The following is a 40,496-nucleotide window of genomic DNA, read 5'->3' on the forward strand; positions in this document are numbered from 1 at the left end:
GTGCCGGCCGGGTGGTACTTCGGGGGCGGGTACGACCGCTGGCAGGACGGGCGTGCGTTGCGGGGGTTGTGCGCGGGCGCGGTGGACACGGCCGAGGTACGGGAACTGTTCCACGGGGCCGGGCGGTTGAGCGGGTACGACTCGGATCAGGCGTCGGGGCTCGCCGGTTGCACGGTGACGGCGCCGGGGCGGTACGCCACGCTGGGGATCGACATCGGGTGGGAGCCGCGGGCGGCGCACGACGCTCTGTGGGCCCTCGGACGCAACCGGGCGGTCAAGCGGGAGAACGTTCCGGTGGTGCCGGTCGGCGCGGGCTGGGTGGGAGTGCTGTCGGTCGCGTCGGACGACCGGGCCGACCTGGTGCTCGCGTTGCCCTGCACCGCGCCGGACCTTCCCGGGCAGTTGATCGTCAGCCTGAGAGCCCGGCCGTCGATGGATCCGCACGGTCCGACGGACGACTTCGCCCCGGCCGAGCAGCGGGCGCGGCTCGGCCGGATCGCCGGTCGGATCGCGTCCCGGGCGAACGGGATCTGGAGGTGCGGGGCTCCGCTCGGCGGCCGGATCGAGCGGGTGTCCGGCCGGGCGGACGTGAAGGTCGTGCCGCAGGGCGGGGCGGACGGCACCTGTGCGGAGATCCCCGGCCCGGTCCGGGAGACCCCGGTCGACCGGACGGTGCCCATGGAGGACTGCACCGTCCTGACCCCCGACGGGAAGGGCACCGGCTTCCGCATGTCCGCCTACTACCCGCCGTACGCCCAGGACGCCGAGGCCAACGCGGGCCTGGAGGAGACGACCGGACCGGGGCGCGGTGCGGACCTGGGTTGGACGACCGCGTCCTGCCCGGGTGGTGAGGCGTTGTTCCTCGGGTACCGCGTCGCCGGGACGACCGTTGCGGGCGACGACGCCTTCAAGGCGTTCGCCCGTCGGTCGGCGGAGCGGCACGGCTGTTCGGAGCCGGCGCTGTCCTGAGCCGGGCGGGGGCGGGGGACCCGATCGGAGCGGGCAGGGAATGTCGGGTGCGGCGGGGGCGGTCCTTCCTAGGGTGGGGGCAAGGAAGAGGAAGGGAGCCGGGGTGCTGGAGCGGTTGAACCAGGCGATGGAGCACGTGGAGGAGCACCTCGACGGGCGGTTGGACGTGGCCGAGTTGGCCCGGATCACCGCCACGTCGGAGTACCACTTCCGGCGGCTCTTCTCGTCGCTGGCGGGGATGCCGCTGTCGGAGTACGTCCGGCGCCGGCGGCTGACCGTCGCGGCGGCCGAGGTGCTCGCCGGGGAGCCGTCGCTGCTGGACGTCGCGGTGCGCTACGGCTACACCTCGGGCGAGGCCTTCGCCCGGGCGTTCCGCGCCCTGCACGGGGTCGGGCCCGGGGAGGCGCGGCGCAGCGGCGCGGTGCTGAACGCGCAGCCCCGGCTCTCCTTCCGTCTCGTCGTCGAAGGGAGTGCCACCATGCGGTACCGCATCGTGGAGAAGGAAGCGTTCCGGGTGGTGGGCAAGAAGGCCCGGGTCCCGTTGATCCACGAGGGGGTCAACCCGCACATCGCCGAGCACGTGCGGAGCGTCCCGCCGGAGACGATGCGGCGGATCGTCGCGCTCTCCGACCAGGATCCGGAGGGAGTGGTGTCGGCGACGGTGCGGCTGCCGGAGGAGGGGCCGGGCGGGCTGGACGGCTTCGCCGAGGGCAGCCTGCTCGACTACTATCACGCGGTGGTGAGCGGGGCCGCCGAGGTGCCCGCGGACCTCGACGTGCTGGAGTGCCCGGCGGGCAGCTGGGCGGTGTTCGAGAACACCGGCCCGTTCCCGCAGGCGCTGCAGCAGATGTGGGCCGAGGTGGCGGCCCGGTGGATCCCGTCCAACCCGTACGAGTACCGGCCGGGCCCGGAGATCCTGCGCGTCCGGCCGGTACCGGACGACCCGGAGCAGTCGTTCGCGCAGCTGTGGATCCCGGTGGTCCGGACCCCGGCGTAGGGCGGGCCGGGTCGGCGGGGCGGAGGGGGCGGAGGGGGTGTTCGACGGGTGCGGCCCGTGGTGCGGGTGGGGCGCGTGAACTCGCCCTCCGGCAGGCCGCCGGGTGGATTCCGGCGGCCGAACTCCTCCATGGCGGCAGCCGGGTTGCCGGCCGCCGGGGAGGACTCGCCCGCGCTGCGCGACCCGGCCGGCGGGAGCCGGTTCGGCCGGCCGGGCCGGCGGGACGCGGAACCGGAGTTGCTGGAGCTGTTCGGACGGGCACTGGGCGAACTCGGCATCCCCGGGCCCGAGTCGGCGGAGGCCGCTCGCCGGGCGGTGCGTGAACTCGCGGTACGGCTGCGCGCCGGAACCGCCGACCCGGCCGGGACGGTGGCCGCGCTCGCGCTCGCCGGCGAGTGAGGGCCGCAGGGCCCTTGGGTGGTACGGGCGGTGGCCGGCGGTGGGGTCGTCGGGGCGGGGGAGTGGTGCCGGAGCGGGCGGGGGAGTGGTGGCGCCGGAGCGGGCCGGGGAGTTCGGCGGCCGGGGCGGACGGCCCGCCGGGGCGGCGGTGTTCGCGGGTGGGCGGGAGCGGCGTCCGGGTGTGGAAGGATTCGGGTCATGGTTGCCCAGCGCCCCCGCCCGTCCGCGCGGGTCGGACGGCCCCGTGCGCTGGGGCCTTCGGAGAGTGAACTGTCGCCCCGCGACGAGGTGTTGGCCGCGGCGGCGGAGCTGTTCACGGAGAACGGGTACGCCGCCACCACCACCCGGGCGGTGGCGGAGAGGGCCGGGCTGCGGCAGGCGTCGATGTACCACTACTTCGCCCGCAAGGAGGACATCCTCGCCACCCTGCTGGAATCCACCGTCGAACCCTCGCTGCTGCTGGCCACCGAGCTGCTCGCCCGGGCCTCCGTCGACCCGGCCGCCCGGCTGTGGGCGCTGGCCGCCGCCGACGCGGCGCTGCTGCACCGCGGCCTGTACAACCTCGGCGCGCTCTACCAGCTGCCCGAGGTGCGCGGCGAACGCTTCGCCGGATTCCGCCGCTCCCGCGCCGAACTGCGCTCCGCGTACGGAGAGTTGATGCACCTGATCGCCCCGGACGAGCCCGGTCGCGAACTGCGCTGCGACCTGCTGCTGGGCCTGGTCGAGGGCGGTGTCGCGGTGGTCAGGGGTCGCGAGGAGGGCGGCGTGCCCGGCACCGAGGAGGTCGGCGCGGCCGTCGCCGACGCGGCGCTGCGGCTGGCCGGATGCGACCGGGCGGCCCGGGAGGCCGCCGCCCGGGCCGCCCGCGAACTGGCCCCGGTCTGAGCCGGGTTCCGGCCCGGGCCGGGTTCCGTTCCGGGCCGGTGGAACGGGTCGCGAGCGGGGGTGACGCCCTGGCCCGGGTGGGGCCGGTGCCGGGCGTCCGACGACCCGAGGGGGAGGGGTCAGGAGAACTGGCCCGGAACGTAGTCGCCGGCGGGCTGCTGGATGGTCACGTTGATCCGGTTGTACGCGTTGATCAGCGCGATCAGGCTGATCAGCGCGGTCAGCTGCTCCTCGTCGTAGTGCTTGGCCGCCTCCGCCCAGGCCGCGTCGCTGACCCCGCCCGCGGCGTCCGCGATCCGGGTGGCCTGCTCGGTGAGCTCCAGGGCGGCCCGCTCGGCCTCGGTGAAGACGTTGGCCTCGCGCCAGGCGGCGACCAGGTTCAGCCGGGTCTGGGTCTCCCCGGCGTGCGCGGCGTCCTTGGTGTGCATGTCGGTGCAGAAGCCGCAGCCGTTGATCTGGCTGGCGCGGATCTTCACCAGCTCCTGGGTGGGCATCGGCAGCGCGGACAGCCCCAGGGCGTGGCCGGCCGAGTTGATGTACTTCAGGAACTTCGCGCCGAGCGGGTTGCCGAAGTAGTTGAGACGTGCGTCCACGGTGGTGGGCTCCTCGGTGTGTGTTTCGCGCTTCTGCAAGGTTGACCCCGCGGCCACCCCGGGTGTGACAGGCCGCGGATGTGACGGCCGTCACGCTACCGGCGGGGCGGCGTTCCACCGCTGAGGCAGGTCCGCGTCACAGAAGACGCACACGAAGAACCCCTCTCGCACCACGGAAACCTCCCCGCACCCGACGCGGCGCCGGAGCACCGCCGGATGCGTGGAACCACCCGGGTGTCCGGGGCCGCCGCGCGTGCCGCGGTGCGGATGTCCGGCGGGCCGACGTAGCGGTAGGCGGGCGGGCTCACCGCGAGAGGGTGTCGGCGGTGGCGGTGGCGGTGGCTGGGGTGGGACGGGAGACAGGGGCGGGGACGGGTCGGGGGGGCGGGGGGGGGGAGGGAAGACGGGGGCGGGGACGGGTCGGGCCGGCAGGCCGTACGGGACGGCCGGGCCGGCGGACGTAGGGTGGACGCGCGGGGGACCGGGCGGGTTTCGGTGGTGGAGGAGCGCGATGGACTTCGACCTGGCGGTGCCGCTGATCGCCGCACCGATGGCGGGCGGGGCGAGCACCCCCGAACTGGTCGCCGCCCTCAACGGCGCGGGCGGCCTCGGGTTCCTCGCCGCGGGCTACCGCGACACCGGCGGGATGATCGAACAGGTCCAGCGCACCAGGGAGTCGACCGACCGGCCGTTCGGGGTCAACCTGTTCGTGCCCGGGCCGCCCGCCGCGCCCGGCCCGGTCGCCGCCTACCGCGAACGGCTGCTGCCCGAGGCGCTGCGCCGGGGCGTCGAACTGCCCGCCGAGATCCCGCCCGACCGGGACGACTGGGACGCCAAGCTCGACGCGCTGCTGCACGGCCCCACCGACGGCGTCGCATGGGTGTCGTACACCTTCGGCCTGCCCGAACCCGCCGAGGCCGCCGCCCTCCGGCTGGCGGGCCTGCGCCAACTCGGCACCGTCACCAGCCCCGAGGAGGCCCGCGCCGCGACCGCGCTCGGCCTCGACGCGCTGGTCGTCCAGGGCCCAGAGGCCGGCGGTCACCGCGCCACCCACCGCGCCGAGGACCGGCCGGGCACCCTTCCGCTGCTCCCGCTCCTCGCCGCCGTGCAGGAGGTGACCCCGCTCCCGCTGATCGCCGCCGGCGGGCTGGGGAGCGGAGCGGCGATCGCGGCGGCCCTCGGGGCGGGCGCGGCGGCCGTCCAGCTCGGCACCGCGTACCTGCGCACCGACGAGTCCGGGGCCTCGGCCGCGCACCGCCGCGCCCTGCTCGAACTGGACGCCACCACCGTCACCCGCGCCTTCACCGGCCGTCCGGCCCGCGCCCTGCGCAACGCCTTCACCGACCGGCACGAGGGCCGCGCCCCGGCGGCGTACCCGGAGGTGCACCACCTCACCCAGCCGCTCCGGGCCGCCGCGAGCCGCGCGGAGGACCTGACGGCGATGCACCTGTGGGCGGGCACCGCGCACCGCGAGGCCCGGGCGGGCCGCGCGGCGGACGTCACCCGGGAGCTGTGGCGGGAGGCGCTGCGGGCGGGCTGAGCGGGGAGGCCGGTGCGGGGAGGCCGGTCAGCCCAGCAGGCCGCCCATCCAGGATTCGATCGCGTCGGCCTCGCGGGGGAGGGCGCCGGACATCAGGCGGGCGCCGTCGGCGGTGATCACGAGGTCGTCCTCGATGCGGACGCCGATGCCGCGTAGGGCGGGCGGCAGGGTGAGGTCGTCGGGCTGGAGGTAGAGGCCGGGTTCGACGGTGAGGACCATGCCCTCCTCCAGGACGCCGTCCAGGTACGCCCCGGCGCGGGCCTTCGCGCAGTCGTGCACGTCGAGGCCGAGCATGTGGCCGCTGCCGCAGAGGGTGTAGCGGCGGTGGAGGCCGGAGTCCTCGCGGAGCGACTCCTCGGCGGAGACCGGGAGCAGGCCCCACTCGGCCAGGCCCTCGGCGATGACCCGCATCGCGGCCCGGTGGAACTCGCGGAAGGAGGCACCGGGGCGCAGGGCGGCGATGCCGGCGCTCTGGGCGGCCAGGACGAGTTCGTAGACGTCGCGCTGGGCGGGGGAGAAGGTGCCGGAGAGGGGGAGGGTGCGGGTGACGTCGGCGGTGTAGAGGGTATCGGTCTCCACGCCGGCGTCGAGGAGCAGGAGTTCGGCGGGGTCGAGCGGGCCGTCGTTGCGGATCCAGTGCAGCACGCAGGCGTGCGCGCCGGAGGCGACGATGGTCTCGTAGCCGGTGCCGTTGCCCTCGGCGCGGGCGCGGGCGTTGAAGGCGCCTTCGAGCAGGCGCTCGCCCCGGCGGTGGCGCAGCGCGGCGGGCAGGGCGCGCACGGCGTCCTCGAAGCCGGTGGTGGTGTGGTCGACGGCGAGTTGGAGCTGTTCGACCTCCCAGGCGTCCTTGACCAGGCGCAGTTCGGCCAGCGCGGCGGCGAACTGCCCGTCGGGCACGGCGTGTTCGGCGGCGGGGCGGCCGGTCAGGGCGTCGAGGACCGGGTCGACGCCGGCCAGGACGCGGGTGGGGACGGAGCCGGTGAGCAGCTTCGGCAGGTCGTCGAGGTGGGCGGTGCGCAGGCCGGTGAGCCGGGCGCTCTCGCCGAGGTCGGGGCGCCGGCCGACCCAGAACTCGCCGTAGCGGCGGTCGCGGTAGAACTCGGCGGAGCCGTCGGCCCGGTCGGAGCGGGGGTGCAGGTGGAGGACGGGTTCGCCGTCGGGCTCGACCACCAGGACGTGGCCGACCTGCTCCTCGCCGGTCAGGCCGGTGAGGTGGGCGTAGGCGCTGTGCGGGCGGAAGCGGTGGTCGCAGTCGTTGCTGCGGACCTTGAGCCGCCCGGCGGGGACGAGCAGCCGCTCGCCCGGGAAGGCGGCGGCGAGCCTGGCGCGGCGGGCCGGGAAGTACGCGTAGCCGGGGACGCGCTCGTCGGCGGGCAGCGGGGTGGCGGCCCACTGGCCGGCCATGTGGGCCTCCAGCGCGGGGGTGACCGGCAGGTCGTGGCTGCCGGTGTTCAGGGTGGGCTGGTCGGCCATCGTCGGGGGCTCCTCTGACCTGGTCGAGCTGAGGCAACTCGGTTGGGGGAAGGCGAATCGCACCGTGGGAGCGGGCCTGGAACGGCACAGGTCGGCGAGATGGCCCGGCCTCTCATCGCGCAGTGCAATTTCACATTATTATGTTACTGGTCACGCCTCGGTCGGACCAGACCTCGGGCGGTACGGATCCCCTCTGAGCGGCGGACCGGCCCCCTTCCCGGAGCGGCACACGGCGGGCGTCCCCGCGCCGCTCTCGCGGCGGCCATCTCGGCAGCCCTCGGTCTGGGCCGGCGCCAGGGCCTGGACCTTCCACCTCGACGGCGCCCCGGGCGACCACTTCGCGATCAAGCCCGCGGGCGACCCGGAGAAGGCGGAGCAGCTGCTGGCCGAGGCGATCCAGGCCGCCCTCAAGCGGGTCGGCGTCGGCGTCACGATCACCACCGTCGACCCGACCGCCGTCAACTCCATCGTCGGCGGCGGGGAGGAGCGGCCCGGCCGTCAACGCCGAACTCGACCGGATCGCCGCCACGGACCACCTGGACGCCAAGATGACGGACGCCTCGCCCGCCGTCCCGCCGGTGTGGCAGAAGACGCCGCTGCTGGTCGGCTCCGGCATCGCCGGCGCCTTCGATTCGCCGATCCGGTCCGCGCAGGTCGACTGCGCGACGATCGGCCTCAAGTCCGCCGATTAGGACGGGAGTTCCCACATGACCACCCCCACCGCCCCGGACCCGACCGGGGGAGCGGGGTGCGGGGGGGGGATCGGGTTCGACCGCGGGCCCGGCGCCGTCGACCTGCTGGTGCGGCACTGCCCCGGTGGGACGGTCGCCCGGGCGCAGACCCCGGTCGGCGGGACGGAGCCGTCCGTCCGCGCCTCCGCCGGGGGTCTGCTCACCCTGCGCGCGTGGGCCGGGAGGCGGGAGCCTCAGACCTCCAGGTCGGCCTCGACCTTCTTCAACTGGTGCCGGGCCATCGCCAGGTTGGCCCGGTTCCGGTCCAGCGCCAGGTACAGGAACAGGCCCTTGCCGGTGCGCGAGGTCAGCGGCCGGATCAGGTGGTACTGGGTGGAGAGGCTGATCAGGATGTCCTCGATCGCCTCGTTCAGGTTCAGCAGCTCCATCGCGCGCAGCTTGGCCCGTACCACGTCGGTGTTGCCCGCGGCCGCGACGTTCAGGTCCAGGTCCGACCCGCCGCCGATGGTGCCCAGTGCCATCCCGCTGTTGTAGTCGACCAGGGCGACACCGATGGTGCCCTCGATCGAGCTCATGATGTCCTTCAGTGCGGTTTCCACAGCAGCCATTTTTTCCAAGTACCTCTTCCGTGAAAGGAATTGACGACCCGTCAGATCCTTGCTGCGACGGGCGTGTTGCAGGGTGAGATGAGTGTCGGGGGGCGGGGCGGGGGTCAGAAGGTCGTCCGGTCGAGGTCGGCGTCGGCCAGGGCCGCTATCCGGGCCCCGGCCCGGCGGGCCTCCAGGTGCAGCCGCCCCACGTTGGCCTGCGAACCGGCCAGCAGGGTCAGCACCGTGTACGCGCCGGCCGCGTACGTCGCGGTGTAGCCGCGCTCGCCGCGGGTGATCAGCTCCCGGAAGGCGCCCTGGCCGGTCGCCTCGGTGAGCCGCGACCCCACGCCCAGCGCGGCGGCGGTCAGCGCGGCCACGCCCTCCGGCTCCAGCGCGGGCGCGTCGTGCGCCACCACCAGGCCGTCGATGGTCGCCACCAGCGACCCGGTCAGGTGCGGAATCCTCGCCCGCAGACCTCGCAGTTCGGCCTGCACCTCGGCTTCCGGCAGCACGGGGGTCCTCCTCGCGGTCAGTTGTCGAAAGGTCCGCTTCATGACTCGGTCGGCGGGACGGGGCGGGCGGGCGGGGCGGTCACAGGGCCTCCAGGGCAGCGCGTAGTCGGAGCAGCAGGCCCACCTCCGGGTCCGAGGAGTCGTAGGAGCGCGGCGCGGGCGGCAACAGCACGTCCGGCAGCGCGGCTTGCGGCACGGCGGCCGGCGGCGGGTCGGGGACGGCGGCCGGCCGGTGGGCGGTCAGCAGCCCCGCGGCGGCCAGCTGCCGGACGTCCAGCAGCGTGCCGTAGGTGGAGCGCCCCAGCAGCCGGGCCAGCTCGGGCGCGGTACGGGTGCCGTCGGCGGCGGCCAGCAGCGCCTGCCGGCGGCGGTGCGGCACCGCGGTGCGGCGGGTCGGGGCGGCGCCGGTGGCCCGCAGCGGGGCGCGGTCCAGCTCGGCGGACGGCCAGCAGCCGTCCAGCAGCGAGCGGCGGCGGCCGACCGCGCCGCGCAGCTCCAGCACCGACAGTGGACGGGCCAGCCGGAACGCCGGCTCGGCCGCCGGGTCGAAGCGCAGCTCCCCGTCGTGCTGGGCCAGCGCGTCCTGGGCGCCGTCCAGGGTGGCGGCCAGCCGGGCGAGTTCGAGCTCGCCCGGGCCGACCAGACCGCCGGCCACCAGGTACTCGGCGAGCCGCCCGGCGCCCAGCAGCAGGCTGTCCTCCCACTCGCGGACGGTGATCCGCCCGGCCCCGGTCAGCAGGTGGCCGACGGTCGCGGCGGCGGGCGCCTCGGCGTGCACCACCAGGCCGCCCGCCAGGTGCACCGCGCCGCCGGGGCCGTGCAGCGCGCCGGTGGAGCCGTCGGCGGCGAGGTCGGTCAGCGCGGCCTCGAAGGTGGTGGCGGGTGCGCAGCTGGAGCGCCGGCGCCGGGGGAGCGGTGCGGCGTGGGCCCGCCGCCGGGCGGCCGGAGGGGCGGGCCGCGGGTCTGCGGGGAGCGGGCCGACGGGCTCCGGCGCCACGGACCGGGGTACGAGGGGCTGGGGTTCGGCGGGCCGGGGCTCGGTGGGCCGGGGCTCGGTGGGCCCGGCCGTCAGGTACGGGCCGGGCACCTCGGTTCCGGGTCCGAACCGCCCGCCGGACGGCGCCGGCCGATGCGCCGGGGCGGGTGAGGCCACCGGCAGTGGCGGCACCGACGGCCCGGGTGGCGCGGGCGGTGTCGGGGCGAGGGTGTCGGTGGGCCACATCAGGAGAGCACCAGCCGGTCGGCGATGGCGGCCAGCCGCAGCCGGGCCATCGCCAGGTTGGCGAGGCCCCGGTCCAGCCGCAGGTAGAGGAAGACGTTGGCGTCGAAGGGCGCGGGGACGAAGCGGAGCAGGTGGTAGTTGTCGCCGGAGGTGACGATGACGTCCTCGGCGGGCGGCGCGCCGGTGTGCTGGTCGGCGAACGAGGGCGTCTGGGTGACCGCCCGGGCGAGCTCGGTGGCGTCGGCCGCCCCGACCTCGTGGTCGCCGTCGGGGCCGAGTCCGGCGGTGCCTATGGCCAGCCCGTTGGTCCAGTCGACCAGGCTGACCCCCAGGGCGCCGGTGATCCCCATGGCTTCCGCAAGGCACTCCTCGATCCCGGGCACGTACCGCGTTCCCTCCCCACCGTGCGGGGCACGGTGCGTCGCCTTCACCGCCTTCACCTGCGGTAGTCTGACCAGGACGCAACGCTACCGGCGCCGCCACGGGAGGGCGAGACTTTCCGCCATATCCCTCGGGCATATGCACGATTGCGCTATGGTGCGTGGATTTTGGAGCATCACGGTGAAGGCGGCGCGGCGCGGCGGTTCAGCCCCCCGGAGCCCGCGGCCCGTCCTGGACGGGGAGTTCGCGCATCCGCGGGATGGGCGAGAAGAGCACCCACAGGCCGGAGCAGAGCGCGCCGACGGCGGCGATCCACAGCGTGGGGCGCAGGCCCAGGGTGCTGCCGAGCAGGCCGCCGAGCAGCGAACCCAGCGGGCGGACGCCGTAGTTGACCGCCTGGTAGGCGCCGAAGACCCGGGAGCGCAGGGCGTCGGGGATGCAGGCGGCGAAGACCGCGCCGGCGGTGATGTCGAGGATCATCACGCCCGTGCCGGAGAGGAACTCGGCGCCGAACAGCAGCGCCGCGGAGGCGGCGACCGAGCCGCCCGCCAGCGGGACCAGCAGCAGCGGGGCGGGGAAGAGCACCAGGCCGAACAGCAGGGCCGGGCCGACGCCGATCCGGGCCGACAGCCGCCCGGTGACCGCCGCGCCGAGCAGCGTGCCGACCGCCGCGGCGGCCATCACCGCGCCCAGCAGGCCCGCGCTGAAGTGCAGTTCGCTGGTCGCGTAGAGGACGAACAGCGCGCCGATGACGAAGGTGAACAGGTTGACGGTGGCGGTGCCGAGCAGCGTCGCCCGGATCACCGGGTCGCGCCGGATCCAGCGCATGCCCTCCGCGGTGCCGCCGCGGCCCTCCTCGGCGGGCGGCGGTTCGACCGGGTCGATCCGGCGCAGGAAGGCCGCCGAGACCAGGAAGGAGAGCGCGTCCACCACCAGCGCGGCCGGGGCGGCCAGGAGTTGGACCAGCAGGCCGCCGAGGCCGGGGCCGGCCACGTAGGTGGCGGCCCGGCTGCCGTTGACCAGCGCGTTGCCGCGCAGGTAGTGCTCGGCGGGCACCAGGGCGACGAACAGCGGCGGGTTGCAGACGTTGAAGAGCACCGACAGCGCGCCGACGGCCAGCACCACCGCGTACAGCTGGGCCAGCGTCAGCACCCCGGCCGCGTAGGCGATCGGGACGGTCAGCAGGACGGCGGCGCGGGCCAGGTCGGTGACGATCATCATCCGGCGGCGGTGCCCGTAGCGGTCGGCCCAGCCGCCCGCGTGCAGCGAGAGCAGTAGGTAGGGGAGGTACCCGGCGGCGCTCAGGTAGCCCATCCGGGCGGCGTCGGCGTGCAGCGCGGAGACCGCGATCAGTGGGATGACCAGCAGGGTGATCTGGTCGCCCAGCGAGGAGACGGTCTGTCCGGTCCAGTAGCGGCGGAAGGCGGGGTCGTGCAGCAGTTCGGGTATCCGGCGGCGGACCGGGCCGGCCGGGCGGGTGTCGAGGAGCGTCACGGCGCGGCCTCCCCGGGCTGCTCGGTGGGGACGGCGAGGTGGATCAGCTGGACGGTGCGGGCGCCCGCGGGGCGGGGTCCGGGGGCGCTCAGGCGCTCCACGTAGGGGCGGACCAGCTCCTCGACGCGGGCGTTCAGTTCGGCCAGTTCACCGGCGGTGACCAGGACGGCGCTGTCGCCGAAGCCGGCGGCCTCGCGCCACTCGGGGGTGTCGGTGCCGCGGTGCAGCAGCCAGCTGGTGGCGCGGGCGAAGTAGCCGTCCAGGACGGCCCGTTGCAGCGCCTCGGTGGCGGCGGCCCGCTCCGGGTCGGCGGGGGAGGCGTCCCAGCTGGTGAAGGCGGCGGTCGCGCGCCAGGGCTTCTCCCGGCCGCGTCCGCCGCCCGCCTCCTCCACCAGGCCGTACTTGGCGAGCTGGCGCAGGTGGAAGGAGCAGCTCGCCACCGATTCGGTGCCGAGCAGTTCCGCCGCCCGGGTCGCGGTCAGCGGCCCGTGCAGGCGGAGCAGGCCGACCAGTGCCATCCGGGTGGGATGGGTGTAGGCGCGCAGGGCGCGCGGGTCGGTGAGCCGGATGGCCGGCAACTCGTCGCTCATGTTCTAAAGCTAGCTTTAGAAAGAAGTCTTTACAAGTCGTCGGCCTGCGGGTTCAGTGAACCACGCCCCGCTCGGACGGCAGCAGGGTGTGCGCGGGGTGCGCGTTGTCGTCCGCCGGGCCGTGGATCGGCGGCAGCGGGCGGCTCGGCCCGGCGCGTCGCCGATCAGGCAGTCCGCCGCGCACCCCTCCGGGTCGTCCTGCGGCAGGCCCGGGTGCCGCTCGGTGTGCGCGGTGTCGTACAGCCGGAAGCCGGTCGACGGGGCGCCCGCGCTGGCCGCGTGGAACACGTCCGGGCGCCGCAGCACCGCGAGCGCGGCCTCGAACCGGGGCCGCATCCGTACGCGGGTGCTGGTCTCTTCGGAGAACGGCTCGTCGCGCGGAACGCCGTGCTCGGCCAGGGCGTCGAGCCGCGACCGGAGTTCCTGGGTGAGCGTCGGGCACCGCGCGTACCCGACGCGAAGGTCGGCACTCGGAGTGTCCGGCGCGGGGGCGAGCGGAACCGGGGCGCCTTGGTGGAGCGGCCGGTGTGGTGGGTGCCGCATGCCGTCCGTGCGTCCACCGTTCTCGGTGGACTCCGATGCCGGACTCCGGTCGGCAAGGCGGTCACCCCGGTCGACGCGCGAGCATGTGGTCAACCAGGTCGTCGATGTAGTCCGGTGCCAGCGGTACGACGCCGAACAGCACCCGGACGTAGATCGGCGCCAGGATGCCGTCCAGCACCTCCAGTACGTCGGGGGCGTCCTCGCCGCGAGCGCGAGCCCGCTCCAGCATCCCCTGGAGCTGTTCGGAGCGGATGGCGAGGAACCGGTCACGGGCCGACTCGCCGTCGGGGCCGGTGGCCAGCGCGGTGACGACCGTGCGCAGCAGCGCCAGGCCGTCCGGCCCCGTGACGTCCTCGGCGACCTTGGCGGCGAAGGAGCGCAGGTCTCCGTCGAGACTGCCGGTGTCGGGCATGGGCGAGTGCTCGGTCAGGCGGCTGACGACCGCGTCCATCAGCAGCGCCTCCAGGGTTCCCCAGCGGCGGTAGATGCTGCTGTCGGCGACGCCCGCGCGGGCGGCGACCTCGGCCACCGAGAAGGTGCCGTAGCCGCGTTCGGCGATCAGTTCGGTGGCGGCCTGGAGGACGGCGGTGCGCACCCGGGCGCTGCGGCCTCCCGGGCGGCGGGCGCGGGGCGGTGCCGACGGGGTGGCCGGCGTCCGGGTCTCTTTCATGGCGACCATCTTAACGCAGTGATGGATTGCGTTTGCGCGCCCGCTGGAGCTATGGTCCCGCTAAAGCAGTCGTCCACTGCGTTAGGAGCTCCGATGGAACCGATCTTCTTCTCAGGCAACCCTTCGTTCTGGTACGAGACCCTGCGGACGCTCGGTCACATCGCCTACGGCGGAGCCGACTTCGGCGAGGTCGCCACCACCGCCCAGCGCATCACCCCCGGCGACTACGACAGCTGGCACGACCAGTGGCTGGCCACGGCCGACCGGGTCGCCGAACGGGCGCGCACCTCCCGGGCGGGCGGCCACCGCGTCAGCGCCCGCGACGGGTTCCTGCGCGCCTCGAACTACTACCGCTGCGCCGAGTTCTTCCTGCAGGGCAACGCCGCCGACCCCCGCATCCGCCACGCCTACGACGCCTCCGTCGCCTGCTTCCGGACGGCGGCGAAGCTGTCCACCCCCACGATCGAGCCGATCGAGATCCCTTACGAGGACACGACCCTGCCCGGCTACCTCTACCACCCCGACGACTCCGGTCTTCCGCGCCCGACCGTGGTGATGTTCAACGGCTTCGACGGCACCGCCGAGGAGATGCACTTCTTCGGTGCGGCCGCCGCCGTCGAACGCGGCTACACCGTCCTGGTCTTCGACGGCCCCGGACAGCCGGGAACCCGCCACCGCCAGGGGCTGACATTCCGTCCGGACTGGGAGAACGTCGTCACCCCGGTGCTCGACCACGCGGTGACGCTCCCGGGGGTGGACCCGGAGCGGACGGCCCTGCTCGGCGCCAGCATGGGCGGCTATCTCGCCCCCCGCGCCGCCGCCTTCGACCGGAGGATCGCCGCCGTCGTCGCCCTCGACGGAGTCTTCGACCTCGGCGACATCAGCACGGCGCCCCTCGCCCTCCCCCGCGCGGAGGCCGAGCGCCGGCTGCGGGCCGCGCACGACCCGGGCCTCGACACGGTGATCGAGACGGCCATGGCGGCAGCCCCGACCCTCACGTGGGCGATCGAGCACGGAATGTTCGCGATGGGCACCGACAGCCCGCGGGCGTTCTGCGCCGCCTACCTCGACTACCACCTGCGCGAGGGCATCGCCGAGCGAATCTCCTGCCCCGTGCTGGTCTGCTCCGGTGAGGACGACGGCTTCTTCAAGGGCCAGCCGGAGAAGCTGTACTCCCACCTCACGTGTGAGAGGACGTTCATGGCGTTCACCGAGGAGGAGGGAGCCGAGGCGCACTGCCAGTCCGGCGCCCAGCGGCTGGCGTTCGCCCGGGTCTACGACTGGCTGGATGCGGTGATGACCCGCCCCGCGGTGGTCCGCCGCATCGGCCGGGCACTGGCCATGACGGGCACGGTGGTCGAGGCGACCGACGTCGGCGACGGCTGGTCGGCCCCTACCCCCTGCCCGGGATGGGACGCGCGGACGACGCTCAACCACGTGGTCGGCGGCATGCGGATCTTCGCCGCCGAACTGACCGGCACCGACCCCGGAGGTGAACACCACGACGACTGGCTCGGCACGGATCCCACCGGCGCCTACCGGGCCGCCGCCGAGGCCGACCGCGCGGCCTGGCAGCACGCAGCCGCTACCGACGCCGACTTGGCCGAGGCGAAGGTCCGCCTCGGATTCGGGCCCGTTCCGGGGCCGATGGCGGCGCTGATCCACCTCACCGAAGTGCTCGTCCACGGCGTCGACCTGGCGGTCGCCATCGACCGGACCGACCTGGTCGACCAGCACCTGTGCCAGGACCTGCTCACGTGCATGCAGCAGATGGACATGGACGCCTTCCGCCGGCCCGGCATGTTCGGGCCGGAGAGGCCGGCCTCGGAATCCGCGCCGGCGCATGCGCGGCTGCTGGCCTTCCTCGGCCGCCGGGTCTGAGGGTTGTCCCGTCAACGGTCTTTGAGTCACCTCGGGCGTGGCAGGCTGCCCTACCGACCGTCGGCCTATCCGGCGAGGGCGCGATTGTGCATCCGGGCGGTGCCGAGCATGGCGTGGTGGACGCCGTCGCCTTTGAGGCGGCGGTCGAGGAGGATCTTCCAGGTCTTCATGCCGGCAAGGACGTGCTCGACGCGGGCGCGGACCCGCTTGTGGGACGTGTTGCGTTCTTCTTTCCAGTACGGGAGTTCAGTCTGGCCGCGCTCGCGGCGGTGCGGGATGACCGGTCCGGTGCCCGGGTGGCCGCCGTCGGCGATCGTGGTGGTCTTGCCGACGGCGGCCTCGGCGCCGGACTCCTCCCACGCCTCGCAGTCGTTGCGGTTTCCGGCGGGTGGTCGGCCGACCACGACGACCAGACGAGTGCCGGCGTCGATGACTACTCGGTGGTTGGTGGAGTACCGGTAGTTCTTCGACCGCTCGGCGATAAGGCTCCACGGCCGGCCCTCGCGTACCGCATCCGCACCCTCACGACGCAGAACCGTCACCGGCTTCCCGAAGGCACGCGGGCTCAGCCCGGTGAAGGGGGCCATCCAGGACGGCACCGACGCCGTGATCACACCAGCCACGCGGGGACCCCACCTCCTGTGGCCGGGAGCTCCGCGTGATGTCGCGGAGAATCCGATGGTGCGACACGGCCCCGGCGTCAAGAATCACCGGATGCGTGAAGTGAAGCTGTCCGACGGGATCATCACTCTGTCGCCCCTGCGCCTGGACGACGTGCAGGCGCACCTCGCGGGGGAGGACGAGCTACTCGTCCGCTGGCTCAACGGCGGTCCCGGCACGCGGGAGGGGATCGAAGCGTACTTCCGGCACTGCCGGGAGCAGTGGGACAGCGCCGGGCCACTGCGCGCGTTCGGCATCCGGACGGGCGCCGGCGAGGTGCTCGCGGGCACGGTCGACTTGCGGTTCGCAGGAGAAGGTCTGGCGCCCGGCCAGGTGAACGTCGCCTACGGCCTCTATCCGTCCTGGCGCGGGTACGGACTGGCTACCCGCGCGGTCCTGTTGGCGACCCGGTACGCGGCGAGTGAGGGCGGGACGGAGGCGGTGATCCAGGTGGAGCCGGAGAATCCCGCATCTGCCGCAGTGGCGCAGCGGGCAGGGTTCACCCCCGGGAGGCCGACGCGCAGCAAGGACGGCACACGCTTCGACTGGTACGTCCGGGACCTGTACGCCGCCCTGTGACAACCAGCAGTCACGGGACGACCCTTGGGCGCCGGCGGCCCGCGCCCGGTCGATAATCCAGACGCCTCGTGCTCGGGACGGGTGCGAGCCCACAGACAACGGCCTGCTCGTCAGCCAGAAACTCCGCCGTTCCCCGGGGTCGTGATGGCCGCCGTCCACCGGGCCCCGAACACCCGGGTCGCGGTCCGCCCCCGCGGGCCCGGCGGCCGTACTGACCGGTAGTCAGACGATCTTGGTCGCTGCTATCGCGCCGGGGTCCGATTCGAACAACCGTTTACGGAACGGGGATCCATGCGCAGGTCACAGCGGTTCGCGGCCCTCGCACTCAGCCTCCTGGGCACGGCCGCGGGAACCGTCCTGCGCCGGCCGGGCCCCGGCCCCGCGGGCCGGAACGGTCAGCGGGCGGCGCGCAGTTCCTCCAGCAGCATGCCCTGGTCGGCGAGCAGTTCGGTGAGGATGCGCCGGGCCGTCCGGAGCAGCTCGGCGACGTCCGCGCCGGCCAGGGCGTACACCACGGTCGATCCCTCGCGGGTCGCGGTGACCAGGCCGGAGCGGCGCAGGATGGCGAGCTGCTGGGAGAGGCTGGACGGTTCGACGTCCAGCTCGGGCAGCAGGTCGCGCACCGGGGTCGGTCCGGCCTGGAGCAGTTCGAGGACCCGGATTCGCACCGGGTGGCCGAGCATCCGGAAGAACTCGGCCTTGGCCTGGTAGAGCGGTACGGGCATGCTTCCTCCCCTTTTCCGGCGGCACGCGGGCCGCCGCCCCGCGCTCAGACCTCCAGCGTCGACTCGATCCGCTTCAACTGGTGCCGGGCCATCGCCAGGTTGGACCGCGTGCGGTTGAGCGCGAGGTACAGGAACAGGCCGCGCCCGCTGGACGTGGTGAGCGGCCGGATCAGGTGGTACTGACCGGTCAGGGTGACCAGGATGTCCTCGATGCCGTCGTCGTGGAGGTTGAGCATTTCCATCGCCCGCATCTTGGCACGGACGAGGTCCGTGTTGGCGGCCGCGGCGACGTTCAGGTCGAGCTCGCCGCCGTCCCCGAGGGTGCCGAGCGCCATGCCGCTCCCGTAGTCCACCAGGGCCACCCCGATGGCTCCTTCGATGGTCATGGCTTCCTTGAGCGAGGTTTCGAGGTTCGCCATCGCCTGTCTCCTGTCGTGGCTGGTGGTCGGTTCGGCACGACTGTAGGAACGGGACCGCACTGCGGCCGAGTGTTGATCGGAATCTTTCGCTTCTGGCTCGACTGAGATCGAGCGGTGCCGGTTTGCCGACCGCTTGAAGACATTTGCAACTACGGATGTGAACAGTTCACGCGTACACGATTCCTGCGGGGGCGGACGGGGGAGGGGGCCCGCCGACCGTCGCCACCGGCGGAACCGCCGGAAAAGTCTGATGTTGATGTCACTCCAGACGGGTAATCTCAGGCTGAGATGCTCGATCACCACACCCCACGCACCCGCTGCGCCCCGTCGCCCCTCCGGGCCACGGCCCCGCAGCCGCAGGCGTCGCCGTCTGCGTTCTCGTCCGGCCACACTCACGGGAAGAACAGGTGACGCCAGTGCCCAGCAGCCCCAAGCCCGAAGAGCAGCTCGCCCCCGCGGCCCGGAGCGTCGCCGAGGAGGATCTCAGCCCCGCCGAGCGCTACGCCGCCGCCCGCGAGCGGGCCAAGGAGCAGGCGACCGCCCTCTACGGCTTCCAGCAGCTGTACGACTTCCCGCTCGACGACTTCCAGGTCCGCGCCTGCCGCACCCTGGAGGCCGGCCAGGGCGTGCTGGTCGCCGCGCCGACCGGCTCCGGCAAGACCATCGTCGGCGAGTTCGCCGTCCACCTGGCGCTGGCCGCCGGCCGCAAGTGCTTCTACACCACGCCGATCAAGGCGCTGTCGAACCAGAAGTACGCGGACCTGGTCAAGCGCTACGGCCAGGCCAAGGTCGGCCTGCTCACCGGCGACAACTCCGTCAACGGGGACGCGCCGGTCGTCGTGATGACCACCGAGGTCCTGCGCAACATGCTGTACGCGGGCTCCCACGCCCTCGACGGCCTCGGCTACGTGGTGATGGACGAGGTGCACTACCTCGCCGACCGCTTCCGCGGCGCCGTCTGGGAGGAGGTCATCATCCACCTCCCCGAGTCGGTGACGCTGGTGTCGCTCTCCGCGACCGTCTCCAACGCCGAGGAGTTCGGCGACTGGCTGGACACCGTCCGCGGCGGCACCGAGGTGATCGTCTCCGAGCACCGCCCCGTCCCGCTCTGGCAGCACGTGATGGCCGGCAACCGGATGTACGACCTGTTCGCCAGCCCCGACCGGGACGGCCGCCCCAAGGGCAGCCTGAAGAACCCCGCCAAGGCCGTCAACCCCGAACTGGTGCGGCTGGCCCGCTCCGAGGCCGACCGCGGCCGGGACAGGTTCGCCCGCGGCCGGGGCCGCTCGATGCCCGCCGGCCGCCCCGGCCGGATCTGGACGCCGGGCCGGGTCGACGTCATCGACCGGCTCGACGCCGAGGGCCTGCTCCCCGCGATCACCTTCATCTTCAGCCGGGCCGGCTGCGAGGCCGCCGTCCAGCAGTGCCTCAACTCCGGCCTGCGCCTGAACCGGGAGGCCGACCGCTTCAAGGTCCGCCAGTTCGTCGAGGAGCGCTGCCGCGACATCCCCGACGAGGACCTGAACGTCCTCGGCTACTACGAGTGGCTGGACGGCCTGGAACGCGGCATCGCCGCCCACCACGCCGGCATGCTGCCCCGGTTCAAGGAGGTCGTCGAGGAGCTGTTCGTCCAGGGTCTGGTCAAGGCGGTCTTCGCCACCGAGACGCTCGCCCTCGGCATCAACATGCCCGCCCGCTCGGTGGTCATGGAGAAGCTGGTCAAGTGGAACGGCGAGACCCACGCCGACATCACCCCCGGCGAGTACACCCAGCTCACCGGCCGGGCGGGCCGCCGCGGCATCGACGTCGAGGGCCACGCGGTGGTCCTGTGGCAGCGCGGCCTCGACCCGGAGGCGCTGGCCGGCCTGGCCGGCACCCGCACCTACCCGCTCAAGTCCTCCTTCCGCCCCTCGTACAACATGGCCGTCAACCTGGTCGGCCAGTTCGGGCGGCACCGCTCCCGCGAACTGCTGGAGACCTCCTTCGCGCAGTTCCAGGCCGACCGCTCGGTGGTCGGCATCGCCCGGCAGGTGCAGCGCAACGAGGAGGGGCTGGAGGGCTACCGCGAGTCGATGACCTGCCACCTCGGCGACTTCGAGGAGTACATGTCGCTGCGCCGGCAACTCAAGGACCGCGAGAACGAGCTCGCCCGCGAAGGCTCCACCCAGCGCCGGGCCGCCGCCGTCGAGGCGATCGAGCAGCTCAGGCCCGGCGACATCATCCACGTCCCGACCGGCAAGTTCGCCGGCCTCGCGCTCGTCCTCGACCCCGGGCTGCCCCCGGTCAGCCGCAACGGGCTCGGCCGCGGCGGCCCCCGCCACCCGGACTTCCAGGACGGCCCGCGCCCCGTCGTGCTCACCGCCGAGCGCCAGGTCAAGCGCCTCGCGATGATCGACTTCCCGCACCCCGTCGCCGCGATGGACCGGATGCGCATCCCCAAGTCCTTCAACCCGCGCAGCCCGCAGTCCCGCCGCGACCTCGCCTCCGCGCTGCGCACCAAGGCCGGCCACCTCGAACCCGAGCGCTTCCGCAAGGGCCGCGCCGCCGCCGCCGACGACCCCGAGATCAGCCGGCTGCGCACCGCCCTGCGCCAGCACCCCTGCCACGGCTGCGACGAGCGCGAGGACCACGCCCGCTGGTCCGAGCGCTACCACCGCCTGCACCGGGACACCGAGCTCCTCGAACGGCGGATGCGCTCGCGCACCCACACCATCTCCCGCACCTTCGACCGGGTCTGCGGCCTGCTCACCGACCTCGGCTACCTGCGCGGCGACACCGTCACCGACGACGGCAAGCGCCTCGCCCGGCTCTACGGCGAACTCGACCTGCTCGCCTCCGAGTGCATCCGCGAAGGCGTCTGGAACGGCCTCGCCGCCGCCGAACTCGCCGCCTGCGCCTCCGCGCTGGTCTACGAGGCCCGCCAGTCCGACGACGCGGTCGCCCCGCGCGTCCCCGAGGGCGGCACCAAGGACGCCCTCGGCAAGATGGTCCGGATCTGGGGCCGGCTCGACGCGCTGGAGGAGCAGCACAAGATCTCCACCGCCGAGGGCGTCGGCCAGCGCGAACCCGACCTCGGCTTCGCCTGGACGGCCTACCGCTGGGCGCTGGGCCACGACCTCGACGCCGTGCTGCGCGACGCCGACATGCCCGCCGGCGACTTCGTCCGCTGGACGAAGCAGCTCATCGACGTCCTGGGCCAGATCCAGGACGCCGCCGGCGACGACACCGACCTGCGCAGGACCGCCCGCAAGGCGGTCGACGGCATGCGGCGCGGCATCATCGCCTACTCCTCCGTCGGCTGACCGTCCGGTCCTCCTCCCGGCACCCCGAGGGCCCGGCCGCTTCCGTACGGAGCGGTCGGGCCCTTCGATCGTCTCGCGGTTCCGTCTCCCCGGCGTCCCGCCGTCGGGGCGGGGTCAGGCCGCGAGCAGGTGCTGGAGCAGGTCGCGGTACGCGCGGAGCGAGAGGCGCAGGTCCTCGGTGCGGGAGGGGTCGCTCACCGTCTCCCGGTGCGTGCCGCCGCCGTCGGCGTGCCACGAGTCGCGCAGCGCGGCGCGGCGCCGGCCCAGGGCGTCGGTCAGCCGCCGCACCGTCTCCTCCAGCGCCTCGTCCGCCTCCCGCACGGCCCGGTCCGGGTCGTCCACGAAGGTGCCCACCGCGTGGTCCAGCCGGTCGTTCAGCCGCGAGGCCAGCTCCGGCGGCAGGATCGGGCCGGTGGCGCCGTCCGTGGCGGTCGGGTTCCCGGTGCCGGGGAGCGCGCGGAGGTGGTCGCGGTCTCGGTCGCGGCCCTGGTCGCGGTCCTGCCGGTGGTCCTGCTCCGCGGTCTTGGCCATGCGGATGGTGTCCGTGGAAGCGGCGGGCACCGGGGTGGGGCCCTGCGCGGTGCGGGGGGCGCGGGGGTCGGCAGCGGGGTCGGTGCCCGGGCCGGTGCCGCGTCCGGGGTCGGTACCTCGGTCGGTCCCGGCGTCGCGGCCGGCGTCGCGGTGGATGTCGCGGTCGGTGTCGGTGTCGCGGTAGGTGTCGCGGTCGGTGTCGGTGTCGCGGGAGTCGGCGTGGTGGCCGTGGTCGCTGATGGTCATGTCGTCCTCCGTCTCCGTGAGGGGTGGGTCGCCCGGGTCGGCGCTCAGGCGTGGTGCTCGCGCTGGGTCGGCAGCCGCCGGGCGTGGCGGGCGGTCGACGCCTTGGCCCCGGTCGTGGTGCGGGCGGGGGCGCGTTCGGGCTCGTCGCCGCTGCCGACCAGCGCGACGAACAGTTCCCGGGCCCGGAGCAGGGCCGCGCGCTGCTCCTCGGTGTCCGGGGTCCGCCCGGCGCGCCCGGCGCCGTCCGGCCGGGAGAGCGCGTGCAGCGTCCGGTAGGACTCGACGTGCTCGCCGTGGTCGACCGAGATCGTGTCGATCTGCGCGTCCACGTCGGAGTCGGGGTAGCCGCGGTCGCGGGCCACCCGGGCCAGCAGCGCTTCCGCCTCGGCCAGGGCCTGCCGGGGATCGTCGACGAAGCGCGTCTTCACCTGCGCCCACTCCTGCTCGGCCCGGGCGCGCTCCTCGCCGCTCAGCGGGGTGAGGGTCAGCTCCCGGTGGCGTTCCACCCGGCGGGCGAGCTCGCGCTCGGCCGCGGCGGTGTCGCCGTCGTACCGGGCGACGGTGCGCTCGTACTCGGGCCCGAACCGGCGGCTCAGGCTGGGGTGCTGCTGTCGGTGGCGGTGGAGGGCGAACGCACCGAGCGCCGCCACCACCACGGCGATCACGACGATCGCCACGATCAGACCGCTGGACATGCTCTGCCTCCTGACCCGGGCGCCACCCGTTCGGGGCCGCCCTGTTCGGTTCGCTCCCGGGTTCGGGTGACCCGTGCGCGGCTCCCCAAACACCCGCGCCCTCCTGACGCGCCGTCAGTTCACCCCGGCCCGCACCGTCCGCCCCACCCGCGCCCTGCGTCCCCCCGCCCGCCCGCAGGGCGTTCTCACGGCGCCGCGCCCGGGGCCGGCCCGGTGGATTCGCGGACGATCAGTTCGGTGGCGAGTTCCACGTGGAGGGCCTCGACCGCGGTGCCCTCGATCAGGCGCAGCAGCAGGCTGACGGCCAGGCCGCCCAGTTCTTCGAGGGGTTGGCGGACGGTGGTGAGGGTGGGGATGGAGGTGCGGCTGAGGTAGTCGTCGTCGAAGCCGACGATGGAGAGGTCGGTGGGGACGCGCAGGCCGCGTTCGTGGGCGGCGCGGAGGGCGCCGATGGCGGCCTTGTCGTTGAAGGCGACCAGGGCGGTGGGGGGCCGGGGGAGGTCGAGGAGCCGGGCGGCGGCGGTGTGGCCCCAGTCGCTGGTGGGTTCGATGTGGGTGACGAGTTCCGGCGGGATGAGGACGCCGGCCTCGGCCAGGGCCGCGGTGTGGCCGGCGAAGCGGGAGGAGGAGGCGAGCCAGTCGGCGGGGCCGTTGATGAAGCCGATCCGGCGGTGGCCGAGCGCGACCAGGTGGGCGGTGAGGTTGCGGGCGCCGGTGAAGTGGGACGCGGAGACGGCGGCGATGTCCCGGGGGACGGGCGTGCGGGGGTCGATGACCACGAACGGGACTTCCCGGCGGCGCAGTCGCTCGAGTTCGGCGCCCTCCTCGACGGGCAGGATCAGCAGCGCCCCGGCGAGGTCGCGGCGGCGGGGCAGCGCGGCCAGCGCCCCGTTGTGCTGGGCGGCGCCGCCCGCGCTGAGGATCAGCTCCCGGCCGTGCCGGTCGAGCGCCTCGGCGACGGCGGTGACGATGGTGCCGAAGTAGTCGGTGAGCAGGTAGGGGCAGCGGACGAACACCGCGCCGGGCCGGGCGGTCCGCCGGGGCGCGGCGGGTTCGGGGGAGCCGAGCCGCTCCATCGCGGCGCGGACGGCGGTCCTGGTCTCCTCGGCGACGGTGGCCTGCCCGGTCAGGACGCGGGAGACGGTCGCGGGGGAGACCCCGGCGGCGGCCGCGATCTCCCGGACGGTGACCCGCGTCGACTTCGGCCTACCCATTTGTTTCATCGTTTCGTTTCATGGAGGCGATCATACAACTCCCAAATCGCAAGGGGTGCAGGAATCTTGACAGAGGGAAAGCCGGTGCCGTTTCCTGAACGCACGCAAAGATGTCAGAAACGTTTCATTTTGTTTCATGAAGTCAAGGCGAGAGGAATCCGATGTACCGACGCGTGCTCGGCACCGCCACGGCCGCCGCCGTGGCCCTGGGCCTGACCGGCGCGGCCCCCGCCCCGCCGCACGGCCCGTCCCGACCGGCCGAGGTCCGGGTCTGGGTCACCACCCCGGACGGCGCCGAACTGCTGCACCAGCGCCCCTCGGTGGCGTTCCACCCGGGGGCGTCCGTCCGCACCACCATCACCGTCGACCCGGGCCGGGCCTTCCAGACCATGGACGGCTTCGGCGCCTCGATCACCGATTCCACCGCCGCCGTCCTGAGCACCCTCTCCCCGGCCGACCGGGACGCCGCCCTGCGCCGCCTCTTCGACCCCGCGAGCGGGATCGGCATCAGCATGGTCCGCCAGCCGATCGGCTCCTCCGACTTCACGGCCGCCGCCGCGCACTACACCTACGACGACGTCCCGGCCGGGCAGAGCGACTTCGCGCTGAGCCGCTTCTCGATCGCCCACGACGAGCGGCAGGTCCTCCCGCTGCTCCGCCAGGCCCGGCGGCTCAACCCGGAGCTGAAGGTGGTGGCGACCCCGTGGAGCCCGCCCGCCTGGATGAAGACCAGCGACTCGCTGCTGGAGGGCAGGCTCAAGGACGACCCGGCGGTCTACGACGCGTACGCCCGCTACCTGGTGAAGTTCGTGCGGGCGTACGCGGCGGCGGGCGTCCCGGTCGACTACCTGACGGTGCAGAACGAGCCGCAGAACCGCAAGCCCAACGCGTACCCGGGCACCGACCTGACCGCCGAGCAGGAGGAGAAGGTGGTGGAGGCGCTCGGGCCGCTGCTGAAGGAGGCCAGCCCGCGCACGAAGATCCTCGGCTACGACCACAACTGGGCCACCCACCCGGACGACGTCGCCAACACCCCGCCCGGCGAGGACCCGGAGACCGACTACCCGTACCGGCTGCTGGACGGCGACGCCGCCAAGTGGCTGGCCGGCACCGCCTACCACTGCTACGCGGGCGACCCGTCCGCGCAGAGCGCGCTGCACGACGCGCACCCCGACAAGGGCGTCTGGTTCACCGAGTGCTCCGGCTCGCACGGCCCCGACGACACCCCGGCCCAGACCTTCCGCGGGACGCTCACCTGGCACGCCCGCAACCTGACCGTCGGCGCCACCCGCAACTGGGCCAAGTCCGTGCTGAACTGGAACATCGCGCTGGACGGGCACGACGGCCCGCACAACGGCGGCTGCGGCACCTGCACCGCCCTGCTGACCGTGCACGACGACCACGCCGTCACCACCGGCGCCGAGTACTACACCATCGGCCACCTGTCGAAGTTCGTCCGCCCCGGCGCCGTCCGGATCGCCAGCACCAGCTTCGGCACGCCGAGTTGGAACGGGCAGCTGACCGACGTCGCGTTCACCGACCCGGACGGGTCGACCGTGCTGGTGGTGCACAACGAGAACGACGCGCCGCGCGACTTCGCCGTCGCGGTCGGCGGGCAGAGCTTCGAGTACACCCTGCCCGGCGGCGCGCTGGCCACCTTCAGCTGGCCCAAGTCGGGCGCGCCCAGGGCGGACCGGCGCGAAGTGCCGCTCACCGGCGCCACCGCGACCGCCCAGCCGGCCGCCGCCGACGCGCAGGCGGCGATCGACGCGGACGCCTCCACCCGGTGGTCCAGCGGCGCGGCCCAAGCCCCCGGCCAGTACCTGCGGATCGACCTCGGACGGCGCACCGCCTTCGACCGGATCGCCCTCGACAGCGGCGACAACCCCGGTGACTACGCCCGTGGTTGGCGCATCGAGGCGAGCGACGACGGCGCCCGCTGGCGTCCGCTCGCCACCGGCGCCGGCACCGGCCAGCTCACCACCGTCGACCTGCCGCGCGACACCCGCGCCCGCTACCTGCGGATCACCGGCACCGCCGACGCGCCCAACTGGTGGAGCCTCGCGGACGTCCGCCTCTACCGCTGACCCCCCGTCACACCCACCCACCCCCACCCCCACGAGGAGCAGTCCCATGCACGGACCGCACCGCACCGCCCGCCTCGCCGCGGCCCTCGCCCTGGCCGCCGCGGGCCTGGCCACCGCCGGCAGCACGGCCGCCGGGGCCGCCGACACCACCGCCCAGGTCTGGATCACCACCGCCGACGGCGGCAGCCGCCTCGCCCAGGCCGCGTCCGCCCCGTTCTCGGCCACCGCCCCGCAGGCGCAGGACATCGCCGTCGACGCGGCCGACGTGCAGCAGCCGCTGGTCGGCTTCGGCGCCGCGTTCACCGAGTCCTCCGCCCACCTGGTGGCCGGCCTGTCCGCCGGCACCCGGGCCGCCCTGATGAACGACCTGTTCTCCACCGCCGGCGGCGGCATCGGCCTGAACTACCTGCGCCAGCCGCTCGGCGCCTCCGACTTCGTCTCCCACCTGCCGTTCTACTCGTACGAGGACACCAGGGGCTCGTTCTCCATCGCCCGCGACCAGCAGGAGATCCTGCCCGCGATCGCCCAGGCCCGGGCGGTCAACCCGAACATCCGGATCATGGGCACCCCGTGGTCGCCGCCCGCCTGGATGAAGACCTCGGGCTCGTTGAACGGCGGCAGCCTGAAGCCGGAGAACTACGGGGACTTCGCCGACTACCTGGTCAAGGCGATCCAGGCGTACGGCGCGGCCGGCGCCCCGATCAGCGACCTGACGGTGGCCAACGAACCGAAGTTCCAGACCACTTACCCCTCCACCGGGATGACCGCCGCCCAACAGGCCGACTTCCTCAAGGTGTTGGACGGCAAGCTGACCGCGGCCGGCCTGCCCACCGACCTCTACGCGTACGACCACAACTGGGACGACACCTCCTTCCCGCTGACCGTGCTCTCCCAGGACGCCTCGGTGGCCCGGCTCAAGGGCGCCGCGTTCCACTGCTACGGCGGCCAGCCCGAGGCCGAGCAGCAGGTCGCGAACACCGGGAAGGCGGTGTTCTTCACCGAGTGCACCGGCACCGACTCCGCCACCCCGGCGCAGACCTTCAGCGACACGCTGAAGTGGCAGACCGAGAACCTGATCATCCGCAACCTGCGCAGCGGAGGCCGCACCGCGGTGCTGTGGAACGTCGCCCTGGACGCCAACGGCGGCCCGCAGTACGGGAACTGCTCCACCAACTGCAACGGCGTGCTGGAGGTCTCGGGCGGCACCTACCGCAAGAACGCCGAGTACTACGCGCTCGGCCACCTCTCCAAGTTCGTCCAGCCCGGCGCCCACCGGATCGGCTCCACCAGCCAGGGCGGCGGCGGCCTGCAGGACGTCGCCTTCCTGAACCCGGACGGCTCGCGCGGCGCCGTGGTGCTCAACGCCACCGGCGGCTCCCAGCACTTCTCGATCAGCGACGGCGGCCGCTCGCTGGTCTACGACCTCCCGGCCGGCGCGGTCGCCACCTTCACCTGGCCCGGCGCACCCACCGGCGGCGGCAGCACGGGCGGTCCGATCGACACCGCGGCCTGGTACACCCTGGCCAACGCCAACTCCGGCAAGTGCGTGGACGCCGCCGACCGGGGCACCGCCAACGGCACCGCCGTCCAGCAGTGGGCCTGCGGCACCGGCACCAACCAGCAGTGGCGGTTCACCGCCACCGACAGCGGCTACTACCGGATCACCAACCGCAACGCCGCCGCCGGCGCCCAGGTGCTGGACGTCACCGGCGCCGCCACCACCGACGGGGCCAAGCTCCAGACCTGGCAGTGGTCCTCCGGCGCCAACCAGCAGTTCAAGCCCGTCCAGCGCTCCGACGGCAACTGGACGCTGGTCAACCGCAACAGCGGCAAGTGCCTGGACGTCACCGACGTCTCCACCGCCGACGGCGCCCGCCTCCAGCAGTGGTCCTGCACCGGCGGCCCGGCCCAGGCCTTCCGCCTGGCCGCGGCCGGCTGACCCGCCCCTGACCGCTACCCCCTGACCGGGGCGGCCGGTTGGTGGACCGGCCGCCCCCGGGGCGTCCACCGCAGGTGTGCCTGAGCACCTGCGGCGGACGCCCCACCCGCCGTTCCGCTCCCGGTCGGGCCGGTGCCGTTCCGTCAGGTGCCCGGCCGGCGCCCCCCGCCGCTGCCGGTGCGCCGCGCGCCCTCCCGGGGCGGCTCGTGGAGCCGCGCCGCAAGGAGGACCGGTGACGGGCCGGCAGGTGACGGGGCACCGGGTGGGACTCCGCCGAGTCGACGTGTTCCGTTCAAGCCCCGCTTACCTCACCATGGGACCGTGCCGGTGCGCCTACGCGCGTAGCACACGTCTGTGCCGCCCCCTTCCACGGTACGAGGAGATCAACAGATGATCAGGGCTTCGAAGGCCGTCCGTCCGGCCGCCCTCGCCGCGACCGGCCTGGTGCTCGCCGCCACGGCCGCGACCGTCCAGCCGCACCCCGCCTCGGCGGCCACCGCCACCACCGTGGCCGCCGCCGCCACCCCCAAGCGGGTACTGTTCGACAACAGCAAGGGCGAGACCGCCGGCAACGCCGACTGGATCATCTCCACCAGCCAGCCCGACCCGCTCGCCCAGAACGCCAACCCCGGCAGCGAGACCTCCTGGACCGGGGCCGTCTCCGCCTGGGGCGTCGCCCTGCAGAAGACCGGCAACTACAGCCTCAAGACGCTCCCGGCCGGCAACACCATCACCTACGGCACCGGCGGTGCGCTCGACCTCGCCAACTTCGACGAGTTCGTGCTGCCCGAGCCCAACGTCCGGCTCAGCGACGCCGAGAAGACCGCGGTGATGAAGTTCGTCCAGCACGGCGGCGGCCTGTTCCTGATCTCCGACCACAACGTCAGCGACCGCAACAACGACGGCTGGGACTCCCCGGCCGTCATCAACGACCTGCTGACCACCAACAGCGTCGACAACACCGACCCGTTCGGCTTCTCCGTCGACCTGCTGAACATCGCCAACGAGAACCCGCGCGCCATCGCCGACACCACCGACCCGGTGCTGAACGGCTCCTTCGGCAAGGTCACCGGCTCGATCATCCGCAACGGCACCACCTTCACCCTCAAGCCCGCCGACAACCCGTCGGTCAAGGGCCTGCTCTACCGCACCGGCTACAGCGGCAACACCGGCGCCTTCTTCGTCACCTCCACCTTCGGCAGCGGCCGGGTCGCCGTCTGGGGCGACTCCTCGCCGATCGACGACGGCACCGGCCAGTCCGGCAACACCCTCTACGACGGCTGGAACGACCCGGCCGGCACCGACGCCGCCCTCGCGCTGAACGCCACCGCCTGGCTCGCCGACACCAGCGGCACCGGCACCGGCGGCGGCACCGGCGGCGGCTGCACCGCCGCCCAGCTGATCACCAACCCCGGCTTCGAGACCGGCTCCACCTCCGGCTGGACCGAGACCAACAGCGGCGGCACCAGCACCGTCAACTCCAGCAGCAGCGAGCCCGCCCACACCGGCGGCTACGACGCCTGGCTCGACGGCTACGGCGCCGCCAACACCGACACCCTCTCCCAGACCGTCACCCTCCCGGCCGGCTGCGCCGCCTACACGCTGAGCTTCTGGCTGCACATCGACAGCGCCGCGTCCGCCACCACCGCCTTCGACACGCTCACCGTCACCGCCAACGGCACCACCCTCGCGAGCTACAGCAACACCAACGCCGCCACCGGCTACCAGCAGCGCACCTTCAACCTCGCCGGGTACGCCGGCCAGAGCGTGACGCTGAAGTTCACCGGCACCGAGGACTACACCAAGCAGACCTCGTTCGTCCTCGACGACGTCAACGTCAACGTCTCCTGACCCGCGGTGACCGCCGCGGGCCCCGCACGCACGGAGCCCGCGCCGGTCGGGACGCGAACCCCGTTCCCCGGGCCGCGGGGCGGGAGGCATGATGGCCCGATGAACCGCACCGACCAGCGCTTCCACGTCATCGTGCTGTCGAACTTCGCGAAGGGCTTCGACAAGTACGCGCTCACCTACGGCAAGGCGGGCATCCCGGAGAGCACCTTCCCGGACAGGTTCCACCTGCTGACCCGGGCGGAGCTGGGCATCGGCACCGCCAAGGCCGGGCGGCTGCTGGAGCGGCTGGCGATACCGGGCGACCGGCTGCTGGTGCTCGAGACCGAGGTCGACCCGGACGCCCTGGTGCCCAACGAGGCCACCGGCCTCGGCAGCGAGCTGCACCGGGACCGCATCCGGCTGTCGGCCGTCCACGAGCCCGACCCGGAGCCGGGGCCGGACGGGCTGATCGCCCTGCGTCCGACCACCGTCGAGGACGCGATGGCCGCCTCGCTGCGGCTCGACCCCGGCCTGGCGGCCTACGCCGACCTGCGGCCGCGCTCGGTCTCGGTCCTGCCGGTGGCCGCCGCCTGCCAGGCCAAGTGCTCGTTCTGCTTCTCCGCGGCCTCGATCTCCAGCGACCAGCCCCCCGCCCGGGTGCCGTGGGACACCGTCGCCGCCTGGCTGGAGCGCGGCCGCGCGGCGGGCGCCGAACGGGCGGTGATCACCGGCGGCGGCGAGCCCACGCTGCTCCCGTTCGACCAGCAGCTGCGCCTGGTGGCCGCCTGCGCGGCGGCCTTCCCCAGGACCGTCCTGATCAGCAACGCGCACAACCTGGCCAGGCTCGCCCCCGCCGAGCGGGCCGACCGCCTGGCCGCGCTGGCCGCCGCCGGGCTGAGCGTGCTGGCCGTCTCCCGGCACCACCAGGACGACGACACCAGTGAACGGCTGATGATGCTGCGGACCCCGGTCGGCGAGGTCGCCGACACCTGGCGCGCCGGGCGCGAACGCTGGCCCGGGCTGCGGATGCGGCTGATCTGCGTGCTGCAGCACGGCGGCGTCGCCGACGGGGCCGGTGTCGCCGACTACCTCTCCTGGGCCGCCGCCCACGGCATCGAGGAGGTCTGCTTCAAGGAGCTCTACGTCTCCACCAGCACCGAATCGCTCTACCACGACCACGCCGCCAACCGCTGGAGCCGCGACCACCAGGTCTCGCTGTCCGTGGTCACCGGCTTCGCCGAACGGCACGGCTTCACGGAGGCGAGCCGCCTGCCCTGGGGCGCGCCGGTCCTCGACGGCAGCTGGGACGGCCGTCCGATGCGGATCGCCGCCTACACCGAGCCCAGCCTGCTCTGGGAACGCACCCACGGCGTCGCCCGCAGCTGGAACGTCCTGGCCGACGGCCGCTGCTACGCCTCCCTGGAGGACCGGGCCAGCGAGGTCCTCCCGGCCGGGGCCCTCCCGGTGGAGGCCGTCCCCGCCGGGACCCGCCCGGCGCCGGAAGGGGCGACGGCATGAGGTTCGACGAGTTCCAGGAACTGCGGCAGCGGCGGCTCGCCGCCGACCCGTCCCTGCTGGACGCCGCCGAGACCAACGTCTACCGGGCGCTCGCCCCGCTGCGCCCCGAACCCCCGGACGGCGGCGGCAGCGACGACAGCGGCACCCGCACGGTGTACCGCTGCGACCTGGCCCGCGCCTGGCTGCGCCGCTACGGCCTGCCCGAGCAGTGGTCGCGCCGCGCCCTGGTCAGCCGGGGCGTCCGGCACGGGCTCGACCTGCTGTTCCGGCACCTGCGCGGTGCGGACGCCCGGCTCTGGCTGCCCGCCGACGTGTACCCGGTCTACTTCGAGCTGGCCCGCGCCGCCGGGCTCGCCCCCGACGCCTACCCGACGCTGCCCGCCCCCGCCCTGCCGCAGGCCCCGCCGGACGGCGAGCGCCCCGAGTACCTGCTGCTGGCCAACCCGAGCAAGCCGCTCGGCCGCCACCTCACCGACCCCGAGTGCACCGAACTGGCCGGCTGGCTGCGGGCCTCCCCGCACCGCCGACTGCTGATCGACACCGTCTACGACCTGGGCACCCCGTTCGCCCCCGGCACCCGGCGGCTGCTGGACACCGGCCGCGCCGTGCTGCTGCACTCGGTCACCAAGGGCTGGCTGCACCCCCGCACCTTCGGCATCGTCCTGCTCGGCCCGGACGACACCGCGACGGCCGAGGCGTTCCGGGGCGACCCGCCCACCCAGGCCCGGCTCCGGCTCGCCGAGAGCCTGCTGGCCGATCACGCGGACACCCCCCGGCAGGTCTCCGAGGCCCTGGCCGCCCGCGCCGGACGGCTCCTGGCCCGGCTGCCCGAGGCCGTCCGCGCGGCCGTCCCCGAGGCCGCCCGCACCAGCCCCGGCAACTACTTCTTCCCGGTGGACGTCCCGGCCGAGACCCTGCTGGCCGACCACGGCCTGCTCGCCCTCCCCGCCACCGTCTTCGGCGACACCCCCTGGACCGGCTCCGTCCTCACCAGCCTCGCCGCCCCCTTCGCACCCGCACCCGCCCCGGAGAACGCCCGATGAAGCCGCTGCAGGACCTGGCCGTGTACGACGACGCCGACTTCTACGACCGGGAGTTCGCCGACCGCACCCACGACGTCCCGTTCTTCCTCGACCAGGCCGTCCGGGCCGGCGGGCCGGTGCTGGAGGTGGCCTGCGGCACCGGGCGCATCACCCTGCCGATCGCCCGGGCCGGCGTCGACGTCACCGGCCTGGACGTGATGCCCTCGATGCTCGCGCTCGCCCGCCGCCGCTCCGCCGAGGAGCGACTGCCGGTCGAATGGCTCGAACAGGACTGCCGCGACATCCGCACCGACCGCCGCTACGCCCTGGTCTTCTCCGCCACCAACGCCATGCAGCACCTGCACGACCTGGACTCCGTGCTCGCCTTCCTCACCTCCGCGCGCGAGGTGCTGCTCCCCGGCGGCACGCTGGTCCTGGACGTGTTCAACCCCGCCCCGGCCAAGCTCTCCCGGCTCCCGGACGCCCCCTACCACCACAAGTCGGTCACCGACCTGGACGGCACGCGGCTCGACGTCCGCGCGGCCACCGGCTACGACGCCGCCACCCAGGTGCTCCACTTCACCCTCGACTACCTGCGCGAGGGCGAGCGGGTGCGCACCAAGAAGGTCAGCATGCGCTGCTTCTTCCCGGAGGAGCTGCTCGCCCTGTGCCGGCTGGCCGGCCTCGACGTCGTGCACCGCTACGGGGGCTACGACGCCTCCCCGTTCACCGGCGCGTCGCCCAAGCAGATCCTGCTCTGCCGGGCTGCCTCCGGCAACTGACGCCCTGGAGAAGGGAGTCCGGCGTCGGCCGGGAGCACCGTGTACGGCAGCGGGTCGAAGCCGTTGAAGCCCTGGGTGAGGTAACTGACCGCGTACGCGCCGGTGGAGAGGATCCACACCGGGTCGCCGGAGGCCGCCGTCCGGGGCACCGGCACCAGGCCGGACGCCTGCCCGTGCGGGAAGGTGTCGTCGCTGTCGCAGGTCGGGCCCGCCACCACGGCGGGCACGTACTCCGGGGCCGGGTGGGTCGGGAAGACCAGCCGGTACTGCACCTGGTCCATCTCGTACAGTCCGTTGAACTTCCCGCAGCCCAGGTAGAGCCAGTGCTCCCGCTCGCCGTCCGGCTGCTGGCGGGAGGTCAGCCGGTAGACGTGGGTGCGGATCGCGCCCTGGTCGGCGACCAGGTGGCGGCCGGGTTCCAGGACGAAGTCCAGCGCGCCGCCGTGCAGTCGGCGCAGCCGGTCGATGCCGTCCCGGACGGCCTGGAAGATCTCGTCGAGCGGCGGCTCCAGGGCGGTGCCGTGCCGGTCGACGTACCCGAGGGCGGGCAGGCCGCCGCCGAGGTTGACGTGGTCGAGTTCGACGCCGTGCCGCCGGCCCTCGACCAGGACGTCGCCGAGCAGGTCGAAGGCGGCCGACCAGCCCTTGGAGGTCAGTTGCTGCGAGCCGACGTGCACCGAGAGCCCGGCGGGGGTCAGCCCGGCGTCCCGGGCGGCGGTCAGCACCCGGACGGCGTCCGCCGCCGAGCAGCCGAACTTGCGGCTCAGCCCCCAGAGCGCGCCCTCGCCACTGGTCGCGAGCCGGCAGAACACCCGTGAGCCCGGGGCGTGTTCGGCGATCGCGACGACGTCGGGGAGGCTGTCGGTGGCGAAGTCCCGGATGCCCAGGCGGTACGCCTCGGCGATGCCCGCGTCCGATTTGACGGTGTTGCCGTAGTGCACCCGGCCGGCGGGCGCGCCGGTGCGCAGGGCCTGGGCGATCTCGTGCGGGCTGGCGGCGTCGAACCCGGCGCCGAGCGCGGCCAGGTGGGCCAGCACCTCGTCGACCGGGCAGGCCTTCATGGCGAACCGGACGGCGACGCCCGGCAGTTCGTCCCGCAGGGCGGTGTAGCGGCGGGCGATCCCGGCCAGGTCGTAGAAGATCCGGTCGTCGGCGGACGCGGCCAGGGCGGAACGCAGCGCGGGGGAGAGGGTGCCGGGCGTCAGGGTGCCGGGGGCGGCGGGTCGGTTCAACGGATCCGGTCCTCGCCGTGCGGGGGCACCGGAAGCCGGTGCTTCACCACATCCAGTACCGCGTCCCGCAGTTGGTCGCGGCCGGGCTGCAGGGCGCGGTCGAGCGCGGGGGCGAACGGCAGCACGGTGCCGTCCGGCCGGGTGATCCGCCGGGGCGGGACGAGCAGGCGCATCTCCTCGGCCGCGGTGGCCAGGACCTCGGCGCCGATGCCGCAGCTGCGGTTGGAGTCGTCGATGACGACCAGGCGGCCGGTGCGTTCCAGCGAGGCGGCCAGCGCCGTCCAGTCGAAGGGGTGCAGGGTGCGCGGGTCGAACACCTCGACGGAGACCTCGGGGGCGAGTTCCGCCGCGACGGCCAGCGCGTCGTGCACCAGGTGGCCGACGGCGACCACGGTGACGTCGGTGCCCGCGCGGTGGATCCGGGCCGAGCCCAGCGGGACCGGCGCCAGCTCCCACGTCACGGTCTCCCGCACCGGCAGGGCGGCGGCCGGGGCGAACACCACCACCGGATCCGGGTCGGCGATGGCCGAGCGCAGCAGCCCGTAGGCGTCGGTGGGGGTGGCCGGCACGACGGTCTTCACCCCGGCGTGGGCGAACAGGCCGTAGGGGTGGTCGGAGTGCTGCCCGGCCCAGCCGTCCCGGGAGCCGGAGCCCGGCACCAGGCAGGTCAGCGGGACGGCGGCCTGGCCGCCGGTCATCAGGGAGAACTTGTGGGCCTGGTTGACGAGTTGCTCGAAGACCAGGAAGAGCAGCGAGGGGATCTGGAACTCGATCACCGGCCGCCGGCCGGTCAGCGCGGCGCCGATCGCCATCGAGGTGAAGGCCTGCTCGGAGAGCGGGGTGTCGACGATCCGGCCGGGGCCGAACCGGTCGAGCAGGTTGAGGGTGGGGCCGGCCAGGCCGGCGCCGATGTCCTCGCCGAACACGCAGACCGCCGGGTCCTCGGCGAGGGCGTCGGTGAGCGCCCGGTTGAGCGCCTTGGTGTAGGAGAGCCTCATGCCGCGGACCCCGCCCTCGGGCGCAGCCCGTCGGCGTACAGGTGGTCCGACGCGCCGGCCGGCGAGGGGTGTTCGGAGGCGAGCGCGAACTCCCGCGCGGCGCGCAGCTGTTGCTCCACCGAGGCGTCCAACCGCTCGGCCAGGCCGGGCGGCAGGAGCGCGGCGGCGCGCGGCAGCGGGTCGAGGCCGCGCCAGTCGGCGACCTCCTCCGGGGTGCGGTAGCGCAGTTTCATCAGCCGTTCCATGGTGTGGTGCCCCTCGAAGCGGTAGGTGCGGCACTCGAGGAAGCCGGGACCGCCGCCGGTGGAGGCCCGTTCGACGGCCTCGGCGGCCGCCGTGCGGACGGCCTCGGTGTCCATCCCGTCCACCTCGGCGGCGGGGATCCCGAAGGCGGCGGCCCGGCCGGTGGCGCTGCCGGCCACCGCGGTGGCGGCGGGCAGCGTGGTGGCGTAGCCGTTGTTCTCGCAGACGAACAGCACCGGCAGCCGCCACATCGCGGCCAGGTTGAAGGACTCCAGCAGGACGCCCTGGTTGAGCGCGCCGTCGCCGAAGAAGGCGACGGCGACCCGGTCCTCGCCGGCCTGCCGGGCCGACCAGGCGGCGCCGACCGCGATCGCGCCGCCCGCGCCGACCATGCCGTTGGCGCCCAGGATGCCCAGCGAGAAGTCCGCGGCGTGCATCGAGCCGCCCCGGCCCCGGTTCAACCCGGTGGAGCGGCCCAGGAGTTCGGCCAGCAGCCGGCTCGGGTCCGCACCCTTGGCGAGCACGTGGCCGTGGCCCCGGTGGGTGGAGGTGATCCGGTCCCGCGGGCGCAGCGCCGCGCAGACGCCGACCGCCACCGCCTCCTGCCCGATGTACGGGTGGACGCCGCCGGTGATCTCCCCGGACCTCACCAGGCCGAGCGCGAGCTCCTCGAAGCCGCGGATCAGCCGCAGCATCCGGTAGCGCCCGGCGGGCGAGCCGAGGTCGCGGGGGTCGTGGTCCGTCACCGGGCTCCCCGCCAGATCACCGGGCAGATCTCGGGGTCGGCGTAGTCGGGGCGGCCGTCGGGGGTGCGCCGGACCAGCACGTCGTGGTTGTAGGCGGCGGGGGTGCCGTCCGGGCGGGTGGCGTGCCGGTACTCGTTGGCGCCGTCCTGCAGGTGCAGCGAGATCGCCCGGCGCGGGAAGTCGGCCAGGTTGGCGCCGCTGCCGTGGTAGGTGCGGCAGTGGTGGAAGCTGACGTGCCCGCGCGGGATGACCACCGGCACCTTGCGCACCTCGGCGCCGTTGTGGGCGGCGTTGGCGGCGAGGATCGACTCCAGCTCGGAGCGGTCGCGCTGGGCGAAGTGCCGGGTGGCGTCCTCGGCGGAGGGCAGCTCCGCCCAGCGGTTGCTGCCGTCGACCATGGTGATGGTGCCGTTCTCCACCCCGCAGTCGTGGAACGGGACGAAGGCGGTCAGCATGTCCTCCGAGGACGAGGTGTGCCAGTAGTGCTTGTCGAAGTGCCACGGCACCTGGTTGGAGGGCTCCTCGGGCACCGGCGGCTTGAAGATCAGGGTCGACTGGAAGATCCGGATCTCCTCGGCCCCGGCGAGCAGCGCGGCGACGGCGCCGACCAGCGGCTTGCGCAGGATCGCGGCGATCGCGTCGCTCTCGTAGTGCACGTAGTCGTTGTGCCGCTGCACCGGCCCGTGCGAGGGCTCCCAGGCGGCCAGGTTCGCCGGGCGGACGGCGAGGACGCGGTCGCGGTGGCCCTCGTAGTACGCGTCGGTGGCGGCCTGGAGGGCGTCGACCTCCTCGTCGGTGAACAGCTTCCCGGAGAGGTACCAGCCGTGCTCGCGGTAGCCGGCCACCTCCTCGGGCGTGGGCAGCAGGGCGGCCTCGGCCGGGGTCAGGACGAACGCGGGTGCGGTGGTCACGGGGGTGTGCCTCCTCGGACGGCGGGTGCGGGCGGGTGCGGGCGGGGTGGGGGTGGGTCAGGCGGAGGCGGTGGCGCGCTGGCGCTCGACGGCCTCGTACAGGGCCTTGATGTTGGCGGTGCCGAAGGTGCCCGCGCCCTGGCGCTCGATCACCTCCAGGAAGAAGGTCCGCCGGGGGTGGGTGGAGCGGGCGAAGATCTGGAACAGCTGGCCGCCGTGGTCCTGGTCGACCAGGACGTCCAGTTCGCGCAGCGTCTCCACCGGGATCGCGGTGTCGCCGAGCCGCTCGGCCAGGCCGTCGTAGTAGGTGCCCGGGGTGGAGAGGAACTCGACGCCGTGCGACCGGGCGGTGCGGACGGCGGTGGCGATGTCGTCGGTGCGCAGTGCGAGGTGCTGCACGCCCGCGCCGCCGTGGTCGGCGAGGAAGGTGTCGATCTGGCCGGCCCGGCGGCCGGTGTCCGGTTCGATCAGGGTGAAGGTGACGTCCCCGGAGGGGCTCTGCACCACGCTGGAGTCCATCCCCTGCTCGCCGACCGCGATGTACTCGCCGAAGATCCGGTGCATGCCGAGCGCGGCCTCGCAGAACAGCACGGCCTCGGCCAACTGCCCGGCGGGTACGCAGATCGCGACGTGGTCGAGGGCGTCCAGCAGTTCGCCGCCGGCCGGCTCCGGGGCTCCCGGCTCCGGGGCTTCCGGCAGCGGGACGAAGCGCAGCGCGGTGTCGCCGAAGCCGGCGATCAGGGCGCCGTCCCGGTCCAGCACCACGGCGCCGTGCCGCTCGGCCCGCTCCAGCGCGGCCCCCGGGTCGGCGCAGCCGAGCGCCAGCACCGCGACGCCCTCGCCGTGCCGCTCGACGTAGCGGGCCACCGGGTGGTCGGTGATCTCGCTGGAGAGCAGGCGCAGCCGGATGCCGCCCTGGTGCAGGTGGACGGCCCGCACCCCGGGCCGCCACTCGGGCTGGTCGGAGTCGCGCCGGAAGCCGAAGCGGGTCTGGAGCTCGGTGGCGCTCCGCGCGGCGTCCGCGCAGTGGTACTCGACATGGGTGATCGTCTGGATGGTCAACTGGGCTCCTGGCAGGGCGGGTCGAAGGTCGGGGGCGGACCGCGGCGGTCTACCGGGCGGTAGGGGTGGGCGTCGGACCGAAGACCAGGCTGGTGTTGTGGCCGCCGAACGCGAAGGCGTTGCTCAGCGCGGCCCGCAGCCGGGCCGGCCGGGCGGCGCCGCGGACGTGGTCCAGGTCGCAGGCCGGGTCGGGCTCGTCCAGGTTGAGGGTCGGCGGGAGCAGCCCGCGGGCCACGGCCAGCGCGGTGACGGCGGCCTCCACCGCCCCGGCCGCGCCCAGCAGGTGGCCGGTGGCGCCCTTGGTGGAGCTGACGGCGGGCCGGTGCGCGCCGAACACCGCGTTCAGCGCGGCCGATTCGGCGATGTCGCCGAGCTTGGTGCCGGTGCCGTGCGCGTTGACGTAGCCGATGTCGGAGGCGGCCAGCCCGGCGTCGGCGATCGCGGTGCGCATGGCGTCGGCGGCGCCCTCGCCGTCGGGGCGCGGCATGGTCGGGTGGTGGGCGTCGGTGGTGGAGCCCCAGCCGATCAGTTCGGCGTACCCGGCCGCGCCGCGGGCGGCCGCGTGCTCGGCGCTCTCCAGCACCAGGACGGCGCTGCCGTCGCCCAGCACGAAGCCGTTGCGGCGGGCGTCGAACGGCCGGGACGCCTGCGCCGGATCGTCCCAACCCTGGGACAGCGCACGGGCGTTGGCGAACGCCGAGATGATCGTCGGGTGCAGCGAGGCGTCCGTCCCGCCGCACACCACCACGTCCGCGTCACCGGCCCGGATCAGCCGCAGCCCCTCGGCCACCGCCTGCGCGCCGGCCGCGCAGGCCGTCACGATCGCGGTGCTGTAGCCGCGGATGCCGTGCTTGATCGCGACCCGGGCGGTCGCCATGTTGGAGAGCATCCCGGGCAGCAGGTACGGGCTGACGCCGGGACGGCCGCGCTCCTGGCGGCGGCGCGCCTGCTGCTCGTAGGTCTCCAGGCCGCCGCCGCCGGTGGCCAGCACCACGGCGGTGCGGCGGGCGTCGGCGTCGCGGCCGACCACCAGGGCGGCGTCGGCCAGCGCGTCGTCCGCGGCGGCCATCGCCAGCAGCGCGAAGCGGTCGACGCAGCGGGTCTCGGTCGGCGGCAGCACCTCCCGGCCGTCGACGTGCGGGGCGATCCCGGCGGCGGGCAGCCAGCCGTGCGCGGAGTGGCCCTCCGGCACGGCGGTGATGCCGCTGAGCCCGGAGGTCAGCGCCCCGAAGACCTCGCCGGGCTCGCGGCCCAGCGAGGTGACCATGCCGATGCCGGTGACGACGGCGCCCGGCCGCGCGGCCCGGGTCACCGGGCGCCGGCCGGGAGGGTGCCGACCGGGCGGGCGTCGGCCGACCGGGTCCCGGCCGGGCGGGCGTCGGCCGGGGCCGTCGCGCCGAGGTGGCGCTCGCGCAGCAGGACCTTGCGGACCTTGCCGGTCGGGCCGAGCGGGATGTCCGTGCCGTCGACCACCAGGACCGAGCGGACGGTGGCGGCGGTGTGCTCGTCGAGCGCGGCGACCACCTCGGCGGTGCGGTCGGCGGCCGGGTCGGCGCCGTCCGCGAGGGTCAGCAGCACGTCGGTGACCACCCGGTCGCCGTCCTTCACCGCGACGACCGTGCAGTCCAGCACGTCGGGGACGTCGGCCAGCACCCGTTCCTCCGACATCGCGGTGTACAGCCGCCGGCCGCCGCCGAGGTCGACCGAGTCGACCAGCCGGTCGACGTGGTAGTAGTAGCCCTCCTCGTCGCGGTACATCAGGTCGCCGGTGAGGAAGCGGCCGCGCAGCCGGGTGCGGTAGGTGGTGACCGAGTCGTTCCAGTAGCCGGGCGCCAGCGTCGGTGAGGCGGTGGCGAGTTCGCCGACCTCGCCGGGGCCGAGCGGCTCGCCGTCCGGGCCGACCACCTCGCAGTCGACGAAGGTGTGCGGGCGGCCCACGCAGCGGCCGTACTTCTCGGTGCCGGGGGCGTGGGTGATGTGGAAGTGCGAGTGGCCCATCTCGGTCGAGCCGAGGCCGTCGACGAACACCGAGCCCGGCAGGCGGCCGCGGCCCTCGCGGGTCACGGTCTCGCGGGAGCCCTGGGCGATCAGGCGGCGGATGTGCGCCTCGTGCGCGCAGTCACCGGTGTTCCACCACAGGCCGACCGAGGACAGGTCGCGGGCGGAGAGGTCCTGCCGGGCCAGGTCGGCCCAGGTGGTGGCGAAGCCGAACACGCTCTGCGGCCGCCAGCGTTCGATCGCCTCCAGCACGGCCGGGCCGGTCTGCTGGGAGATCAGGTGCAGTTCGGCGTCGAAGCTGAGCGCCAGGTTGACCGCGATCAGCG

37 protein-coding genes (1 of these 37 cut by a window edge) are annotated in these 40,496 nt (G+C 74.2%); 15 read left to right on the plus strand and 22 right to left on the minus strand.

Translation table 11 applies throughout. The annotated features are described in order from the left end of the window. The 4 genes from OO48_RS04125 to OO48_RS04140 form a co-directional block, all read left to right on the plus strand. Positions 1–969 carry the 3' portion of a hypothetical protein gene (locus OO48_RS04125; RefSeq protein ID WP_157845371.1) on the plus strand. The gene continues 111 nt to the left of window position 1, outside the view, so the window shows 969 of its 1,080 coding nt (coding positions 112–1,080); its start codon lies off the left edge, out of view; its stop codon occupies positions 967–969. 103 nt (positions 970–1,072) lie between these two features. Beyond that, positions 1,073–1,966 (plus strand): AraC family transcriptional regulator, encoded by an 894-nt coding sequence (locus OO48_RS04130; protein WP_033212851.1) that lies wholly within the window; start codon positions 1,073–1,075, stop codon positions 1,964–1,966. Positions 1,967–2,095: 129 nt separating this feature from the next. Then, on the plus strand, positions 2,096–2,365 hold the full coding sequence (locus OO48_RS04135) for a hypothetical protein (protein WP_033212852.1): 270 nt from the start codon (positions 2,096–2,098) through the stop codon (positions 2,363–2,365). 198 nt (positions 2,366–2,563) lie between these two features. Further along, positions 2,564–3,250, plus strand: a complete 687-nt coding sequence (locus OO48_RS04140; RefSeq protein ID WP_051731712.1) for a TetR/AcrR family transcriptional regulator — start codon at positions 2,564–2,566, stop codon at positions 3,248–3,250. A gap of 119 nt (positions 3,251–3,369) precedes the next feature. Here the strand turns inward: OO48_RS04140 and OO48_RS04145 are convergent, their stop codons facing one another. Next, positions 3,370–3,843 carry a carboxymuconolactone decarboxylase family protein gene (locus tag OO48_RS04145; protein WP_033212854.1) on the minus strand — a complete coding sequence of 158 codons (474 nt, stop codon included), beginning with the start codon at positions 3,841–3,843 and terminating at the stop codon, positions 3,370–3,372. Between the two features lie 511 nt (positions 3,844–4,354). On the opposite strand from OO48_RS04145, the gene OO48_RS04150 reads away from it, so the two are divergent. After that, positions 4,355–5,383 (plus strand): nitronate monooxygenase, encoded by a 1,029-nt coding sequence (locus tag OO48_RS04150; protein WP_033212855.1) that lies wholly within the window; start codon positions 4,355–4,357, stop codon positions 5,381–5,383. Between the two features lie 27 nt (positions 5,384–5,410). Here the strand turns inward: OO48_RS04150 and OO48_RS04155 are convergent, their stop codons facing one another. Further along, positions 5,411–6,856, minus strand: coding sequence for an aminopeptidase P family protein (locus tag OO48_RS04155; protein WP_033212856.1), 1,446 nt, complete (start codon positions 6,854–6,856; stop codon positions 5,411–5,413). Between the two features lie 548 nt (positions 6,857–7,404). Here OO48_RS04155 and OO48_RS38055 point away from each other — a divergent pair. Then, positions 7,405–7,548 carry a hypothetical protein gene (locus OO48_RS38055; RefSeq protein ID WP_157845372.1) on the plus strand — a complete coding sequence of 48 codons (144 nt, stop codon included), beginning with the start codon at positions 7,405–7,407 and terminating at the stop codon, positions 7,546–7,548. A 233-nt stretch (positions 7,549–7,781) separates the two neighbouring features. On the opposite strand, the gene OO48_RS04165 is transcribed toward OO48_RS38055, so the two are convergent. The 7 genes from OO48_RS04165 to OO48_RS04200 all read right to left on the minus strand — a co-directional run bounded on the left by OO48_RS04165 (position 7,782) and on the right by OO48_RS04200 (position 13,550). Further along, positions 7,782–8,156 (minus strand): hypothetical protein, encoded by a 375-nt coding sequence (locus tag OO48_RS04165; RefSeq protein WP_033212858.1) that lies wholly within the window; start codon positions 8,154–8,156, stop codon positions 7,782–7,784. Between the two features lie 104 nt (positions 8,157–8,260). Continuing rightward, entirely contained in the window at positions 8,261–8,692 is a 432-nt protein-coding gene (locus tag OO48_RS04170) for a roadblock/LC7 domain-containing protein (protein ID WP_081951902.1), read from the minus strand. Between the two features lie 37 nt (positions 8,693–8,729). After that, positions 8,730–9,647: a transcriptional regulator gene (locus OO48_RS04175; protein ID WP_157845373.1), complete on the minus strand. Its 918-nt coding sequence runs from the start codon at positions 9,645–9,647 to the stop codon at positions 8,730–8,732. Between the two features lie 224 nt (positions 9,648–9,871). Further along, positions 9,872–10,255 (minus strand): hypothetical protein, encoded by a 384-nt coding sequence (locus OO48_RS04180; RefSeq protein ID WP_033212860.1) that lies wholly within the window; start codon positions 10,253–10,255, stop codon positions 9,872–9,874. A 202-nt stretch (positions 10,256–10,457) separates the two neighbouring features. Then, positions 10,458–11,747: an MFS transporter gene (locus tag OO48_RS04185; protein WP_051731714.1), complete on the minus strand. Its 1,290-nt coding sequence runs from the start codon at positions 11,745–11,747 to the stop codon at positions 10,458–10,460. Beyond that, a complete protein-coding gene (locus tag OO48_RS04190) occupies positions 11,744–12,337 on the minus strand; it encodes a winged helix-turn-helix domain-containing protein (RefSeq protein ID WP_033212861.1) in 594 nt (197 codons plus the stop codon). The genes OO48_RS04185 and OO48_RS04190 overlap by 4 nt, the downstream gene beginning before the upstream one ends. Before the next feature lie 604 nt (positions 12,338–12,941). After that, positions 12,942–13,550, minus strand: coding sequence for a TetR/AcrR family transcriptional regulator (locus tag OO48_RS04200; RefSeq protein WP_051731715.1), 609 nt, complete (start codon positions 13,548–13,550; stop codon positions 12,942–12,944). A gap of 93 nt (positions 13,551–13,643) precedes the next feature. Between OO48_RS04200 and OO48_RS04205 the strand changes: the two genes are divergently transcribed. Beyond that, positions 13,644–15,431 carry a TIGR03086 family metal-binding protein gene (locus tag OO48_RS04205; protein WP_157845374.1) on the plus strand — a complete coding sequence of 596 codons (1,788 nt, stop codon included), beginning with the start codon at positions 13,644–13,646 and terminating at the stop codon, positions 15,429–15,431. Between the two features lie 65 nt (positions 15,432–15,496). On the opposite strand, the gene OO48_RS04210 is transcribed toward OO48_RS04205, so the two are convergent. After that, positions 15,497–16,054, minus strand: a complete 558-nt coding sequence (locus tag OO48_RS04210) for a transposase (RefSeq protein ID WP_051731716.1) — start codon at positions 16,052–16,054, stop codon at positions 15,497–15,499. A 91-nt stretch (positions 16,055–16,145) separates the two neighbouring features. Here OO48_RS04210 and OO48_RS04215 point away from each other — a divergent pair, with 91 nt between their 5' ends. Further along, positions 16,146–16,670 (plus strand): GNAT family N-acetyltransferase, encoded by a 525-nt coding sequence (locus OO48_RS04215; protein ID WP_033212927.1) that lies wholly within the window; start codon positions 16,146–16,148, stop codon positions 16,668–16,670. Between the two features lie 395 nt (positions 16,671–17,065). On the opposite strand, the gene OO48_RS04220 is transcribed toward OO48_RS04215, so the two are convergent. Both OO48_RS04220 and OO48_RS04225 read right to left on the minus strand, forming a co-directional pair. Beyond that, complete coding sequence (locus tag OO48_RS04220; RefSeq protein WP_033212866.1) at positions 17,066–17,395, minus strand: ArsR/SmtB family transcription factor; 330 nt, start codon at positions 17,393–17,395, stop codon at positions 17,066–17,068. A 44-nt stretch (positions 17,396–17,439) separates the two neighbouring features. Next, positions 17,440–17,814, minus strand: coding sequence for a hypothetical protein (locus OO48_RS04225; RefSeq protein ID WP_033212867.1), 375 nt, complete (start codon positions 17,812–17,814; stop codon positions 17,440–17,442). A 416-nt stretch (positions 17,815–18,230) separates the two neighbouring features. Between OO48_RS04225 and OO48_RS04230 the strand changes: the two genes are divergently transcribed. Next, positions 18,231–21,116: a DEAD/DEAH box helicase gene (locus OO48_RS04230; RefSeq protein ID WP_033212869.1), complete on the plus strand. Its 2,886-nt coding sequence runs from the start codon at positions 18,231–18,233 to the stop codon at positions 21,114–21,116. A gap of 114 nt (positions 21,117–21,230) precedes the next feature. On the opposite strand, the gene OO48_RS37215 is transcribed toward OO48_RS04230, so the two are convergent. The 3 genes from OO48_RS37215 to OO48_RS04245 all read right to left on the minus strand — a co-directional run bounded on the left by OO48_RS37215 (position 21,231) and on the right by OO48_RS04245 (position 23,802). Then, the gene (locus tag OO48_RS37215) at positions 21,231–21,893 is read right to left on the minus strand and encodes a hypothetical protein (RefSeq protein ID WP_051731717.1); all 663 of its coding nucleotides are present in this window, start codon (positions 21,891–21,893) and stop codon (positions 21,231–21,233) included. Positions 21,894–21,937: 44 nt separating this feature from the next. After that, the gene (locus OO48_RS04240; RefSeq protein WP_033212870.1) at positions 21,938–22,588 is read right to left on the minus strand and encodes a hypothetical protein; all 651 of its coding nucleotides are present in this window, start codon (positions 22,586–22,588) and stop codon (positions 21,938–21,940) included. Between the two features lie 185 nt (positions 22,589–22,773). Next, complete coding sequence (locus tag OO48_RS04245) at positions 22,774–23,802, minus strand: LacI family DNA-binding transcriptional regulator (protein WP_033212871.1); 1,029 nt, start codon at positions 23,800–23,802, stop codon at positions 22,774–22,776. Between the two features lie 161 nt (positions 23,803–23,963). On the opposite strand from OO48_RS04245, the gene OO48_RS04250 reads away from it, so the two are divergent. The 6 genes from OO48_RS04250 to OO48_RS34870 all read left to right on the plus strand — a co-directional run bounded on the left by OO48_RS04250 (position 23,964) and on the right by OO48_RS34870 (position 32,980). Further along, positions 23,964–25,889, plus strand: a complete 1,926-nt coding sequence (locus tag OO48_RS04250) for a discoidin domain-containing protein (protein WP_051731718.1) — start codon at positions 23,964–23,966, stop codon at positions 25,887–25,889. A 46-nt stretch (positions 25,890–25,935) separates the two neighbouring features. Then, positions 25,936–27,828: an RICIN domain-containing protein gene (locus tag OO48_RS04255; protein ID WP_033212872.1), complete on the plus strand. Its 1,893-nt coding sequence runs from the start codon at positions 25,936–25,938 to the stop codon at positions 27,826–27,828. Between the two features lie 390 nt (positions 27,829–28,218). Then, positions 28,219–29,679, plus strand: a complete 1,461-nt coding sequence (locus OO48_RS04260; RefSeq protein ID WP_033212873.1) for a hydrolase — start codon at positions 28,219–28,221, stop codon at positions 29,677–29,679. Between the two features lie 99 nt (positions 29,680–29,778). Next, complete coding sequence (locus OO48_RS04265) at positions 29,779–31,176, plus strand: radical SAM family protein (RefSeq protein WP_051731719.1); 1,398 nt, start codon at positions 29,779–29,781, stop codon at positions 31,174–31,176. Then, the gene (locus OO48_RS04270; protein ID WP_033212874.1) at positions 31,173–32,219 is read left to right on the plus strand and encodes an aminotransferase class I/II-fold pyridoxal phosphate-dependent enzyme; all 1,047 of its coding nucleotides are present in this window, start codon (positions 31,173–31,175) and stop codon (positions 32,217–32,219) included. The genes OO48_RS04265 and OO48_RS04270 overlap by 4 nt, the downstream gene beginning before the upstream one ends. Continuing rightward, entirely contained in the window at positions 32,216–32,980 is a 765-nt protein-coding gene (locus OO48_RS34870) for a class I SAM-dependent methyltransferase (RefSeq protein WP_051731720.1), read from the plus strand. Before OO48_RS04270 ends, OO48_RS34870 begins: the two co-directional genes overlap by 4 nt. Here OO48_RS34870 and OO48_RS04280 read toward each other — a convergent pair. The 7 genes from OO48_RS04280 to OO48_RS04310 form a co-directional block, all read right to left on the minus strand. Continuing rightward, complete coding sequence (locus OO48_RS04280; RefSeq protein ID WP_081951903.1) at positions 32,908–34,212, minus strand: type III PLP-dependent enzyme; 1,305 nt, start codon at positions 34,210–34,212, stop codon at positions 32,908–32,910. The genes OO48_RS34870 and OO48_RS04280 overlap by 73 nt on opposite strands. Beyond that, complete coding sequence (locus OO48_RS04285) at positions 34,209–35,210, minus strand: alpha-ketoacid dehydrogenase subunit beta (RefSeq protein ID WP_033212875.1); 1,002 nt, start codon at positions 35,208–35,210, stop codon at positions 34,209–34,211. The genes OO48_RS04280 and OO48_RS04285 overlap by 4 nt, the downstream gene beginning before the upstream one ends. Continuing rightward, positions 35,207–36,199, minus strand: a complete 993-nt coding sequence (locus OO48_RS04290; protein WP_245194514.1) for a thiamine pyrophosphate-dependent dehydrogenase E1 component subunit alpha — start codon at positions 36,197–36,199, stop codon at positions 35,207–35,209. Before OO48_RS04290 ends, OO48_RS04285 begins: the two co-directional genes overlap by 4 nt. Then, positions 36,196–37,110 (minus strand): phytanoyl-CoA dioxygenase family protein, encoded by a 915-nt coding sequence (locus OO48_RS04295; protein WP_033212876.1) that lies wholly within the window; start codon positions 37,108–37,110, stop codon positions 36,196–36,198. The genes OO48_RS04290 and OO48_RS04295 overlap by 4 nt, the downstream gene beginning before the upstream one ends. A 57-nt stretch (positions 37,111–37,167) precedes the next feature. After that, the gene (hppD, locus tag OO48_RS04300; protein WP_033212878.1) at positions 37,168–38,172 is read right to left on the minus strand and encodes a 4-hydroxyphenylpyruvate dioxygenase; all 1,005 of its coding nucleotides are present in this window, start codon (positions 38,170–38,172) and stop codon (positions 37,168–37,170) included. Between the two features lie 49 nt (positions 38,173–38,221). After that, entirely contained in the window at positions 38,222–39,484 is a 1,263-nt protein-coding gene (locus tag OO48_RS04305; RefSeq protein ID WP_081951904.1) for a beta-ketoacyl-[acyl-carrier-protein] synthase family protein, read from the minus strand. Then, a partial coding sequence (locus tag OO48_RS04310; RefSeq protein WP_157845375.1) for a class I adenylate-forming enzyme family protein occupies positions 39,481–40,496 on the minus strand: 1,016 nt, incomplete at its 5' end. The genes OO48_RS04305 and OO48_RS04310, both read right to left, overlap by 4 nt.

This window comes from Kitasatospora phosalacinea, from assembly GCF_000716545.1.
GTDB lineage: Bacteria > Actinomycetota > Actinomycetes > Streptomycetales > Streptomycetaceae > Kitasatospora > Kitasatospora phosalacinea.

Excerpts from the sequence above, each read along its gene's own strand:
- OO48_RS04135 (WP_033212852.1), top strand. The coding sequence starts at position 2,096 with ATGGCGGCAGCCGGGTTGCCGGCCGCCGGGGAGGACTCGCCCGCGCTG.
- OO48_RS04140 (WP_051731712.1), top strand. The coding sequence starts at position 2,564 with ATGGTTGCCCAGCGCCCCCGCCCGTCCGCGCGGGTCGGACGGCCCCGT.
- OO48_RS04150 (WP_033212855.1), top strand. The coding sequence starts at position 4,355 with ATGGACTTCGACCTGGCGGTGCCGCTGATCGCCGCACCGATGGCGGGC.
- OO48_RS04155 (WP_033212856.1), bottom strand. The coding sequence starts at position 6,856 with ATGGCCGACCAGCCCACCCTGAACACCGGCAGCCACGACCTGCCGGTC.
- OO48_RS38055 (WP_157845372.1), top strand. The coding sequence starts at position 7,405 with ATGACGGACGCCTCGCCCGCCGTCCCGCCGGTGTGGCAGAAGACGCCG.
- OO48_RS04165 (WP_033212858.1), bottom strand. The coding sequence starts at position 8,156 with ATGGCTGCTGTGGAAACCGCACTGAAGGACATCATGAGCTCGATCGAG.
- OO48_RS04170 (WP_081951902.1), bottom strand. The coding sequence starts at position 8,692 with ATGAAGCGGACCTTTCGACAACTGACCGCGAGGAGGACCCCCGTGCTG.
- OO48_RS04190 (WP_033212861.1), bottom strand. The coding sequence starts at position 12,337 with ATGAGCGACGAGTTGCCGGCCATCCGGCTCACCGACCCGCGCGCCCTG.
- OO48_RS04200 (WP_051731715.1), bottom strand. The coding sequence starts at position 13,550 with ATGAAAGAGACCCGGACGCCGGCCACCCCGTCGGCACCGCCCCGCGCC.
- OO48_RS04205 (WP_157845374.1), top strand. The coding sequence starts at position 13,644 with ATGGAACCGATCTTCTTCTCAGGCAACCCTTCGTTCTGGTACGAGACC.
- OO48_RS04215 (WP_033212927.1), top strand. The coding sequence starts at position 16,146 with ATGCGTGAAGTGAAGCTGTCCGACGGGATCATCACTCTGTCGCCCCTG.
- OO48_RS04220 (WP_033212866.1), bottom strand. The coding sequence starts at position 17,395 with ATGCCCGTACCGCTCTACCAGGCCAAGGCCGAGTTCTTCCGGATGCTC.
- OO48_RS04225 (WP_033212867.1), bottom strand. The coding sequence starts at position 17,814 with ATGGCGAACCTCGAAACCTCGCTCAAGGAAGCCATGACCATCGAAGGA.
- OO48_RS37215 (WP_051731717.1), bottom strand. The coding sequence starts at position 21,893 with ATGACCATCAGCGACCACGGCCACCACGCCGACTCCCGCGACACCGAC.
- OO48_RS04240 (WP_033212870.1), bottom strand. The coding sequence starts at position 22,588 with ATGTCCAGCGGTCTGATCGTGGCGATCGTCGTGATCGCCGTGGTGGTG.
- OO48_RS04245 (WP_033212871.1), bottom strand. The coding sequence starts at position 23,802 with ATGGGTAGGCCGAAGTCGACGCGGGTCACCGTCCGGGAGATCGCGGCC.
- OO48_RS04250 (WP_051731718.1), top strand. The coding sequence starts at position 23,964 with ATGTACCGACGCGTGCTCGGCACCGCCACGGCCGCCGCCGTGGCCCTG.
- OO48_RS04255 (WP_033212872.1), top strand. The coding sequence starts at position 25,936 with ATGCACGGACCGCACCGCACCGCCCGCCTCGCCGCGGCCCTCGCCCTG.
- OO48_RS04260 (WP_033212873.1), top strand. The coding sequence starts at position 28,219 with ATGATCAGGGCTTCGAAGGCCGTCCGTCCGGCCGCCCTCGCCGCGACC.
- OO48_RS04265 (WP_051731719.1), top strand. The coding sequence starts at position 29,779 with ATGAACCGCACCGACCAGCGCTTCCACGTCATCGTGCTGTCGAACTTC.
- OO48_RS04270 (WP_033212874.1), top strand. The coding sequence starts at position 31,173 with ATGAGGTTCGACGAGTTCCAGGAACTGCGGCAGCGGCGGCTCGCCGCC.
- OO48_RS34870 (WP_051731720.1), top strand. The coding sequence starts at position 32,216 with ATGAAGCCGCTGCAGGACCTGGCCGTGTACGACGACGCCGACTTCTAC.
- OO48_RS04285 (WP_033212875.1), bottom strand. The coding sequence starts at position 35,210 with ATGAGGCTCTCCTACACCAAGGCGCTCAACCGGGCGCTCACCGACGCC.